The sequence below is a fragment of the Comamonas sp. MYb69 genome, assembly GCF_037479315.1.
GTDB lineage: Bacteria > Pseudomonadota > Gammaproteobacteria > Burkholderiales > Burkholderiaceae_C > Comamonas.
Genome location: NZ_JBBGZG010000009.1, coordinates 1 through 56,552, shown reverse-complemented (window position 1 = coordinate 56,552; position 56,552 = coordinate 1). Strand labels below are relative to the sequence as shown.

General features: G+C 63.8%; 55 protein-coding genes (1 of these 55 running past the window's edge). 45 read left to right on the top strand and 10 right to left on the bottom strand.

Going from position 1 to position 56,552, the window contains the following annotated elements:
• Positions 1-1,269: the 3' portion of a relaxase/mobilization nuclease and DUF3363 domain-containing protein gene (locus tag WH303_RS13820; RefSeq protein ID WP_339519179.1), read on the top strand. It extends 744 nt beyond the left edge of the window; 1,269 of the gene's 2,013 nt are visible here — the last part of the coding sequence; its start codon lies off the left edge, out of view; the stop codon is at positions 1,267-1,269.
• Positions 1,270-1,281: 12 nt separating this feature from the next.
• Here WH303_RS13820 and WH303_RS13815 read toward each other — a convergent pair whose 3' ends face one another.
• Both WH303_RS13815 and WH303_RS13810 read right to left on the bottom strand, forming a co-directional pair.
• A complete protein-coding gene (locus WH303_RS13815; RefSeq protein WP_339519177.1) occupies positions 1,282-2,499 on the bottom strand; it encodes a helix-turn-helix transcriptional regulator in 1,218 nt (405 codons plus the stop codon).
• Between the two features lie 114 nt (positions 2,500-2,613).
• The gene (locus tag WH303_RS13810) at positions 2,614-3,072 is read right to left on the bottom strand and encodes a GNAT family N-acetyltransferase (RefSeq protein ID WP_339519175.1); all 459 of its coding nucleotides are present in this window, start codon (positions 3,070-3,072) and stop codon (positions 2,614-2,616) included.
• Between the two features lie 231 nt (positions 3,073-3,303).
• Between WH303_RS13810 and WH303_RS13805 the strand changes: the two genes are divergently transcribed.
• The 24 genes from WH303_RS13805 (at position 3,304) to WH303_RS13690 (ending at position 28,890) form a co-directional block, all read left to right on the top strand.
• Positions 3,304-4,653 (top strand): IPTL-CTERM sorting domain-containing protein, encoded by a 1,350-nt coding sequence (locus tag WH303_RS13805; protein WP_339519174.1) that lies wholly within the window; start codon positions 3,304-3,306, stop codon positions 4,651-4,653.
• Between the two features lie 10 nt (positions 4,654-4,663).
• Entirely contained in the window at positions 4,664-5,608 is a 945-nt protein-coding gene (locus WH303_RS13800) for a GNAT family N-acetyltransferase (protein ID WP_339519173.1), read from the top strand.
• Between the two features lie 118 nt (positions 5,609-5,726).
• On the top strand, positions 5,727-6,308 hold the full coding sequence (locus WH303_RS13795) for a midcut-by-XrtH protein (RefSeq protein WP_339519171.1): 582 nt from the start codon (positions 5,727-5,729) through the stop codon (positions 6,306-6,308).
• Between the two features lie 9 nt (positions 6,309-6,317).
• The gene (locus WH303_RS13790) at positions 6,318-7,130 is read left to right on the top strand and encodes a sterol desaturase family protein (protein WP_339519169.1); all 813 of its coding nucleotides are present in this window, start codon (positions 6,318-6,320) and stop codon (positions 7,128-7,130) included.
• A gap of 12 nt (positions 7,131-7,142) precedes the next feature.
• Positions 7,143-7,769 (top strand): HAD hydrolase-like protein, encoded by a 627-nt coding sequence (locus WH303_RS13785; protein ID WP_339519168.1) that lies wholly within the window; start codon positions 7,143-7,145, stop codon positions 7,767-7,769.
• 78 nt (positions 7,770-7,847) lie between these two features.
• Positions 7,848-9,116: a hypothetical protein gene (locus WH303_RS13780; protein ID WP_339519167.1), complete on the top strand. Its 1,269-nt coding sequence runs from the start codon at positions 7,848-7,850 to the stop codon at positions 9,114-9,116.
• A complete protein-coding gene (locus WH303_RS13775; protein WP_339519165.1) occupies positions 9,113-9,616 on the top strand; it encodes a GNAT family N-acetyltransferase in 504 nt (167 codons plus the stop codon). The genes WH303_RS13780 and WH303_RS13775 overlap by 4 nt, the downstream gene beginning before the upstream one ends.
• 4 nt (positions 9,617-9,620) lie before the next feature.
• Positions 9,621-10,535 (top strand): LysR family transcriptional regulator, encoded by a 915-nt coding sequence (locus WH303_RS13770; RefSeq protein ID WP_339519163.1) that lies wholly within the window; start codon positions 9,621-9,623, stop codon positions 10,533-10,535.
• A gap of 478 nt (positions 10,536-11,013) precedes the next feature.
• On the top strand, positions 11,014-13,014 hold the full coding sequence (locus tag WH303_RS13765; RefSeq protein WP_339519162.1) for a conjugal transfer protein TraG: 2,001 nt from the start codon (positions 11,014-11,016) through the stop codon (positions 13,012-13,014).
• A complete protein-coding gene (locus WH303_RS13760) occupies positions 13,011-13,457 on the top strand; it encodes a CopG family transcriptional regulator (RefSeq protein WP_339519160.1) in 447 nt (148 codons plus the stop codon). Before WH303_RS13765 ends, WH303_RS13760 begins: the two co-directional genes overlap by 4 nt.
• Positions 13,454-14,479, top strand: a complete 1,026-nt coding sequence (gene trbB, locus WH303_RS13755; RefSeq protein WP_339519159.1) for a P-type conjugative transfer ATPase TrbB — start codon at positions 13,454-13,456, stop codon at positions 14,477-14,479. Before WH303_RS13760 ends, trbB begins: the two co-directional genes overlap by 4 nt.
• A complete protein-coding gene (locus WH303_RS13750) occupies positions 14,476-14,841 on the top strand; it encodes a TrbC/VirB2 family protein (RefSeq protein ID WP_339519157.1) in 366 nt (121 codons plus the stop codon). Before trbB ends, WH303_RS13750 begins: the two co-directional genes overlap by 4 nt.
• Positions 14,838-15,110, top strand: coding sequence for a VirB3 family type IV secretion system protein (locus WH303_RS13745; protein WP_339519155.1), 273 nt, complete (start codon positions 14,838-14,840; stop codon positions 15,108-15,110). Before WH303_RS13750 ends, WH303_RS13745 begins: the two co-directional genes overlap by 4 nt.
• Before the next feature lie 12 nt (positions 15,111-15,122).
• Entirely contained in the window at positions 15,123-17,561 is a 2,439-nt protein-coding gene (trbE, locus tag WH303_RS13740; protein ID WP_339519153.1) for a conjugal transfer protein TrbE, read from the top strand.
• On the top strand, positions 17,558-18,301 hold the full coding sequence (gene trbJ / locus WH303_RS13735; RefSeq protein ID WP_339519152.1) for a P-type conjugative transfer protein TrbJ: 744 nt from the start codon (positions 17,558-17,560) through the stop codon (positions 18,299-18,301). Before trbE ends, trbJ begins: the two co-directional genes overlap by 4 nt.
• A gap of 7 nt (positions 18,302-18,308) precedes the next feature.
• The gene (locus WH303_RS13730) at positions 18,309-18,572 is read left to right on the top strand and encodes an entry exclusion lipoprotein TrbK (protein WP_339519150.1); all 264 of its coding nucleotides are present in this window, start codon (positions 18,309-18,311) and stop codon (positions 18,570-18,572) included.
• Positions 18,569-19,921, top strand: a complete 1,353-nt coding sequence (gene trbL, locus WH303_RS13725; RefSeq protein ID WP_339519148.1) for a P-type conjugative transfer protein TrbL — start codon at positions 18,569-18,571, stop codon at positions 19,919-19,921. Before WH303_RS13730 ends, trbL begins: the two co-directional genes overlap by 4 nt.
• Positions 19,922-19,954: 33 nt before the next feature.
• Positions 19,955-20,659 carry a conjugal transfer protein TrbF gene (gene trbF, locus WH303_RS13720; protein WP_339519147.1) on the top strand — a complete coding sequence of 235 codons (705 nt, stop codon included), beginning with the start codon at positions 19,955-19,957 and terminating at the stop codon, positions 20,657-20,659.
• A complete protein-coding gene (gene trbG, locus WH303_RS13715) occupies positions 20,656-21,651 on the top strand; it encodes a P-type conjugative transfer protein TrbG (RefSeq protein ID WP_339519145.1) in 996 nt (331 codons plus the stop codon). The genes trbF and trbG overlap by 4 nt, the downstream gene beginning before the upstream one ends.
• Before the next feature lie 2 nt (positions 21,652-21,653).
• Positions 21,654-22,895, top strand: coding sequence for a TrbI/VirB10 family protein (locus WH303_RS13710; protein WP_339519144.1), 1,242 nt, complete (start codon positions 21,654-21,656; stop codon positions 22,893-22,895).
• Positions 22,892-23,137 carry a DUF2274 domain-containing protein gene (locus WH303_RS13705; RefSeq protein WP_339519142.1) on the top strand — a complete coding sequence of 82 codons (246 nt, stop codon included), beginning with the start codon at positions 22,892-22,894 and terminating at the stop codon, positions 23,135-23,137. Before WH303_RS13710 ends, WH303_RS13705 begins: the two co-directional genes overlap by 4 nt.
• Positions 23,138-23,519: 382 nt before the next feature.
• Positions 23,520-25,217 (top strand): alkaline phosphatase D family protein, encoded by a 1,698-nt coding sequence (locus WH303_RS13700; protein ID WP_445228287.1) that lies wholly within the window; start codon positions 23,520-23,522, stop codon positions 25,215-25,217.
• A 126-nt stretch (positions 25,218-25,343) separates the two neighbouring features.
• Positions 25,344-27,269 (top strand): gamma-glutamyltransferase family protein, encoded by a 1,926-nt coding sequence (locus tag WH303_RS13695; RefSeq protein ID WP_339519141.1) that lies wholly within the window; start codon positions 25,344-25,346, stop codon positions 27,267-27,269.
• Between the two features lie 241 nt (positions 27,270-27,510).
• Complete coding sequence (locus tag WH303_RS13690) at positions 27,511-28,890, top strand: YdgA family protein (protein ID WP_339519139.1); 1,380 nt, start codon at positions 27,511-27,513, stop codon at positions 28,888-28,890.
• Positions 28,891-29,011: 121 nt separating this feature from the next.
• On the opposite strand, the gene WH303_RS13685 is transcribed toward WH303_RS13690, so the two are convergent.
• Positions 29,012-29,569 (bottom strand): DUF2242 domain-containing protein, encoded by a 558-nt coding sequence (locus WH303_RS13685; protein WP_312986736.1) that lies wholly within the window; start codon positions 29,567-29,569, stop codon positions 29,012-29,014.
• Positions 29,570-29,951: 382 nt separating this feature from the next.
• Here WH303_RS13685 and WH303_RS13680 point away from each other — a divergent pair, with 382 nt between their 5' ends.
• The 3 genes from WH303_RS13680 to WH303_RS13670 all read left to right on the top strand — a co-directional run bounded on the left by WH303_RS13680 (position 29,952) and on the right by WH303_RS13670 (position 33,578).
• A complete protein-coding gene (locus tag WH303_RS13680; protein WP_339519352.1) occupies positions 29,952-30,824 on the top strand; it encodes a peptidoglycan DD-metalloendopeptidase family protein in 873 nt (290 codons plus the stop codon).
• 289 nt (positions 30,825-31,113) lie between these two features.
• Entirely contained in the window at positions 31,114-31,950 is an 837-nt protein-coding gene (locus WH303_RS13675) for an META and DUF4377 domain-containing protein (protein WP_339519138.1), read from the top strand.
• 347 nt (positions 31,951-32,297) lie between these two features.
• Entirely contained in the window at positions 32,298-33,578 is a 1,281-nt protein-coding gene (locus WH303_RS13670; RefSeq protein WP_021027326.1) for an MFS transporter, read from the top strand.
• A 20-nt stretch (positions 33,579-33,598) separates the two neighbouring features.
• Here WH303_RS13670 and WH303_RS13665 read toward each other — a convergent pair whose 3' ends face one another.
• Positions 33,599-34,519, bottom strand: a complete 921-nt coding sequence (locus WH303_RS13665; RefSeq protein ID WP_339519137.1) for an MBL fold metallo-hydrolase — start codon at positions 34,517-34,519, stop codon at positions 33,599-33,601.
• 91 nt (positions 34,520-34,610) lie between these two features.
• On the opposite strand from WH303_RS13665, the gene WH303_RS13660 reads away from it, so the two are divergent.
• The 7 genes from WH303_RS13660 to WH303_RS13630 all read left to right on the top strand — a co-directional run bounded on the left by WH303_RS13660 (position 34,611) and on the right by WH303_RS13630 (position 40,585).
• Entirely contained in the window at positions 34,611-34,934 is a 324-nt protein-coding gene (locus WH303_RS13660; protein ID WP_339519136.1) for an ArsR/SmtB family transcription factor, read from the top strand.
• A 36-nt stretch (positions 34,935-34,970) separates the two neighbouring features.
• On the top strand, positions 34,971-35,399 hold the full coding sequence (locus WH303_RS13655; protein ID WP_339519135.1) for a YeeE/YedE family protein: 429 nt from the start codon (positions 34,971-34,973) through the stop codon (positions 35,397-35,399).
• 10 nt (positions 35,400-35,409) lie between these two features.
• The gene (locus WH303_RS13650; protein ID WP_339519133.1) at positions 35,410-35,823 is read left to right on the top strand and encodes a DUF6691 family protein; all 414 of its coding nucleotides are present in this window, start codon (positions 35,410-35,412) and stop codon (positions 35,821-35,823) included.
• 66 nt (positions 35,824-35,889) lie between these two features.
• Positions 35,890-36,702, top strand: coding sequence for a pseudouridine synthase (locus WH303_RS13645; protein ID WP_339519132.1), 813 nt, complete (start codon positions 35,890-35,892; stop codon positions 36,700-36,702).
• A 144-nt stretch (positions 36,703-36,846) separates the two neighbouring features.
• Positions 36,847-38,025 carry an MFS transporter gene (locus tag WH303_RS13640; RefSeq protein WP_339519351.1) on the top strand — a complete coding sequence of 393 codons (1,179 nt, stop codon included), beginning with the start codon at positions 36,847-36,849 and terminating at the stop codon, positions 38,023-38,025.
• Positions 38,026-38,195: 170 nt separating this feature from the next.
• Positions 38,196-39,392, top strand: coding sequence for a M20 aminoacylase family protein (locus tag WH303_RS13635; RefSeq protein WP_021027320.1), 1,197 nt, complete (start codon positions 38,196-38,198; stop codon positions 39,390-39,392).
• A 122-nt stretch (positions 39,393-39,514) separates the two neighbouring features.
• Entirely contained in the window at positions 39,515-40,585 is a 1,071-nt protein-coding gene (locus tag WH303_RS13630) for a TraB/GumN family protein (RefSeq protein WP_339519131.1), read from the top strand.
• A gap of 104 nt (positions 40,586-40,689) precedes the next feature.
• Here the strand turns inward: WH303_RS13630 and WH303_RS13625 are convergent, their stop codons facing one another.
• The 3 genes from WH303_RS13625 to ylqF form a co-directional block, all read right to left on the bottom strand.
• Positions 40,690-42,663 (bottom strand): ATP-binding protein, encoded by a 1,974-nt coding sequence (locus tag WH303_RS13625; protein WP_339519129.1) that lies wholly within the window; start codon positions 42,661-42,663, stop codon positions 40,690-40,692.
• A 40-nt stretch (positions 42,664-42,703) separates the two neighbouring features.
• Positions 42,704-42,949, bottom strand: a complete 246-nt coding sequence (locus WH303_RS13620; RefSeq protein WP_021027318.1) for a hypothetical protein — start codon at positions 42,947-42,949, stop codon at positions 42,704-42,706.
• A 446-nt stretch (positions 42,950-43,395) separates the two neighbouring features.
• Positions 43,396-44,340: a ribosome biogenesis GTPase YlqF gene (ylqF, locus tag WH303_RS13615; protein WP_116924437.1), complete on the bottom strand. Its 945-nt coding sequence runs from the start codon at positions 44,338-44,340 to the stop codon at positions 43,396-43,398.
• Between the two features lie 70 nt (positions 44,341-44,410).
• On the opposite strand from ylqF, the gene WH303_RS13610 reads away from it, so the two are divergent.
• Together WH303_RS13610 and WH303_RS13605 are read left to right on the top strand one after the other, a co-directional pair.
• On the top strand, positions 44,411-44,662 hold the full coding sequence (locus WH303_RS13610; RefSeq protein ID WP_021027316.1) for a hypothetical protein: 252 nt from the start codon (positions 44,411-44,413) through the stop codon (positions 44,660-44,662).
• Positions 44,659-44,886: an oxidoreductase-like domain-containing protein gene (locus WH303_RS13605; RefSeq protein ID WP_339519126.1), complete on the top strand. Its 228-nt coding sequence runs from the start codon at positions 44,659-44,661 to the stop codon at positions 44,884-44,886. Before WH303_RS13610 ends, WH303_RS13605 begins: the two co-directional genes overlap by 4 nt.
• Positions 44,887-45,045: 159 nt before the next feature.
• Here WH303_RS13605 and WH303_RS13600 read toward each other — a convergent pair whose 3' ends face one another.
• The 3 genes from WH303_RS13600 to WH303_RS13590 all read right to left on the bottom strand — a co-directional run bounded on the left by WH303_RS13600 (position 45,046) and on the right by WH303_RS13590 (position 50,267).
• Positions 45,046-47,421, bottom strand: coding sequence for an FUSC family protein (locus WH303_RS13600; protein ID WP_339519124.1), 2,376 nt, complete (start codon positions 47,419-47,421; stop codon positions 45,046-45,048).
• Positions 47,422-47,598: 177 nt separating this feature from the next.
• Entirely contained in the window at positions 47,599-49,131 is a 1,533-nt protein-coding gene (gene gshA / locus WH303_RS13595) for a glutamate--cysteine ligase (RefSeq protein ID WP_339519123.1), read from the bottom strand.
• 218 nt (positions 49,132-49,349) lie between these two features.
• The gene (locus tag WH303_RS13590; RefSeq protein ID WP_339519121.1) at positions 49,350-50,267 is read right to left on the bottom strand and encodes an SDR family NAD(P)-dependent oxidoreductase; all 918 of its coding nucleotides are present in this window, start codon (positions 50,265-50,267) and stop codon (positions 49,350-49,352) included.
• A gap of 370 nt (positions 50,268-50,637) precedes the next feature.
• On the opposite strand from WH303_RS13590, the gene WH303_RS13585 reads away from it, so the two are divergent.
• From WH303_RS13585 to WH303_RS13550, 8 genes are all read left to right on the top strand, one after another.
• Positions 50,638-50,928, top strand: coding sequence for a 2Fe-2S iron-sulfur cluster-binding protein (locus WH303_RS13585; protein ID WP_116924442.1), 291 nt, complete (start codon positions 50,638-50,640; stop codon positions 50,926-50,928).
• 132 nt (positions 50,929-51,060) lie between these two features.
• Positions 51,061-52,182, top strand: coding sequence for a bifunctional 3,4-dihydroxy-2-butanone-4-phosphate synthase/GTP cyclohydrolase II (ribBA, locus tag WH303_RS13580; protein ID WP_339519120.1), 1,122 nt, complete (start codon positions 51,061-51,063; stop codon positions 52,180-52,182).
• A gap of 5 nt (positions 52,183-52,187) precedes the next feature.
• Complete coding sequence (gene ribH, locus WH303_RS13575) at positions 52,188-52,649, top strand: 6,7-dimethyl-8-ribityllumazine synthase (RefSeq protein ID WP_021027309.1); 462 nt, start codon at positions 52,188-52,190, stop codon at positions 52,647-52,649.
• Complete coding sequence (nusB, locus tag WH303_RS13570; protein WP_021027308.1) at positions 52,646-53,182, top strand: transcription antitermination factor NusB; 537 nt, start codon at positions 52,646-52,648, stop codon at positions 53,180-53,182. The genes ribH and nusB overlap by 4 nt, the downstream gene beginning before the upstream one ends.
• Before the next feature lie 143 nt (positions 53,183-53,325).
• On the top strand, positions 53,326-54,510 hold the full coding sequence (locus tag WH303_RS13565) for a pyridoxal phosphate-dependent aminotransferase (protein ID WP_339519117.1): 1,185 nt from the start codon (positions 53,326-53,328) through the stop codon (positions 54,508-54,510).
• A gap of 105 nt (positions 54,511-54,615) precedes the next feature.
• Positions 54,616-55,029 carry a tol-pal system-associated acyl-CoA thioesterase gene (ybgC, locus tag WH303_RS13560; RefSeq protein WP_339519115.1) on the top strand — a complete coding sequence of 138 codons (414 nt, stop codon included), beginning with the start codon at positions 54,616-54,618 and terminating at the stop codon, positions 55,027-55,029.
• Entirely contained in the window at positions 55,026-55,724 is a 699-nt protein-coding gene (tolQ, locus tag WH303_RS13555; protein WP_021027305.1) for a protein TolQ, read from the top strand. Before ybgC ends, tolQ begins: the two co-directional genes overlap by 4 nt.
• Before the next feature lie 17 nt (positions 55,725-55,741).
• Positions 55,742-56,176, top strand: coding sequence for an ExbD/TolR family protein (locus tag WH303_RS13550; protein WP_021027304.1), 435 nt, complete (start codon positions 55,742-55,744; stop codon positions 56,174-56,176).
• Positions 56,177-56,552: the final 376 nt, after the last annotated feature.

The window sequence follows — 56,552 nt, the reverse complement described above, 5'->3', positions numbered from 1 at the left end:
CTACACCGCGAGGTGGAACAGGAGCGGTGGACGAGCCTGGATCGCACGTTGAAGCGCGAGTTGAACGACGATGGCCGAGTACAGATCGAGCGCTTCAACGCACCGAAGCTGCAACGCCAGCGCCTGTTGCTGATCGGCCGCCTTCAGCACTTGCAGCGCCTTGGCCTGGCCGACGAGATGCAACCCGGCACCTGGGCCATCCATGCCGACGCCGAGAAGACCTTGCGTGCCCTGGGCGAGCGCGGCGACATCATCCGCACCATGCAGCGGGCCATGAGCGGCCAGCCGCGTGAACTGGCGGTGTTCGAGCCGGGTGAGGATGAGGGAGGCGGCCGCACCGTCATCGGCCGCGTGGCCGCCAAGGGGTTGGCCGACGAACTGCGCGACCGAGCCTATCTGGTCATCGACGGCACCGACGGCAAGGCCCACTATGTCGCGCTGAACGCGCGCGACGAACCGGCGAACTACCCGACCGGCGCGGTGGTGGAGGTGCGTGGTTCGGCCGACGTGCGCGCGGCTGACCGGAACATCGCTGCACTGGCGAGCGGTGGCCTGTACCGCACCGACCATCACCTTGCGATTGCGCAGGGCCAGGCGCAAGCTGGACGCGACCCGCAGGAGGCGGTGGCTGCGCATGTCCGTCGCCTCGAAGCCCTGCGCCGCGCCGGCATCGTGGAGCGTGTGACCGAAGGGTTGTGGAAGGTGCCGGACGACCTGCCCGAACGTGGCCGTCAGTACGACGCGCAGCGCCTGGGTGGCGTGGCCGTGGAGCTGAAATCGCATTTGCCCATCGAGCGGCAGGCCCGCGTGATCGGCGCGACCTGGCTGGATCAGCAGTTGATCGGCGGTGGCAAGGGGCTGGGCGACCTGGGCTTTGGCAGCGAGGTCAAGGATGCGCTGCAAAAGCGGGCCGACTTTCTGGCTGAACAGGGGTTGGCCGAGCGGCGCGGCCAGCGCGTGATCCTCGCGCGCAACCTGCTGGGCACGCTGCGCGGCCGTGAACTGGCGCAGGCCGCGAAGGACATCGCCGCTGAAACGGGGCTGGAGCACCGGCCCTTGGCCGAAGGGCAGCGCGTGGCGGGCGTCTACCGGCGCTCCGTCATGCTCGCCAGCGGACGCTTCGCGATGCTCGATGACGGCATGGGCTTCTCGCTGGTGCCGTGGAGGCCGGTGATTGAACGGCTGCTGGGACAGCAGATTGCCGTAATAGTGCGCGGCGGCGGTGTCTCCTGGGGAGTCGGGCCACAACGCGGTTTGTCAATAGGCTGAAAAGCCGCTCGCTTATTGCCCCTGCATAGCTTCGGCGGCTGCTTGCCCGGGTGTGAGCAGCATCAGCCGCGACACCAGTGCCACCAGCTCCTGCTGGCGCCGGGTATTCGTCTTGTTCAGTAGTGTGGTCATCTGTGCACGCGCCGTAGAAATACGTACGCCCCGCGCATCGGCGAAGGCTTGCGGTGACTGGCCACGCATCAGCGTACATAGCAATTCGACTTCAGCCGGGCTCAGGCGAAAGGCATCGCGCGCTAAATTCACGGCTGCAGTGCAGTCCAAGCTGCGCTCCATCACCACCCATGCCACGCCAAGATTTGCGTGGCCCAAGCCTAAGGTGGTCAAATCGCTGACTGACAGCGTGACCAGCACCAGAGAGCCGGGCAGTTCAACGCAACCGCTGCGACCTTGCAGTGATTGCTTGAACAGCCCGCGCAATTGCGCGTCGGCGCTACTAGTCAGCAGCGAGCCGAGCTGCAAACTGCGCAAAGTCGTGCTTTCAGGCCGCGCCCAAAGCACACGGGCGCGGGAGTTGGCATGCAGCAGGCGACCTGCCGTGTCGAAGAAGACCAGGCCCATCGGTAGGTGCTCCATGAGCGATTCGAGTCGCCGGGCGCTGGCGCCCAGGGCGGTCATTTCACGGTGTAGGTAGGCGGCATGCTGCACAGTGTCGAACTCGGCACAAAAGCGCTCGGCATCTTCCTGCGTAAAGCCGTCGTCCAGCACCTTGCCGCGTCGGCACAGCATCATGTTCAAGTGTCCCACCGGGTGCGGCGCGCTGCGGCTTCCGCCCAGCATGCGAGCGCTAATGTCGAAAGGGCGCAGCAGTTCGCTATAGAGTGAGGTGCGTCGCAATCCATGCGTGTGCAGCAAGGCGGTATCAGTCACGATCCAGGCGCCCTGATCGGGCCGCGCGTGCTGCGCCACTGCGGCAGACCACAGCGGATCGTCATGCCGGAACTCTTCCATGTAGCCCTGCACTGTCTCAAACGCCAGGCCTGTCCACAGTAGCGCGGGCGCGCCCTGGCTGGACGGGGATTGTAGCCAGTAGCCCACCTCGGGCGTCGTTGTGAAGGCATGGCCCCAGGCCGTGAGTTGCTCCAATCCGCCAGTCAGGAACGCGCCACCCAGCAACTCAGCCCGAAAGCTCGCGGCGTAGCCCGCCAGAGCATGTTCCCAGCGCTCGGCGTTGCCCACGGCGCCCAGCAGAGCATTTACTGCGGGGTGCATGGGAGCTTTCTGTGGTGAGGGTACGTGGATTGAATCATGGTGGTGGTCATTTTAAATGGGCTCCAGATACCCATCCAGTCATTGATCTATCCGCGAGTCTGAGCGCTGATGCCATTAACCGGGAATATATTTCAAACGCATGTGCAGTAGCGGAAAAGGCCTGTTCAGGCTATCCAGCGGCGAGCGGCCGACCACCTCAAAACCCAGGTGTTCGTAGAACTCACGCGCCCGAGGGTTTTGCTCGTTCACGTCTAACGCTGTGGCTTTCATGCGCTTTACTGCATCGCGTAAAAGCGCTTTTCCCACGCCTTGGCCGCGTGCATGCGGGGCGACAAAAAGCATTTCTATTTTGTTGTCGACGACACCAGCAAAGCCAAGAATTTCGCCATTTTCTTTCTCGAAAGCGATTAATTCGACGGCGTGGAGATATTCGTTTCTGATGCACGGGCGCAGCCATGCAATGTCCGCTTCTGACAAGAAATCATGGGTGGTTCTAACGGATGCCTCCCACACTTTGGTCAACGTGTCGTAATCGCTTTCTTGGGGGCGAAATATGCCTGTCATGGTCGTCATTCAAAGGTTCACTGCGGGCGAAAAGTAGTCCACATTTCTCGCTCGCTGCCTATTCCCCAGGTGGGGAATGGGCGCCTGGATGCTGTCTGCTTACAGTGATTGGATCTTTTTTCATTTTGCATCCTGCATATGTTGCGCCTCAGAAGCTCTTTCCCCTCATGCGCCGCGCTGGCCCTTTCAGCGCTTGCCAACTTGGTCAGTGCGCCCGCCTTCGCCCAAGCTGCCCCCACTATGCTGCTGGGCAATCTGCCCCATGCCGAGACCTGCCACGTCAACGGCCAGCCCGATGCTGCCGCGCACTTTCGCACCGGCAGCAAGCCGCTCAGCGTGGAGACGATTCGCGTGGAGTGGGGCGAAGTCACCACCCCCGGCACCCAAAATCGCGCGGGCATCTTTGCTCATAACCCCGAAAGCCCCGCAAGACCCAGCGGCACTCAAGTAGGTGGCTGGAAGCGGGCGGCAGGTGCAACACAGCAAAGCGTGATGGCCTACACCAGCAGCGTCCCCATTGCCTTGCAACCCAACACAGACTACTGGGTGGTGGTGGAAATAGCCGACAACTCGCGCCCGCGCTGCACATATTCTCCCAACTTCGGCGCAGACCCGAATGCGGGCAACCCCACGCTCAGCCTGCTCTCGGCCATTGGCAGCACTGACACACCCGCCTGGCCCGTGGTTTTCACCATCCTGACTCTGGCCTATGCTTTGGACGGCACCGTGAGCGTACCCGCCCCCGATATGTCGGCCAGCCTGTACCTGCCCGCCACCGGTACGGTGGGCCAGCCGTACGCGGGCCACTACACTTGCCAGAACGTGGGCACGGTCGATGCCGTCAATGATGTGAGATGCCTCGTGCAAGCCTTGCCCGATGGCGTCAGTAGCCAGGGCTGCTCCATCAGCCCCAGTGCTACCCCTTGGCGCGCTGGCGACGCCGTCCCCGTGGCGCAAATCGTGCGCTGCGAGGTCTCCGGCACGCCCACCACCGCCACCGGCGTGGCAACCACGCTGCTCGCCTATGCCCAGGGCGACACCAACTTTGACAACAGTACGGCGCGCCAATTTATCACCACCAGCGCGGCGCCGCCGGTGCTGGCCCCCGACATGGCCGCCAGCCTGCACCTGACTGCCACCGGCACCGTGGGCAAGCCCTATGCGGGCTACTACACCTGCCATAACGTGGGCACCGCCCATGCCGAGATAAACACGCGTTGCGAGGTTTCCGGCTTGCCATACGGAGTGCACAACCCCGTCTGCACCATCAGCCCTGGCGCCATGCCCTGGAGGGCAGACGATCCCGTGCCTGTAGGCGAAACCGTGCGCTGCGATGTGTCAGGCACCCCGACAGATGCTGTAACAACCAACGTGTATTTGCTGGCCCATGCCCAAGGCGATACCAACATCAGTAATAGCGAGGCGCGCCAGTCCGTCTCCATCAGCGCAAAACCTGTAGATCCCGGGGGCAACCCTGACCCCAGCCCGGGCAATGTGCAAGCCGTGCCTTCACTAAGCACCTGGGGCCAAATCGTCTTGAGTGGATTGCTGCTCGGGTGCGGCTTGGGGGCGCGCCGTCGTCGTTCATAGGCCCACCACCATGTACACATCCATCAATATTCGCCCCTACCAGCCGGGCGAGGAATCGGCTTTGTACGCCGTGCATTACTCCGCAATCCACCTGGTGGCCCGACGCGACTACACCGCCGAGCAAATACGCGCCTGGGCACCGTATGACACGAATATGTGCCAGTGGGCCAATCGCATCCGCGCCATCAACCCGTTCGTGGCAGAGCTGGCTGGTGAACTGGTGGGCTATGCCGACCTTCAGAGCAGCGGCTATATCGACCACTTCTTTGTCTCGGGCAAACACCCGGGCCAAGGCATTGGCACGCGGCTGATGCAGCACTTGTTCCAAGAGGCCAAAGCGCGGGGCATTACGGAACTTACATCCAACGTCAGTCGCACCGCACAGCCACTCTTTGAAGGCTTTGGCTTCGAGGTAGTCGAGCAGCACCTGCCCGAGCGGCGGGGCGTCGTCATCCCCAATGCGCTGATGCGCTGGTCTTTGCCGCTAGACATAGCTCCTGAACACGATGCGCCACGGGCCGAACAACCCGGCCAACGCTTGGCGCCCACCCCCGAACCTTTTGACACACCAAATGGAGCACACATGCACTGGTTTCTGCTTGCCTTGAAGAAATACGCCACGTTCTCCGGCCGCGCACGGCGGTCAGAGTATTGGTATTTCGTTCTTTTCTACCTGTTGATTTTCTTTGCCCTGTCGGTCATCGACGGCATCATGGGCTCATTCAGTGCCGCCTCTGGTATGGGATTTTTAGGTGGGTTGCTGACCTTAGGGCTGCTGCTGCCCTCCATCGCCGTGGGCGTACGGCGGTTGCACGACACGGGGCGCAGCGGCTGGTGGCTGCTGCTGGCTTTCATTCCCATCGTAGGGGCCATCGTGCTGCTGGTGTTCTTTGCGCAAGATAGTGCGGCGGGCGACAACGCCCATGGGCCCAGCCCCAAAAACAGTTTTGCCTGATCTGGTGCGTAGCAGTTCCTGATCCTGGGACCTCTGCCACCCGTCAGATAAGTGCAGCCAGCTATAAGAATCGAGCCTCAACTATGTGTTGCTATCTCGTATTCAGAAAATGAATAATATGAAAACAAAACATCAATATATTGCGGCGCGCATATTCGGCGTGTTGTGTCTGCTGGGGTTGCCTTACGTGGCATCTGCAGGTGTGGTCGTAGCGGAGATCACATATAGCCCAGATATCGTTTCTGGTGGAGGGACAGGTGGCGTCCCAAGCACTGAAGTGCAAGGAGTACCTACCCTATCGGAATGGGGGCTGGTTGCCATGGCATTACTGGTGGCAGTAATGGCCTATCGGGCGCTGCGTAGCAGTTTGCCAAGACACCCGCTGGCCGTGGTGTTTCTTGCAGGAGCTTTGGGAATATCCATGTTCGGCAATACCGAGTTGATGCTCAAGGCGATGGCAGCAACGGTCGATAGTTTTCTTTCAGAGCCAGAAGGCTATGAATTGCGTCTCGGCAATGAGCTTGGTGAGCGTCGTTTGATCAACACCTCTGGTGTGCCTCAGCAAATCAAAAAGATGGAGAGCCGCAACTCATACTTAATCATAGGCTCCGAACAAAGTCCTCAGTGCACAGTTGGAAGAGTGCTACAAAATAACGATGCCTGTTACCTGAAGATTGTGTTTTCCGGCCTGCCCGGTTGAGCATGAATAATGCGTGAATTTCTCCAACAGCACAGTCGCGACTGGTATCCACTGTGCCTGCTCGGCGGTCTGGTGGTTGCCTGTGTCCTCGAATCCTTCCTACCGCAGCTAAATCAGCGTCCAACACGTCAAGCACTTGGACGCTGGATTAACAATTTGCTACTGGCAGGTATCACGCAATCTCTGCTGTTGGCTCTTGCGCCACTGATGTACTTCGGCATAGCGCAACCACTAGGTTTGCTCCACCCAGGCTGGTTGCAGCGGTATGACACTCATCCGCTAATGGGAGTTGTCGTTCTGCTTCTAGTGCTGGAGTGCGTGACATACTGGCTGCATCGCGCCTGCCACTCCATACCGCTGCTGTGGCGCCTACATGCGGTACATCACGCAGATACTGAGGTGGATTTCAGCACCGCGCATCGCCATCATCCGGGCGAGGCACTAGTGTCGACGCTCGTCACGTTTCCCATATTGCTGGCACTGGGTCCAACGTTGGAAATGGTGGTGCTTTACCACGCAGCCTATGGCTTGATAAGCGCATTCAGCCATGCCAATTTGCGCCTGAACACCAATGTCGAGGTGTTACTTCGCCGAGTGGTGGTAACACCAGCATTCCATCGCGTACACCACAGTGCAAACCGCACCATGACTGATACCAACTTTGGCACGCTGACACCATGGTTCGATCATTTGTTTGGCACGACATGTATTCAGGATCCACCCGCTGATGTAGGGCTTACATATGCACGAAGTGATCGAAATCAGCGTATTGATCGTTTGCTGACACTGCCATTTCAACAAGATTTTTACAAAAAGAAATGAATTGCGGATAATATGAAGTATAGATTTGTTATTTTTGATTTCGATGGGGTTATCGCGGATTCCTACCCATTTTTTCTAGAGATTTTCTCGGAATTGGCGAAGTTGCATAATTTCAAAAATATCCCTGAAGAAATGATTCCCGAATGCAGAAAAAAATCTGCAAGGGAGATGATGAAGATTGTAGGCCTCCCATCTTGGAAGCTGCCATTTGTTGCCAAAGATTTTATAAAATACATGCAGAGAGATGTGAATAAAATAAATCCATTTCTTGGCATTGAAGATGTTTTTGAAACATTAAATCGAAGCGGTATTGTTTTGTCAATAGTCTCTTCAAATTCAATGCCAAATATAAAAAAAATAATTGGCGATAAAGGATTTGGGAAATTGAATTCCGTGGAATGCGGCGTTTCTATTTTTGGCAAAGCCGCTCGATTGAAAAAAGCGATGAAAAGCTCTGGATTTAAGCCCAGTGAATCGATATACATCGGCGATCAACTGGAAGATTTGCACGCTGCTCGTAAAGCCGGATGCGCGTTTGGCGTTGTCGCTTGGGGCTATGGTGTGACGGAGTCGTTCAAGAAGTACACGCCAGAAGAAGAGTTCGATAGCGTTGCTGCTATCAAAAGGCTGGTTTATTAAATGCGATGCCCTTTCATACTTTGTCTGGCTATATTGCTCTGTAGCTGTGGCGGCGGCGAAAGCGGCGCGTCACTGAATATGATCGATGCTCGAATGGTGCAAGCCGAAGCGGCCATTCGGGCTGATACCTGTTTTGTGCAGTCGGCAGATCCATCGGCCTGCAACTGGCGCAGCGAAATCTACAGTCCTTCTGATTTCGCTATGCGCCCGAATAGTGGCGAGGCAATCTTAGTGGTGGATATCTTGCCCGAGCTGCCCACACGTGCTTTACGTTACAAAAACCGTATTGCAGCCTATTACCGTCCAGTAGCAGAGCGAGGCCTCGAACATGCCAGCTCACAGTGGCAAGTGCCCGAAATACTGTGGGAGGTTTTGAATGAATTCGCTGGGCCGGATCATGTACCAGCTCAGCGGCTGGAGAGATTGTTCCCAGCCATCGAATCGGCGTACGGCCACCTAGCCGCACCACTGGCCGACGCTGCGCACGGCAGCGATGTGTTCGCCCTGCTGGCCGACGCGAACCCCGCGCAGCCCTTGGTGCTGGTAGATACGGTGGATTTGTTTCGCATTGCGCCTCAAGCCTATTGCGATACAACGGGCTCCGCTGCTTCAGATGAGCGCCTAGCGCAAGCTGCGCAACATGTCGCCGCACAACTGAATCACATCATGCTTGAGCACAACGTGCACTTCGTCAACTTTAGTGCAGGACATAGTCTGTCTGTTGTGACCGATGGCTGGGCCGGCGCCTGTGGAACAGCGGTGCCCTCTCAATCGGTGTTGCATGCGAAGTTACGTGCTTACACGCCTATCTACCAAGCTTTGTTCAGTACACCCGGTGTGCTGGCTGCGCAAGCGGCTATCGACGGAACAGACTCGCGCAGCCATCCGTACGACCAAGCGGGAGCTCCATTTGGCAACCGCTTGCGGGCGGGATTTTTCACGAAATTAGAGTCGGGTTTGGATGACCGTGGGCGAGGTGCCGGTAAGGAAATGGGTGACTGGCCCTCGCAAGGACACGCCGACATTTTCCTGAATACTGGCGTACTCCCCTTCCGTCCATTTGAGTTCAACGCTACACCGCTGCTGCGGCTTGGTCGCTATGGCATCGGACTGGAGCCTATCACCCGATCGACAACCTCATGGGTCACACCGCTGGCTCTGTCTTACTTAATTCACATCCGTCATGCGCAGTTCAGCGGCGAAGCCATGAATGATTCGTTGATCAAGAAAATTTTCGATGTTGCGACGCCACAGCAATGTCCCACGCTGCCGAATGGGCAGTGCATCTACCAAGACCCGCTGTTACATGGGCAAGTAGAAGCCGTACGGCTGGGGTACTGGCCATGACCGGCCGCTATGTCATACGCGAACATCAAGCCGCCGATTTGCAAGCGCTGCGGAAGTTGTTTGTGGAAGCTCGCAATGTAGCCTTCCCTTGGGCACCTGCCGGTCGCCATCAAGAGAGTGACTTTGACGTTGTCACGGCGGGAGAGCGGGTTCTAGTGGCTTTTCCACGTTATGCCAAAGCAGATGAAGTGCCACTGGGATTCGCTTCCGTCTGGGAGCCTGATGGTTTCTTGCACAACCTGTTTGTGCACCCCTCCGTCCAACAACAGGGTGTCGGCAGCGCGCTGCTGGCCGCCTGTACCCCGTATTTCGGGCATCACACGCCCACCCTCAAGTGTCTTCGGGTCAACGAGGGCGCCACGCGGTTCTATCGGGCCAGGGGCTGGCGGGTTCAATCCGAGGGTGATGGAGCGGACGGGACTTTTCTGCTAATGAGCAAGATCGCTGCAACACCGGGCTCATCCTCAATTGAAAGACCGAACTCAGAGAGGAGAAAGTGACGCTATGGAGTTTCGCCATCTTCGATGCTTTTTAGCGGTTGCCGAGGAACTTCATTTCCGCCGTGCAGCTGAAAAGCTGCACATGGACTCTTCCCCTCTTTCACGTGCCATCAAGGAGTTGGAGGGGGAGTTGGGTGCACAACTCTTCAGCCGCACCTCTCGAAGTATCAAGTTGAGCCATGAGGGCGAAGTATTTCTAGAACGGGTTCCGCGCATCTTTGCTGCGCTGGAGCAGGCACGGGAGGGCGTCAAGTCCGCCGCCAGAGGCTTTCATGGGCAACTACGGATCGCACTGTCCGATGGGGTTACACCGTCGCGATTGCCTGCACTGCTTGCACGTAGCCGCGAAGAAGACCCCGAAGTGGAGATCCGCATATTTGAGGTTCCACTGACTCAACAGATTCAGGGACTTCATGATGACCTGTACGACGCAGGTCTTTCAATGGCCGACGAGGTAGGCGACGGCATTCTCGCCATTCCTGCGTGGGAAGACGAACTGATGGTGGCATTGCATGCGCGCCACGCTCTGTTGGAATATCGGAATGTTCCTCTGGAAAAAGTGCTGCAGCAATGGCTGGTATTAGGTGATCCTGCATTCTGCAAGGGGCATACTCGCCAAGTAGATCGCCTCCTGCAAAAGCGGGATGAGGAGTTGAGGGTTCTCCAGCGCGTTGCGACGTTCGATGTCATGATGGCTCTGGTGGCTTCGGGTGTTGCCGTTGGTTTGGCTGGCGCAGCGCACATCGCCTTCAGCCGAGAAATGGGCATAGTTGGTCGGCAGTTGGCAGGTACCCCACCCATGCTGATGACCTATCTGCTACGCCGAGATACGGAGCCATCCCCGATGTTGGCGCGATTCATCGAACGGATCGCAACCATCGACGCTGGCCGGGACGGTAATGTCGCTGATGGCTCATAAATTCGAGCATGGAAAGAACTGCGGCCGTGAATAAAGCCATGATTCCCCTCATCGGCATCGCCTTGACGGCCTGAAGCATGTCAAAGCCCACAGACACTGTGGATTCACTGGCGCAAATCCGGAGCGCCGCAAAGAAATACGCAGTTTGTGTACGGAGGACTGCGCCAAGGTCAATGACGATATTTGCGTTGCTGCTCCTCAGACGGCCAAGCGGCGCTTCTATGGCCAACGGCCGGAGCAAAAGGTCTAGTAGCCCGACGCAAAGTACTGCACGGTCGCATTCCTGCGACACATTGCGCACTGTTACCTCGCTACGCCGCAGCGCCTCATAGCCTGCGGCGTTTTTCTTGTCCTTTCCCTAGCAAGAAACATTGCTTTTTCAGCAATGAACGCCGCAGTTTTGGCTGTTGACCCCTTTTCCCCAAGGCACTGATCCTGATGCCTGTGGCACGTTGTTGTGCCGTGAACGGGGGGTGGAATGCAGGGGACGAACGTGCTGTTCGGTCAGATCGCCGTTGTATTCGGCATCGTGATCGCCGGAGTGTGGGGCGCCACGCAATGGACAGCAGCGGCCTTGGGCTACCAGCTACGCCTGGGCTCGCCGTGGTTCGATTTCCTGGGCACGCCGGTCTACCACCCCTGGCGGCTGTTCGAGTGGTGGTTCTTCTTCGACGCCTACGCACCGCGCGTTTTCGACATTGGCGGGGCGATTGCGGGCGGCAGCGGTCTCGTGGCCGTGGTGGTCGCCATCGGCATGTCGATCTGGCGCTCGCGGCAGTCGAAGCTGGTCACCACCTATGGCACGGCGAGGTGGGCCAATGCGGAGGACATCCACAAGGCGGGCCTGTCGAGTCCGGCAGGCATCTTCCTCGGGCAGCATCACGGCCAGTACCTGCGGCATGAAGGCCCGGAACACGTCCTGACCTTCGCACCCACGCGCTCGGGCAAGGGCGTGGGCATGGTGGTGCCCACCTTGCTGTCCTGGCCTGCGTCCGCCGTGATCCATGACATCAAGGGTGAAAATTGGCAGATCACCGCGGGCTGGCGCTCGCGCTTCTCGCACTGTCTGCTGTTCAACCCGACCGATGCGAAGTCGGCAGCCTACAACCCGCTGCTGGAGGTGCGGCGCGGCGCGCATGAGGTACGCGACGTGCAGAACATCGCGGACATCCTGGTTGATCCCGAAGGCGCGCTGGAGAAGCGCAACCACTGGGAGAAGACTTCGCACGCGCTGCTGGTCGGGGCCATTTTGCATGTGCTCTACGCGGGCGAGGACAAGACGCTGCGCGGGGTCGCCAACTTCCTCAGCGACCCGGCGTGCCCATTCGGGCTGACCTTGCATCGGATGATGACCACGCCGCACCTGGACGATGGCCCCCATCCAGTGGTTGCATCGGCGGCACGCGAGGTTTTGAACAAAAGCGACAACGAACGCTCAGGCGTGCTGTCCACGGCCATGTCGTTCCTCGGCCTGTACCGTGACCCCACGGTGGCGGAAGTTACGTCGCGCTGCGACTGGCGTATCGCCGACCTGATTGCGGCAGAGCACCCGGTGTCGCTGTACCTGGTGGTGCCGCCTTCGGACATCAGCCGCACCAAGCCGCTGATCCGTCTGATCCTGAACCAGATCGGCCGGCGTCTCACCGAATCGCTCGATGGCTCCGATGGCATTGAGCGCCGCCACAAGCTGCTGCTGATGCTCGATGAGTTCCCGGCGCTCGGGCGCCTGGACTTCTTCGAGACGGCGCTGGCCTTCATGGCGGGCTACGGCATCCGCAGCTTCCTCATCGCGCAGTCGCTCAACCAGATCGACAAGGCGTATGGGCAGAACCACTCGATCCTGGACAACTGCCATGTGCGCGTGACGTTCGCCACCAACGACGAACGCACCGCCAAGCGCATTTCCGAGACGCTGGGCACAGCGACTGAGCTGCGCGCGCAGCGCAACTATGCGGGCCACCGGCTCGCGCCATGGCTGGGGCACCTGATGGTGTCACGCCAGGAGACGGCCCGCCCGCTGCTGACGCCGGGCGAAGTCATGCAGCTTCCGCCGGACGAGGCGGTGGTGATGGTCTCCAGCGTGGCGCCGATCAGGGCCAAGAAACTGCGCTACTACGCGGACGCCAATTTCAGGGGGCGCGTTTTGCCTACGCCCGCACTGTCGGATACCGGCTACGCCGATACGCCACCCGCGCGGCCTGACGACTGGAGCGGGCTGGCGATTCCGGCCGTGCCAGCCGTTCCTGCGGTTGATGCCACCGCAGGCTTTGGAGCCTCAACCGATGGCGGGGGCCCGCGCCGCCAACCCGAGCTGTCCGAAGTCAGTGAATACCACCCCGACCTGGAGCCATCGGCCAGCGACCTTGCGCTGCTCGATGACGACGACGTGCCGCTTCCCCTCCCTCGCCAGCTTGATCCAGCCCTGCAGCGCACGGCCCGGCTGGCATCCCTCGACCCTGACGATGGAATCGACCTATGAGCCAGCACCGCCTGAACCTCTTTATCCAGCCGGAGCACGCCAAGCGGCTCGATGAACTGGCCGCCACCAAGGGCGTGTCCAAGTCCAGCATCGTCGCGGCTGCATTGGCGTCCTGGCTGTCACCAGACGCAGGAGATAAACGCGAAGCAGCGATTGCCAAGCGGCTGGATCGCCTGTCGCGGCAGGCCGAGCGCCTGGAGCGTGACCAGAACATCCAGATCGAGACGCTGGCGCTATTCATCCGCTACTTCCTCACGGTGAGCACGCCGGTGCCCGAGGCCCATCAGGAGGCTGCACGCGCCCAGGGCAAGGCGCGCTTCGAGCAGTTCGTGGATCAGCTCAGCCGCCACCTGCTGCGCGGGCGCAGCCTGGTGCGCGACGTAGTGGAAGAGCTGCACCCAGACCCCACGCGCCTCGACGAAGCGCAGGAGCGTGCCGTATGAGCGCCGTTCCTTCTTCCTTTTCCGCCACGTCGCTGGATCGTCGCATCCAAATGCTGCGCACGGCGATGGGGCCGCTGATCGCCGCCGCGCTCGAAGACCCGGATGTGGTGGAAATCATGCTCAACCCCGATCGTACCCTGTGGGTGGATCGGCTGTCGTCGGGCGGTGCGCCGATGGGCGTGGAGATGCCCGAGGCCGATGGCGAACGAATCATCCGCCTGGTCGCGGCCCATGTCGGCGCGGAAGTGCATCGCGGGCGCCCGTTGTTGTCCGCCGAGCTGCCCGAGACAGGCGAGCGCTTCGAGGGCATATTGCCGCCCGCAGCGCCGGGGCCGGCCTTCGCGCTGCGCAAGCGCGCCGTGGGCGTGATCCCGCTGGCGCGGTATGTCGCCGAGGGAATGATGACTGCCGCCCAGGCGGGCTTTCTGGTGCGGGCCGTACGCGAGCGCCTGAACATCCTGATCGCGGGCTCCACGAGCAGCGGCAAGACCACGCTAGCCAATGCGCTGCTGGCCGAGATCGCCGCCACGGGCGACCGCGTGCTGGTGCTCGAAGACACGGTGGAGCTGCAATGCGCGGCCCGCGACCACGTTCCGCTGCGCACACGGGCCGGGGTGGTGTCGATGCAGGAACTGGTGCGCTCGATCATGCGCCTGCGGCCGGATCGTGTGGTCGTCGGCGAAGTGCGCGGCGCCGAGGCGCTGGATCTCATCAAGGTGTGGGGCACGGGCCATCCGGGCGGCATCGCCACGATCCATGCAGGTTCCGCGCTGGGCGCGCTGCTGCGCCTGGAGCAACTGATTCTCGAAGTGGCGGTAAACCCGCCCCGTGCGCTGATCGCTGAGGCGGTCAACGTGGTGATCCACATCGCTGGACGCGGGCGCAAGCGCCGCATCGAGAGCATCACCCGCGTCGTCGGCCTTGACGGCGCGGGCTACCACCTGACGGACGCGATGGAACTCTCGTTCCCTGAGCTGCCGCCGCTTTTCCTGTCCCCTGACCAACCTGGAGAACTGCCATGACGCAGATGATCGTTCCTGCTTTCCGCTTTTCTGTAAACCCGCTTTCTAGTCTGGCCCGCCCAGCGGGGCAAGGACTTTTGCTGGCAGCGCTGATGCTGCTGCTCGCCGGTGCGGCGCAAGCTGCTGGCTCCAGCATGCCGTGGGAGGGCCCGCTGCAGGCCATCCTCGAATCCGTGCAGGGGCCGGTAGCGCGGATCATCGCCGTCATCATCATCATTGCCACGGGCCTGGCGCTGGCTTTCGGCGATACCTCGGGCGGGTTCCGCAAGCTGATCCAGATCGTGTTCGGCTTGTCCATCGCGTTCGCGGCTTCGAGCTTCTTCCTCTCCTTCTTCAGCTTCTCCGGCGGGGCGGTCGTATGAACGGCCCGCACGATGGAATGCCTGGCTTCGAGGTGCCGCTGCACCGCTCGCTCACGGAGCCGATCCTGATGGGCGGCGCTCCGCGCACGGTAGCGATTGCCAACGGGACGCTGGCCGCTGCCGTGGGCTTGGGCCTGCAACTGTGGATTCCGGGCGTGGTGCTCTGGATCGCCGGCCATGCGCTGGCAGTCTGGGGCGCCCGCGTCGATCCGCAGTTCATGCAGGTCTTCGCGCGCCACATCAAGCACAAGCCGCTGCTGGACGTATAGGGGGACGCCGCCATGCTGAACCTTGCCGAATACCGCCGGCGGCCCGCACTGCTGGCCGACTGGCTTCCCTGGGCCGGACTGGTGGCGCCGGGCGTCGTCTTGAACAAGGATGGTAGTTTCCAGCGCACGGCGCAGTTTCGGGGGCCTGACCTCGACAGCGCTACGCAAAGCGAGCTGATCGCCACGTCGGCACGCTTGAACAACGCGCTGCGCCGCCTGGGCTCGGGCTGGGCCTTGTTCATTGAGGCCAACCGGACGGAGGCCGAGAACTATCCGCACTCGCAATTCCCAGAGCCCTTGTCCTGGTTGGTCGATGAAGAACGCCGCGCCGCCTTCGAGGACTCGGGTCACCACTTCGAGAGCAGCTACCACCTGTCCTTGGTGTACCTGCCGCCCGAGGAATCGCGCGCCCGTGCCGCTGGGATGCTGTACGAGAACCGGCCCACCGAGGGTGTGGACTGGCGCGAGCGTCTGACGGCCTTCGTGGCGGAAACCGATCGCGTCTTCGACCTGCTTGATGGCGTGATGCCGGAGATCGCTTGGCTGGACGATTCGCAGACGCTGACCTACTTGCACACGACTATCTCCACACGGCGCTACCGCGTGGGCGTGCCCGAGGTGCCTTTCCATCTCGACGCGCTGCTGGCGGATTCCGCCCTCACTGGTGGACTGGCGCCGATGCTGGGCGACAAGCACCTGCGCGTGGCGACGGTGAGGGGCTTTCCGACGGCCACCTGGCCGGGAATTCTGGACGACCTCAACCGCCTCGGTTTTGCGTACCGCTGGTCAACCCGGTTCCTCTGCCTCGACAAAGCCGAAGCGGAAAAGGAACTCTCCCGCCTGCGCCGCCAGTGGTTTGCCAAGCGCAAGAACGTCATCGCATTGCTACGCGAAATCATCTTCCAGCAGGAAACCCCGCTGGTCGATACCGATGCGAGCAACAAATCGGCCGATGCGGACGCAGCGCTGCAGGAGATGGGCAGCGACCAGGTGGCCTTTGGCTTTGTCACCACCACGGTGACGGTGCTCGATGCCGACCCAGCAAAGGCGGATGAAAAGCTGCGCATGGTGGAGCGGGTGATTCAAGGGCGCGGGTTCGTGACCATTCCCGAGACCCTCAACGCCGTGGACGCCTGGCTGTCGTCGATTCCGGGCCACGCCTACGCGAACGTACGCCAGCCCATCATCTCAACATTGAACTTGGCACACATGATGCCGGTATCCGCCGTATGGGCAGGTCCTGAGCGCAATAGCCACCTCGACGGCCCGCCGCTGATCGTGACCCGCACGGATGGCGCGACGCCGTTCCGGCTGGTGACGCACATCGGCGACGTGGGCCATACGCTGGTGGCCGGCCCCACGGGCATGGGCAAGTCGGTCTTGCTCGCCACTTTGGCAATGCAGTTTCGCCGCTACCCCGGCTCGCGCATCTTGGCGTTCGACATGGGCCGCTCGATGCGCGCCACGATCCTGGGCCTTGGCGGCGAGCACTATGACCTGGGCACGGATGGCGAAATCGCCTTCCAGCCCTTGGCACGCATCGACCGCGAGGGCTACCGCACCTGGGCCGCCGAATGGATCGAGGGCCGCTTGCGGCATGAGGGCGTGGCCGTTGGCCCGGACGAGAAAGCAGCCATCTGGTCGGCGCTGGGAAGTCTCGCCGGTGCGCCGGTGGAGCAGCGCACGATGACGGGCCTGTCGGTGCTGCTGCAATCCAATGCGCTGCGCCAGGCGCTCGCGCCCTATGTGCTGGGAGGTGCCCACGGCAAGCTGCTGGACGCCGACCATGACCGCCTCGGCATAGCCGACGTGCAGTGCTTCGAGATGGAAGAGCTGATGCACAGCAAGGCCGCCGTCATGGCCGTACTGCATTACCTCTTTGCGCGTTTCGATGAACGCTTTGACGGGGCGCCCACGCTGCTGATCCTCGATGAGGCGTGGCTGTTTCTCGATGACCCGGTGTTTGCCGCGCGCATCCGCCAGTGGCTCAAGACGCTGCGCAAGAAGAACGTGAGCGTCATCTTCGCCACGCAGAGCCTGGCCGACATCAAGGATTCGAGCATCGCGCCCGCGATCATCGAAAGCTGTGCGAGCCGTATTTTCCTGCCCAATCCCCAGGCGACCGAGCCGCAGATCCGCACGATCTACGAGGGTTTCGGCCTGAACTCGCGCCAGATCGAGATCGTCGCCTTTGCGCAGCCCAAACGCGACTACTACTACCAGTCGCGCCTTGGGAACCGGCTGTTCGATCTCGACCTGGGGCCGGCAACGCTGGCCTTCACCGGTGCTTCCTCGCCACAGGACCAGCGCGACATGGACGCGCTGCTTGCGTCAGCTTCCTCTGCTTCCACCCCGTTCGCCGCCGCGTGGCTGCGCCACCGCAGCCTCGATTGGGCGGCTGAGCTGCTGCCTTCGTTCCCGTCCCCGCAACTCCAGGAGAAATCACTATGAAAACCCGCATCCTTCCCGCTGCAATGGCCGCCGTACTGTCGCTCTCGCTACTGACTCCTGCCCCCGCCATGGCCTGGCGCATCGTGTTTGACCCGTCCAACTTCGTGCAAAACACGCTGACAGCCATCCGCACGCTGGAGCAGGTCCACAACCAGATCCGCCAGCTCCAGAACGAGGCACAGATGCTTATCAACCAAGCGCGCAATCTGGCGAGCCTGCCGTTCAACGTGGTCAGCCGCCTGCGCAGCAATCTGGCCCTGACCCAGCGGCTGATCGAGCAGGCCAACGGTATGGCCTACGACGTGGCGAACATGGACAAGATGTTCAAGCAGCTCTACCCGCAGGAGTACGCCGCCACGGTGAGCGGCGACCAGATGTACCAAGACGCGCAAGCGCGTTGGAAAAACACACTGAGTGGCTTGCAGACCGCGATGCAGATGCAGGCCCAGGCATCGCAGAACCTGAATGACGATGAAGGCGTGCTGGCCGATCTGGTCAGCCAAAGCCAGTCTGCAGTAGGCGCCTTGCAGGCCATGCAATCGACCAACCAGCTTCTGGCCTTGCAGGCCAAGCAGTCCATCCAGGCGCAGCGGCTTCAGCTCACGCAAGACCGGGCCGCCTCGCTGGAGCTGGCGCGCCAGGCGGCCGCCGCCGAGCGCGCACGAGAGGTGCGGCGGCGCTTCATGGGAAACGGCACGCCCTACACGCCTTATGCGGTCGATTTCTACAACCACCAGTGAGGCCACCATGCGCAGCAATCTCTTGTTCGTAGCCGGTGCCTTCGCACTGATGTTGGTCGCTTGCGGCAAGCCGGCGCCTATGGAGTCGGCCGAGTCGCTGGCCGAGAACCCCGAGCGCCTGAAGGCGCTGAAAGCCGAGTGCCGCGTGGATCGCGCGCGGGTCGGTGAAGCGCAGTGCATGGCAGTGGCCGATGCCATGCGCAAGCGCTTCATGCGCCCGATGCCTTCGCCATATGCGAATGATCCCGTCCAGCCGAGGAGCGCGCCATGAACGATATTTCCGTCATCGACCGCTTCCTCGACACGTTCTCGCGCTACATCGACTCAGGGTTTGGACTGTTGCAGGGCGAGGTGGCCTTCCTCACCGCCACGCTGATCGTCATCGATATGACGTTGGCGGGCCTGTTCTGGGCGATGGGCCATGCCAGCGGCCAGGGTGAGGACGTGATCGCCAAGCTGCTGCGCAAGGTGCTGTATGTGGGGGCCTTTGCCTACATCATCGGCAACTTCAATAACCTGGCGGGCATCGTGTTTCGCTCCTTCGCCGGGCTGGGCCTGACGGCCTCCGGGTCGAGCCTGAGCCAGGCGCAACTGCTGCAGCCCGGACGGCTGGCACAGGTGGGCATCGAAGCCGGGCGGCCGATCATGGAGCAGATCAGCCGGATGGCGGGCTTTCCCGAGGTGTTCGTCCACCTGGACACCATCGTGGTGCTGCTCCTGGCCTGGTTCATCGTCCTCCTGTGCTTCTTCGTGTTGGCGGTGCAGCTTTTCGTGACGTTGATCGAGTTCAAGCTGACCACGCTCGCGGGCTTCGTTCTGGTGCCGTTTGCTTTGTGGAACAAGACAGCATTCCTGGCCGAGAAGGTGTTGGGCAATGTAGTGTCCTCGGGCATCAAGGTGCTAGTGCTGGCAGTGATCGTTGGCATCGGTACGGGTTTGTTCGCCGAGTTCAATCTGCCGGCGGGGGCCGAGCCATCCATCGACCATGCGCTGGTCATCATGCTGGCCTCGCTCGCCATGCTCGCTTTGGGCATCTTCGGTCCCGGCATCGCCACGGGGCTGGTGTCCGGTGCGCCGCAATTGGGCGCAGGCGCGATGGCAGGGGCAGCTGTCGGCGCAGCAGGTGCCGCTGTCACCGTGGGCGCTGCAGCAGCGGGCGCCGGCAGCGCCGTCGCCGCCGGTGCACGCCTGGTGCCCGGCGCAGCCCGTTCCGTCGCCTCGGCGGCAGGTAGTGCGAAGTCGGCGTTCGACGCCGGCTCCGCCGCGGCGGGCGGCGGCTTCAAGGGGGCAGCGGCAGGCGTGGGCAACGTCGCCAGAACTGGCGCGCAGGCGGCCGGACAGAAGGCGGCCGACGGTGCGCGCTCGATGAAGGAGCGTGTGGCGGGGGCTTTCCGAGAAGGCGGCCCAGGTGCTGCTGCCTCCGGCCATGCGGCCTCCGGTGTATCCGAGACAGCCGAAAGCGGCGCAGCTGCAGCCGCCCAACCCCAGGAGCAACCGGCCTGGGCCAAGCGGATGCACCGCAAGCAGCAACTTACCCATGCCGCGACCACTGTCGCCCACACGATGCGCGGAGGAGACGGCGGCGGCTCCAGCCAGGGGCCGAGCCTGCGGGACGACTGACGGCCCTCGATCCCCAATCTCAAGGAGAACCCCATGCGATTCAAAAGACCCCAGGTGCGCTACGCCGACACACCGCAGCCCACCACTCCGTACCAAGCCGCAGGCCAGGTGTGGGACGAGCGCATCGGCTCGCCGCGTGTGCAGGCGAAGAACTGGCGCTTGATGGCATTCGGCTGCCTCGCGCTCGCGCTGCTGATGGCTGGTGGCCTGGTCTGGCGTTCTGCGCAGTCCATCGTCACGCCTTACGTCATCGAGGTGGACCAGTCGGGCCAGGTGCGTGCCGTGGGCGAAGCCGCCACGCCATACCAGCCCAGCGATGCTCAGGTGGCCTACCACCTGAGCCGCTTCATCGGGCTGGTGCGCGGCCTGTCCATCGACCCCATCGTGGTGCGGCAGAACTGGCTCGATGCCTATGACTACACCACCGACAAGGGTGCCGTGGTGCTCAACGAGTACGCCCGCACCAATGACCTGTTCGCGCGCATCGGCAAGGAGTCGGTGACGGTGCAGGTGTCCAGCGTGACCCGCGCCAGCGACTCATCTTTCAACGTGCGCTGGACGGAAACGCGCTTTGTGAACGGGGCACTGGATCGCACCGAGCGCTGGAACGCGGTGATCTCCACGGTGCTGCAAACCCCGCGCACCGAGCAGCGCGTGCGCAAGAACCCCTTGGGCATCTACGTCAACGGTCTGTCTTGGAGCCGCGAACTGGAAAGAAACGAAGGAGCCAAACCATGAATGCACATTTCCGTAAATCCGCATTGCCAGTGATCTTGCTGGCATCAACGATCCTGTTTGCGGGCTGTGCCACGCAAGGCACGCCGCCGCCATCCATCACGCTCGATGAGCCGGTGCAGGCTCAGGCGCTGCCTGAGGCGCCGAAACCAGTGGAAGTCGTGACTGTGCCCGAGCCGCTCGCGCTGCCCGGTCAGATGAAGCCGCTGGCCGGTGACGCCAAGGCCACACCGGAATCGCCCGACGAGAAATTGCGCGTGACCCGTGCCAATGCCGAGGCGCGTATCGCACCCACACGCGAAGGGTATGTGAACGCCATCCAGGTCTGGCCCTTCACCGATGGTGCGCTGTACCAGGTCTATGCGGCCGTGGGCCGCGTGACTGTGGTTGCCTTGCAGCCCGGGGAGGAACTGGTGACGGTGGCTGCCGGCGACACGGTGCGCTGGATCGTGGGCGACACATCCAGCGGCAGCGGCGATGCACTGCGGGTCAATGTGATGGTCAAGCCGATCCGCTCAGGGCTCAAGACCAATCTCGTCATCACGACCAGCCGCAGGACGTATTTGCTGGAGCTGACCTCGACCGAGAAGACATGGATGGCGTCTGTCTCATGGGAGTACCCGAAGGACAAAATGCTGGCTTTGCAGCGCCAGGCGCAGGCGGCCAGCGCCGCCGCACCCGTGGAGTCTGGCTTGTCGCTGGAGAAGATCCGTTTCCGCTACGCCATCAGCGGCAGCAATCCGCCCTGGAAGCCGGTGCGCGCCTTCGATGACGGGCAGAAGGTCTACATCCAGTTTCCGCCGGGCATCGCGCAAGGCGAGTTGCCGCCGCTGTTTGTGATCGGTGCCCAGGGGGATGGACAACTGGTGAACTACCGTTTCCGCTCGCCGTACTACATCGTGGATCGCTTGTTCGGAGCGGCCGAACTGCGCCTGGGTGGAGCCAAGAGCGATGTGGTGCGGATTGAGCGCACCGATGGCGTGAGGGGGAAATGACCATGCACGACGATGATTCCCCTGATCTTGCCCCGCCTGCTGTGGACAAGGTGGCACCGGAGGCAGTGGCGCTGCGTGCCCAGCCGCGCATGGTCACGCGCCTGAACCGGCGCACGCTGGCCATCTTCACCGGCGGCTTGTCGATTGCCGTGCTTGGGGCCACGATCTGGTCACTGCAGCCGCAACGACGTGGCGCGGGAGAGCAGAACGAGCTGTACAACGTGGATCGCGTGTCGAAGTCCGAAGGGCTGGATGGGCTGCCGTCCGACTACTCCAAGCTGCCGAAGGCACCCGAGCTGGGGCCGCCGCTGCCGGGCGACCTGGGGCCGGCCATTGTCGCGGCGCAGCAGCCCACCTACATGCCGCCGGGCCATGATCCCGAGGATGCCTTGCGCAAGGAATCTGAGGCGGCGGCGGCTTCGTCGGTATTCTTCCGCTCGGGCCAGCAGGGCAAGGCGCCAGCCGCCGCGCAAGCGGTGGCGGCAGGCCCTGCATCCGCCATGGCGGGCTTTGACCCGATGGCAGCCGGGCCTGCCTCGACGGCGGCCCAGCCTGCCGACCAAAACCGCCAAGACCAGAAAGAGGCTTTCCTCAAAAGCGGCTCCAAGGAAACCCGTAATTCCGGGAATCTTCAGCTGCCGGCTTCGCCGTATCAGGTGATGGCCGGGACGGTAATCTCGGCAGCACTGGTCACGGGCATCAAATCCGACCTGCTGGGCGACGTGATCGCCACGGTGACGGAGCCGGTCTACGACACGGCCACCGGGCGCTTCCTGTTGATCCCGCAGGGCTCGCGCATCCTCGGGCGCTACAACAGCCAGGTGAGCTTCGGGCAGAGCCGCGTGCAGATGGTGTGGAGCCGCATCATCCTGCCGGACACGTCCTCACTGACGCTTGACAACCTGGTTGGCACCGACCCGGCCGGCTATGCCGGGCTGGAGGATGACGTGGATCGACACTGGGGCCGTATCCTGGCGGGCGCGGCGTTGACCACCTTGCTGGGCGTCGGGGCCGAACTGGCCGCGCCCGAGAACCGGCAGGACGGTAACCGCGTCGTGATCGCCGGGCGCGACAGCGCGCAAGACAGCATCAATCAGGTGGGCCAGGAGCTGACTCGGCGCAATCTGAATGTCCAGCCGACACTTACGGCGCGGCCGGGGTTGCCGGTGCGGATCGTCGCCAACCGCGACCTCGTGCTCCGCCCGTACCAGCCTTTGTTCCTTCAGCGTGGAGGAATGCAATGAGCACGACGAAAAAACTCCGCCTGGGGCCGCTGCCCCGGCTGGAGTCCACAAAGCTGACCTTCGTGTGCCCGGCCAGCCTGAAAGCCGACCTCGACCGTTACGCCAAGCTGCACGCGCAGGCATATGGCGAAGCGGTGGATGCCGCAACGCTGATCCCGCACATGCTGGAGGCGTTCATGGCCGGGGATCGAGGATTCAGGCGGGGCGATAAGGCCCAGGCCTCCGGCTCTAAGCCAGGATGACGATGCACCGCCCCACATGGACTCAAAAAGAAAGCGCGGTCAGGCCGCGCTTTCTTTTGGGTGTGCCACATGGGCTACTCAGCTCGTCAAGCCAGCTTTCGGTGAATCGCTGCGTTCGACGCAGCGCGACCTCGTTTTCTCTCTCGTCGCTCTTATGTGGCTCCTAGCCCACAGTGCTGCAACCTCATCAAGTGGTGCGAAAGAGAGCTAACTTGCTGTTCTATTTGAGGTTTCAAACCTTTCCGGGTGCCTGCAAAAAACTTGACATCGGACATTTTTTATGCCCTGCCATGGCCCACGTTGCCCGCTGTCGCAGAGGTAGCTGTGCGGCACACTGCGGATCTGCACCAGCGCTATGCTGGGCGATCCACCCCGTCGCACCATGCCGCAACACCCCCTACCCGGCCCCCTGGACCAAGACCTGCTTCAAAATCTGAACCAGGATCTGGCCCAAACGCTGGCCCAGCACCCCAACCGGCGCCAATGGCTGCAAGGTCTGGGCGCGCTGGGCCTGGCTGCCCAGCTGCCGGCCATCGCGCAGGCAGGCAGCGATGCGCCGCTGGCCATGGCCCCCTGGCCGGTCTCGGAGCAGCTGTTTGGCCTGGGCGTGGCCAGTGGCGAGCCCGATGCCAGCAGCGTGGTGCTGTGGACGCGGCTGCTGCCCAGCGCCAGCGCGCCCTTGCTGCGTCCAGTGGCCGTGCACTGGGAGCTAGCCCAGGATGCGCAGTTCCGCCAGATCCTGCGCCAGGGCGAGGCCCTGGCCAGCCCGGACGGCGGCCACAGCGTGCATGTGCTGGCCCAGGGGCTGGAGGCCGACCGCTGGTACTACTACCGCTTTCACTGCCAGGGCCAGACCAGCGCCACAGGCCGCACCCGCACCGCGCCAGCCGCTGGTGCGGCGGTGGCCCGGTTGCGCCTGGTCTATGCCTCCTGCCAGCGCTGGGAGCATGGCTACTACGCCGCCTGGCGCCATGCGCGCGAGGACGATCCCGACCTGGTCGTCTTTCTGGGCGACTACATCTACGAATACGCCTCTCCCGCATCCGCTGCCAAGCAACAGCGCAGCCAGCTCGCGCGCCTGCAGCCGCTCTCCCATGCCGTCAGCCTGCAGGACTACCGCGACCGCTATGCGCTGCACAAGAGCGACCCGGACCTGCAGGCCATGCATGCGCACTGCCCCTGGCTGGTGACCTGGGACGACCATGAGGTTGAAGACAACTATGTCGGCGACGATGGCGTGGGCCAGGTCCAGGCCTTTGTCGCCAAGCGCATGGCCGCCTACCAGGCGTTTTACGAGAACATGCCGCTGCGCGCCTCAGTCGCCTGCAAACAGGGTGGCCTGGCCCTGCCCCCGGTCCACACGCCGCTCTACCGCCAACAAAGCTGGGGCGCCTTGGCCGCGATGTGGGTGCTGGATGCACGCCAGTACCGCGATGCCCAGGCCTGCCGCGCAGTCACCGAAAAAAGCCCGGCCTCCGTCAAGGGGGCAGACTGCCCCGACCTGGCGCGCAACAGCCGCAGCTTTCTGGGCTGGAGCCAGGAGCGCTGGCTGGCAGCGCAGCTGGCAGGCAACAGCGCGGCTATGCCCGGGAGCCGGCGCTGGAGCATCATCTGCCAGCAAACGCTGTTTGCGCCTCGCCACTTTCCCAACGGCCGCACCAGCGCCGATACCTGGAATGGCTACCCCGCCGCCCGCCAGCGGCTGCTGCGCGCTATGGAGCAAGCGCAGGTGCGCAACACCGTGCTGCTGGGCGGCGACATCCACCAGAACTATGTCTGCCGCATCCAGGATCAGGAGAGCGCTACTCCAGAACGCGTGCTGGCCAGCGAATTCTGTGGCACCTCGATCAGCTCGCACTCGGGCACCACCCAGGCCCGGGTCGATGCCATCGTGGCCCGCAACCCCCATGTCTTGCTGGCCCGCTGCGATGAACGCGGCTATGGGCTGTGCGATATCACCCCCAAGCTTTGGACCACCCAGCTGCGCGTGGTCAACCAGCCGCAGTATGCGGACAGTGCCGCCCACACCTTGGCCCGCTTTGTGGTGGAGGACCAGGTGGCGGGGCCGCAATGGGCTTGATCCTGGCTGCGATCCCTTAATCCGAGCGCCCAACATTCTGCAACGCCCTTGCGGCGCTGTCCGCTACGCCTGTCGCGGCAAAGCGGTTAGCATGCCAGACATTGCCGCCACAACAAGGAGATCGCCATGCCACGACTGTCCCCGGGGTCCCGCACCCGCCGCCCGCATCTGCCGCCTTCCCGCGCCACGGCCAGCCGCTGGTCGCTGTCTCTGGCAACAGTGGCCACGGCAGCCTTGCTGGCCGCCTGCAGCAGCCAGCCCCAGCTGCAGTACCAGCCCCCGGCTGCGTCTGACCAGCCCGAAGGCAGCTCCGGCTGGACCGACAAGCCCGGCTGGGCCACCGAGCAATACGCGGTTGCCGCTGCCAACCCCTTGGCCACCGATGCCGGCTACCAGGTGCTGCAAGCAGGCGGCTCGGCCATCGATGCGGCCATTGCCGTGCAACTGGTGCTGGGCTTGGTCGAGCCGCAATCGAGCGGCATCGGTGGTGGCGCCTTTTTGCTGCATGCCCAAGGCAGCCAGGTCGAGGCCTATGACGGCCGCGAGGTGGCGCCGATGGCCGCTGACGAGAACCTGTTCATGCGTGACGGCAAGCCCATGGCCTTCCATGATGCGGTGGTGGGCGGCCGCTCGGTAGGCGTGCCCGGCGCCATCCGCATGCTGGAGATGGCGCACAAGGAACACGGCAAACTGCCCTGGGCCAGCTTGTTCGAGCCGGCCATTCGCCTGGCCACCGATGGCTTCAAGGTCAGTGCGCGTCTGAACGCCCTGACTGCCCAGGAGAAATTTCTGGGCCAGGATCCGGTTGCCAGCGGCTACTTTCTCGATTCCAACGGCAAGCCCTGGCCCGTAGGCCATCTGCTGAAGAACCCCGAATACGCCGCCGTGCTGCAGGGCATCGCCCAGCACGGCTCCAAGGCGCTGCTGGAAGGCCCGGTGGCCGAGGCCATGGTGCGCAAGGTGCAAGGCCATGCCAGCAACCCCGGCAAGCTCAGCATGGCCGACTTGGCGGCCTACCAGCCGGTCAAGCGCCAGGCACTGTGCAGCGATTACTCGCCCAGCGCTGCGGGTGCTCCTGCCAGCCAACCGGCGTCGACCCGCAGCTACCGGCTGTGCGGCTTTCCGCCACCCAGCTCGGGCGGCATTGCGGTGGCGCAGATCCTGGGCATCCTGGCCAACACGCCAGCGGGGCAAATGGGCCTGGGCGCCGATGGCCTGCCCAGCGCCGACTGGCTGCACCTCTATGCCGAGGCCTCGCGCCTGGCCTTTGCCGACCGCAACCAGTATGTGGCCGACCCGGCCTTTGTCGGCGCGCCGGCAGGGGATTGGTCGAGCATGCTTAGGCCCGATTACCTGGCCCAGCGCGCCCGCCTGATTGGCGCGCGCAGCCTGCAGCAAGCCCAACCCGGGCGGCCAGGCAGCGTGCAGATGGCTTACGCCAGCCAGCCCTACCAGCAGGAATACGGCACCAGCCATATCAGCATCGTGGACCGCTACGGCAATGCGATTGCGATGACCACAACGATCGAAGACCAGTTCGGTTCGCGCCAGATGGTCAACACCGGTCGCGGTCTGGCTGGCGGCTTCCTGCTGAACAACGAGCTGACCGATTTCAGCCTGGCGCCGCGCGATGCGCAGGGCCAGCCCATCGCCAACCGGGTCGAGCCCGGCAAGCGCCCGCGCTCGTCGATGGCGCCTACCCTGGTGTTCGACAAGGCCACCGACCGCCTGGTGATCAGCGCCGGCAGCCCCGGCGGCGCCTGGATCATCCACTACACCACCAAGACCTTGTACGGCATGCTCAACTGGGGCCTGATGCCGCAGCAGGCCATCAACCTGCCCAACTTTGGCAGCCTCAACGGCCCCACCGTGCTGGAGGAAAAGCGGTTCCCCGCCGCCACCGTGCAAGCCTTGCAGGCCCGTGGCGCCGAGGTGAAAGAGCAAAACCTGACCAGCGGCCTGCAGGCGATCTCACGCGGCGAGGCGCATGGTAAATCCTGGTGGTTTGGCGGTGCCGATCCGCGCCGCGAAGGCATTGTCATGGGCCAGTAAGCGCCCCCGCTGCTTGCCAACCCACAGGCCGCTTGCGGCCCGTTTTTTATCTGCCTGCCATGTACAGAGACTGTCCGCAGCCAACCCTAAAAAGCCTGCTACACCTGGTCACATAGCGCCTGGGCACCGCATTGCTGATTTTGCAGCCCGCCCTCTACAATGCGGGCTCCACGCAAGGCGCGGCACCCAAGCACACCACAAGCTGCGTCCATACGGTTTCAAACCACAGAGGGGAAAACACATGAAAAAACTAGGCATCGGCATTGCCGCAGCCGTGGCCGTGCTGGCCGCAGGCGGCGCCACCACAGGCTACCTGGTAGGCAACAACATCGAGCAAGGTTTTGCGACCGCCGCCAAGGAGTGGAGCAAGCCGCCGCTGCTGGTGCAGGTGCAGGACTACCAGAAGGGCATTTTCTCGTCGACCGCGCAAACGCTGTGGACGGTGGACACCGGTGAAGAAAAGCTGCAGTTCACCGCCCAGCACGCCATCAGCCACGGCCCGCTGCCGATTGCGCACCTGGCAGAAATCGTCTCCACCTTTGCGATCAACCCCGATGCACCGCCCGAGTGGGTGGTGGCCTTCAAGGACAAGGCGCCTCTGGTCTGGAAGAGCAAGGTGGGCTGGTCCAAGAGCACCCAGAACGAGGTGACATCGCCGGCGTTCAATGGCGAATTTGGCGCGGACAAGCTCGCCTTTGGCGGCTTTAAGTCGGACTTCGAGATGTCTTCCGATTTCAGCCGCATCAAGGGCGATGCATCGATGCCCAGCCTGCTGGTGCAAAGCAAGCCCGGTGAAGAAGACGACGGCCAGGCCTCCGAGATGCTGATGAGTGGCAACACCATGCGCTTTGACATGCGCCAGCCCACGGGCCAGGAGTTCATGGTGGGCAGCATCGAGTGGGCGCTTGCCAGCCTCAAGGTCAGCCCCAAAAACGGTGACAGCCCCGCTGAACTCGCCGACCTGAAAATGGTGGCCGACACCCAGCTGCAAGGGGAGGTGGTCAACACCACGATCAACGCGTCGATCAAATCCTTTGTGCAAAAGGACCACAAGATCGACGACATGGTGATGGACCTGGGCCTGCACAACCTCGATGCCGGCTGGCTCAACCAGTTCACCAAGGAGTCGCAAAAGATCCAGGGCGATCCGCAGGCCATGCAGATGCTGCTGATGCAGGGCATGCAGCAGCTGCTGGCGCGCAAGCCCGAGCTGGCAGTCAAGCGCATCAGCTGGCGCACCGCCGAAGGCACGGCCGAGGTGGCGGCATCGCTGGCCTACCAGGGCGATGCTGGCAAGCCGCTCAACCCGATGATGGACTTCAAGGCGCTGCTGCGCCTGGACATGCCCAAGCCCGTGCTGCAGTCGCTCTACGCCAGCAAGGTGCGCGAAGCCTATCTGCTGGAGAACGAAGGCGCGGACGACATCGATGCCAAGCAGATCGACAGCGCCGTGCAGCAGGATGTGGATGCGCGCCTGGCGGGCCTCGTGCAAGCGGGCCTGCTGGTGGACAACAAGGACCGCGTGGCCAGCGAGCTGCAATGGACTGACGGCAAGCTGCAGGCCAATGGCAAGCCGCTGGACCAGAACGGGATGATGGGTCTGCTGTCCGCGATGCCCTAAGTTGCAAGAGCCTGCGTGGTCAGTCTACTGGCCACGGGCAAAAAACAAGCCCGTCATCTTCACGATGGCGGGCTTTTCTGTTGCGGCTTGGGCGACCTGGTGACCAGGCCGCTGCGCCGTATTACTCGACGAATTCTTCGTCGCCGGTCAGGCTTTGCTGGCGCAGTTCATCGTCCTGGCGCAGGTAGGATTTGATCAGGTCAAAGAAGCTGTCGTAGAAGGTGGCCGAGCTCACCGTCTCGCTGCCCACCTTGACCATGGAATCATTGCCGGCAGAAAACGGCAGCGACAGTGAACCCAGCGCGCCCACACCAACACTGGCCGAGTTGCTGCTCTTCTTGAGGTTGTAGGTGTCCTTGAGTGCAGAGACAAAGCCCAGGGTCACCTTGCCGTCCTTGCTGTCGGCAGCGCAGACGACGCGGATGGTGATGATCTGGTGGTTGTCCGTCGCTGGCTGGAAGCTCTTTTGGCCTTCGACCTCTTTGCCCTTGGAGACATTGATCAGATAGCCCTGGCTCAGCAGCGCGCGGCGTGCGGCCTCGCAAGCGCGCTCCGGCGGCGCATCAAACAGGCGTGAATAGGTGGCAGACGATCCAAAGGTCTCATGGGCCACAACGTTGTAGCGGTGGCTGTCGGCCTCGCGGTCCAGGCTGCCGCAACCCGATACAGACAGCGCCAAGGCTGCCACCAAGGACCAACCCGCCCATGAGCGATGCGGTGCGCAGCGGGTGGATGCAGCCAGTAAAAATAGATCTGAATGCTTGCCCAACATGAACGAAACGAACTCCCGAAACAACATGATGACCTGGATGACAGAGATGCAGGCCCAGCCGCACCACTGTAATGGATATGGCCGGCGCAGCATGTCAGCCAACGCCTGTATAGCACGCCCGGCGCGTGGGGCAAAGAGGCATGCTACCAGCCGCATTCCCCAGCACCAGCAGCGCTGCACTGGTTTACCAAATTTTGCATATTATGCGCGGCATTTACCCAGGATGGAAAAGCACAACGCGCTATGCTTTTAAAAGCACATTCAACCTCCCTGCCCAACCCCCATGTCCATGCCAGACCCTGCCAGCCGTACCGACTCCCCAGGCCTGCAGCGCCGCCTTTTGCTGCAGGCCGGCAGCGGCCTTTTGCTGCTGCCCTGGCTGCACGGCGCGCAGGCGGCGGCCACCGATGGCTGGCCTGCTGACGCGCGCGTTCCCGGTGGCGTAGCGCGCCTGTCGCTGGGCCCGGCGGCCGAGCGGCCCCAGGCCTTTGCAGGCGATATACCGCTGCTGGTGATGGGCGACGCCATCGAATGGACGGCGCTGGTCGGCATACCGCTGTCGGCCCCCACCGGCGCCGCAGAGATCCGGCTGCAAACGGCCAGTGGCCCACGCAGCATCGCCTACACGGTGCTTGACAAGAAATACAGCGAGCAGCGCCTCAAGGTCGCCCCCAAGACGGTCGATCTGTCTGCCGCCGACAATGCCCGCTATGAACGCGAACGTGACCATCAACAAACGGTGATGGCCACTTTCAGCACACCGCTGCCCGCGCAGATGCAGCTGCCCGTGCCGGTGCCCGGCCGGCGCTCGAGCTCCTTCGGGCTGCGCCGCGTCTTCAATGGCCAGTCACGCAATCCGCACAGCGGCATGGACATCGCAGCCCCCACCGGCACGCCGGTCAAGGCACCGGCCGATGGCAAGATCATCGATGTGGGTGACTACTTCTTCAACGGCCACACCATCTGGATGGACCATGGTGGCGGCTTTCTGACGATGTACTGCCACCTGAGCGCGACCCAGGTGACGGTAGGCCAGAGCGTGCGCGCTGGCGAAGTGATCGGCAAGGTCGGCGCCACCGGACGGGTCACGGGCCCGCATCTGCATTGGGGCGTGATGCTCAACCGCAGCATGGTTGACCCTGCCCTCTTCCTCAGCGCCTGATAGCGCGCCTGTGGTTATCCCAGATATCTGTGGGTCAGCATGTGGACAAGGCTCTGGACAAGATGGCAAGCCTTTGACTTGCTTCAATAATTTTCATGCGCCTAAGTTTTAGGCAAACGCTGCTGCGGCAGCGCCCATGGAGCGGGCTGCCAAGCGCCAAGCTTGGCCTACACCAGCGCCGGCCGGCAGCCCCTAGGATGGCAAGCTGAGATCGTAAAAACGTTCTAGGTTTGCTTTCACCCACCGCAGCGCGCGCCTGTGCGCTGCCTCGAACAAGGAAAAAATTCATATGCAACGTTGGAAACTGATGAGCCTCAGCGCAGCCGCTGCGATGGCCCTGGCCGCCTGCAGCAGCACCCCATCGTCCACCCCTGCGGCACCAGCTGCAGGCAGCACCGCACCCGCCATGAACGTATCTGCCACCGACAAGACCTTGCAGGCCTACCACTGGGATCTGGAACGCGCCGAAGACCAGTCCGGCCGTCCGCTGCCCGCCTTCACCGCACTGGCCCCCAAGAAGGTGCTGCGCCTGGGCTTCAGCGGCGATGCCAAGACAGCACACCGCGTGAGCATCGGCAACCTCTGCAATGTGATGGGCGCGGGCTACCAGCTCGATGGCGACAAGATCAGCATCAGCAACCCGATTGGCACGATGATGGCGTGTGAGCCCCCACTGATGCAGCTCGAGCAGGCAGTGAGCGCACAGATCACGCGCGCCGAGAGCCTGCGCATCACGCAGGACAGCAACGCCCCACGCCTGACCTTGCAGTTCAACGATGGCAGCCGATGGCTGCTGAAGTCGGTGCCCACCAACGCCACCAAGTACGGCAGCGCCGGGGAGACCATGTTCTATGAAGTAGGCCCCCAGACCAAGCCTTGCAGCCACGGCGTGGCCAAGGGCGTGCAATGCCTGCAGGTGCGTGAGCTGCGCTATGACAGCAATGGCCGCAAGACCGTGGCCGGCGACTGGCAGCATTTCTACGGCAATATCGAAGGCTACCAGCATGAGCCCGGCTACAGCAATGTGCTGCGCGTGAAGCGTTACACCATTGCCAATCCGCCAGCGGACGCCTCGCGCTACGCCTATGTGCTGGATTTGACGGTCGAGACCGCCAAGGCCCCTTGATGGTGCAGGCGGGTGCTGCTGACAGCGCCCGCTTACTCCGCTGAGATGGAGGTCTGGCCAGCTCGCAGCTACAGCAAGTTAGAGGCCTCAAGCTCAATCCAAACCAGCAACCCCCAGTCGCCCCACAGCGGTGACTGGGGGTTTGGTTTTTGCAGCCCACATTGGCGCAATGCGCGCATCGCAGCGCCGTTGTGCACATGCCCCACTTTTGGGCATGCCCTGCTTGCCGCATGGATAAGCCCAACTCTTATATAAGAGTTGAGCAGGCATGGCAGAATGGCGCCACAAACACCTACAACCATCCAGCGGTTGCAGCAGCTGCACCAGCGCAGGCTGCACCCCACCCCATGCCAGCGACCACCCACTCCGCCCCTCCGCCGCTGCTGCGCGACCAGCAAAGCGGCTTTCTCGTTTTTCTGATCGCGCGCGTCTTTGCCGTGGGTGCCACCCAGATCCAGGCCGTGGTCGTCGCCTGGCAGGTCTATGACTTGACGCGCAACCCCATGGCGCTGGCCTTTGTGGGCCTGGCCCAGTTCATCCCGATGCTCTTGCTGCTCTTGCCTGCGGGCGAGTTGATCGACCGGCTGCCACGCAAGAAGGTGCTGGCCACCAGCTGGGCGCTGGGCAGTGTCTGCAGCGCGCTGCTGCTGTGGCTGTCGGGCCATGGCCATGCCGGGGTCGCAGGCATCTATGCGGTGCTGGTGCTGTATGGCGCCACGCGCGCCTTCTCGGGCCCATCGCTGCAAAGCCTGCTGCCGCAGCTGGTGCCGATGGCGCTGCTGCCCAAGGCCATTGCCACCAACAGCGTGGTGATGCGCTGCTCGGCCATTGGCGCGCCGATGCTGGGCGGCTTTTTGTACGCCGCTGGCGGGGCCGTGTGGACCTATGCGGTCTGCATGCTGGCCTTTGCGATTGGCACCGCGCTGCTGCTGCGCGTGAAGGTGCTGTATGCAGCGCCCAAGGCCGCTGCCGAGCCGGGCGCCGCGCGCGACACGATCTGGCAGCGCTTTGGCGCCGGCATCCGCTTTATCTTTGGCCGCCCCATGGTGCTGGGCACCATCTCGCTCGATCTGTTTGCCGTGCTGCTGGGCGGCGTGGTGGCGCTGCTGCCCATCTATGCCCATGAGGTGCTGCACACCGGGCCAGAAGGCCTGGGCCTGCTGCGCAGCGCCATGGCGATGGGCGAAGTTTGTGCCGGCCTCTACCTCAGCAGCCGCCCCTTTGGCACCCAGGTGGGCCGGCGCATGATGCTGGCCGTGGCCGTGTTTGGCATTGCCAACCTGGTGTTCTCGCTGTCGCACTGGCTGTGGCTGTCCTGCCTGGCGCTGGCCGTCGCCGGCGCGGCCGACATGGTCAGCGTCTATGTGCGCGGCTCGCTGCTGCAATTTGCCACGCCCGACAACATGCGCGGCCGCGTCAATGCCGTCAATATGCTGTTCATCGGCTCGTCCAATGAGCTGGGCGAATTCCGCGCCGGCAGCAGCGCCGCCTTGCTGGGCGCCGTGCCCGCAGCGGTGGCGGGCGGCCTGTGCTCACTGGCCGTGGTGGCCTTGTGGACGCGGCTCTTTCCCAGCCTGTGGAAGGTGAACCGCTTCGAAGATGCGCAGCACCAGTCTGCGGGCCGCTAAGACCAAACCTCAACGCTCCCTCAGAGCGCATCGACTGGCAGCTTGAGAAAACGCCGGCCCTGCCCATCGGCATCGGGCAGGCGCCCGGCGCGGATATTGACCTGCACCGAGGGCAGCATCAGCTGCGGCATCGCCAGCGTTGCATCGCGCGCCTCGCGCATCACAACAAACGCGGCCTCGTCCACCCCCTCGTGCACATGGATATTGTGCGCACGCTGCTCGGCCACCGTGCTGCACCAGGCGGCAGCGCGGCCGGCTGGCGGGTAATCGTGACAGACATAGAGCAGCGTCTCTGGCGGGTGCGCCAGCAGCCGGCCAATCGAGCGGTAGAGCGCATGGGCATCGCCGCCAGGGAAATCACAGCGCGCTGTGCCCACATCGGGCATGAACAAGGTGTCGCCGACAAAAATGGCGGCCACCATGCCTGCCGCAGCACCGCCCTCTTCCACCGCATAGGCCAGGTCCGCCGGCGTGTGGCCGGGGACACCCAGCGCGCGGATGCGGGTGGCGCCCAGCGCCAGCACATCGCCATCGCGCAGCAGGCAGTCAAAGTCCGCGCCCTGCGGCGCAATGCAGCCCTCCATGCCGTAGATGCCGCCAAAGACTTTTTGTACCTGCGTGATCTGTTGGCCAATCACCACCGGTGCGGCAATGCGCACCGCGCCTGCGGGCATCTGCGTGCGCAGCCACTGGGCGGCAGACAGGTGGTCTGCATGGGCATGGGTCTCCAGCACCCAGCGCAGCGTCAGCTGCTCGGCATCCAGGTAATCAGCGATGCGCTGGGCCGATGCGGTACTCGTGCGGCCGCTCTTGGCATCAAAGTCCCAGACCGGGTCGATGACGGCCGCCTCGCGGCTGGCCACATCGTGCAGCACATAGCTGACGGTGCCGGTTACCTCGTCAAAAAATGCCTGAACGCCAAAAGAAGGGGCAGAGCGCATGGTTAAAACACATTCACACAAAACAATATATCTTTCAATATAATAAAAACCATCCTTTTCGGCAAGCCTGCTGCGTCCAAGCCTTCTGTCCATGTCTGCAAAAACCAAGGCCTCCCCTTCGCCCGAAGCCATGCGCGAGGCAGCGCACCATGCCGTCTCTGCCCTCAAGCTGCTGGGCAATGAGGACCGCTTGCTGCTGCTCTGCCTCCTGAGCCAAGGCGAATGCTGCGTCGGCGATATGGAGGCGCAGCTGGGCATTGCACAGCCCACCTTGTCGCAGCAGCTCGCCGTGTTGCGGCGCGAAAACGCGGTCAGCACCCGGCGCGAGGGCAAGAACATCTTCTACCAGGTGGCCGATGCGCGCCTGCTGGCGCTGTTGCAGACGCTCTACGCCCAGTACTGCCCGGCAGCCTGAAACCCCACCGCATCGCTCACGCCAAGAAAGCCGCCCATGTCGCTCGATCTGTCTGCCTTTACGCCCCTGGCCGCCCTCGCAGGCGGTGCCTTGATCGGTCTGGCTGCCGTGCTGCTGGTGCTGTTCAATGGCCGCATTGCGGGCATCAGCGGCATCGTGGCGGCGCTGCTGCCGCCGCGCCCACAACCCGGCGCCTGGCGGCTGGCCTTTGTGGCTGGCTTGCTGGCGGCCCCTTGGCTCTACCAGCTTTTTGCGCCCTTGCCAGCGACCAGCAGCCCTGCAGCCTGGCCGCTGTTGGTGCTGGCCGGCCTGCTCGTGGGGATAGGCACGCGCCTGGGCTCGGGCTGCACCAGTGGCCATGGCGTCTGCGGGCTCTCGCGCCTGTCGCTGCGCTCCCTGGTGGCCACCTTGGTTTTTATGGCCAGCGGTTTTGCGACCGTGTTTGTGCTGCGCCACGTGTTGTAAGGAGAGAACGATGACTATCCTGATCGCAGCCCTCGCTGGCCTGGTCTTTGGCCTGGGTCTGCTGGTGTCCGGCATGGCCGATCCGCAAAAGGTGCTGGCTTTTCTCGATCTGGCCGGTGCCTGGGACCCGTCGTTGGCCCTGGTGATGGGCGGCGCGATAGCGCTGGGTCTGCCCGGTTTTGCACTGGCCCGCCGGCGCAGCCGCAGCCTGCTGGGCGAGCCCATGCAGCTGCCTGCACGCCAGGCGGTCGATGCACCGCTGCTGATCGGCTCGGCGCTGTTTGGCATCGGCTGGGGCCTGGCCGGCTACTGCCCCGGCCCTGCGCTGGTGGGTACGGCAACGGGCTTGGGTTCCGCAGCGATCTTCAGCGCGGCCATGCTGGCGGGCATGCTGTTGTTCAGGCTGTGGCCCAAGAGGTCTTGAGGCACGATCACTATAAAATCCATAGCTACGCACCCCAGCACCATCGTTTCACCAGCTCGCCCACCCATGTCTTTCGCCATCGACCCTGCTGTTGCGCATACCCATGCGCAGGACTGCCCCCTGCCCCTGCTGTGGCGCGACGAGCACCTGGTGGCCATCTACAAGCCCGCCGGCTGGCTGGTGCACCGCACGGGCCTGGATGCAGGCGAGACCCGCTTTATCGTGCAGACCTTGCGCGACCAGATCGGCCAGCATGTGTTTCCGCTGCACCGGCTCGACAAAGGCACCTGCGGCGTGCTGCTGCTGGCGCTGCATGCCGAGGCCGCCAGCCGCACGCGCATGCAATTTGAAAACCACCAGCTGCACAAACGCTACCTGGCCCTGGTGCGCGGCTGGGCACCGCTGCAAGCGGATGTTGACCACGCGCTGCGCCCCGACGATGCCCCGCAAGACGCGCCCGCCCAGCCGGCCCAAACCCGCTTTGCGCGCCTGGCGACGCTGGAGCACGCCGAGGCCTACGACAACCGCTTTGCCGGCACGCGCCTGTCCTTGGTGCAGGCCGAGCCCCACACCGGGCGCCGCCACCAGATCCGCCGCCACCTCAAGCACATCGCCCACCCCATCATTGGCGATGCCACGCATGGCAAGGGCCCGCTGAACCGCTGGTGGGCCGAGCGCCTGGGCCTGCAGCGGCTGTGGCTGCATGCCTGGTCGCTGTCGCTGCAGCACCCCTATACGCAGGCCCCCTTGCATATTGAAAGCGGATTGCGCTTGTCGAACGCAGAACCCACACTCGGCATGTCCGAGTCGGACTCTCACCCCAGCCTGCAGCAATGGCAGGCGCTGCTGCGCAACCCGGCCTGGTCGCGGCAAGCCTAGCAGCTGCGCCAAGACCAAGGGTGCACATTGTTTTTCGGATGCGCGCACACTCGCCCCGTGAAAAATAAACAAACAACATCTTCTCCCGCCGCACCCTCCTCGGCAGCGCCTGCTGCAACGCTCAGCCCTGCCGTCTTGCTGCTGATGGCCACAGCCTGCGGCCTCTGCGCCGGCGCCAATTACTTCAACCAACCGCTGCTCAACTCCATCGCCCATGCGCTGCAGGTGAGCGAGAGCACGGCCGGCATCCTGGTGACCTGCGCACAGGTGTCGTATGCGATTGGCCTGCTGTTTCTGGTGCCGCTGGGCGATATGCTCGAGCGCCGCAAGCTGACCGTGGGCCTGATGCTGCTCGCTGCGATTGGCCTGCTGGTCAGCGGCTTTGCAGGCCTGATGCCCTCGCCGTTCACGGCCCTGGTGCTGGGCACCTTGGTGACGGGTCTGTTCTCGGTCGCCGCCCAGGTGCTGGTGCCGATGGCCGCCAGCCTGGCCCCGCGTGAGTCGAGCGGCCGCGCCGTCGGCCTGGTGATGAGCGGCCTGCTCACCGGCATTTTGCTCTCGCGCACCGTCGCCGGACTCCTGTCGGCCGTGGGCGGCTGGAGCCTGGTCTACAGGGCGGGCGGTATCGCGATGGTGCTGGTGGCGCTGGCGCTCTACCGGGTGCTGCCAAAAGTAGCGCACAGCGGCGCACGCCTGCCCTATGGCCAAGTGCTGGGCAGCATGGCCACCTTGATTCGCACGCAGCCCCGCCTGCGCACCCGCACCTTGCTGGGGGGCCTGGCCTTTGCATCGGTCAGCGTGCTGTTCTCGACGATGGCCCTGATGCTCGGCGGCCCCGAGCACGGGCTGAGTGACTCATCGATCGGCCTCATTGGCCTGTCGGGTGTGGCCGGCGCCTTGATGGCCAACGCCGCAGGCCGCCTGGTCGACAAGGGCCTGGAGCGCCCGACCACCGCCTTCTCGGTGCTGCTGCTGGTCGTCAACTGGGCGCTGCTGTGGTACAGCCAGCATTCGGTGTTCCTGTTCATCGTCGGCATGCTGGTGATCGAGCTGGCGCTGCAAGGCACCCACATCTGCAACCAGAACGTCATCTACCGCCTGGCACCCGAGGCGCGCTCGCGCATCAATGCCTGCTATATGACGGGCTACTTTATCGGCGCATCGGCTGGCTCGGCCATCGGTGCCTGGGCCTGGCACCACGGCGGCTGGACGGGTGCCTGCATCGCCGGCACGGTGCTGGCACTGCTCAATGTGGCGGCCTTGCTGGCGGACCGCAGGTTGTCGCAGCCGGGCGCCGTGGCCTCTGGCACCCGCGCGGCATAAAGGGGCGGCCCGGAGCTTCCCGCTCAGAGCTTCCCGCCCGGAGCTTCCCGCCCAGAGCTTCCCACCAGGCACTGTCGCGCAGACACGCCGGGCAGACAGGAGGACAATGGTAGGCTTGCAGTTCCGGCATGGCGGTCCGTGGCCGCCTGCACCGACACGAGAGAGAAACCATGTACCTCGACCAAGACAACGCCCCCAACATCAACCAGCTCACCGCATTTCGCCGCGATCTGCACATGCACCCGGAGCTGAAGTACGAAGAAAACCGCACCGCCGACAAGATCGCAGCCTATCTGACGGCGCTGGGCATCCCCATGGTGCGGGGCCTGGGCACCACCGGCATTGTGGCCAGCATCTACGGCCAGGGGCGCGATGCCGCCAACCCCGGGCCTGCCATCGGCATCCGCGCCGACATGGATGCGCTGCCGGTGCAGGAGACCAACCAGTTTGGCCACATCAGCCAGTACCCGGGCCGCATGCATGCCTGCGGCCACGACGGCCACACGACGATGGTGATGGGCGCGGCCGAGCTGCTCGCTGGCCAGCGTGACTTCGATGGCACGGTGCACCTGATCTTTCAACCCGGTGAAGAAGGCGGCGCCGGCGCCCGCGCGATGATGCAGGACGGCCTGTTTACCCAGTTCCCCTGCCAGGCCGTGTTTGCATTGCACAACTGGCCCGCGCTGCCGCAGGGCCAGATGGGGGTGCGCGTGGGGCCCATCATGGCAGCTGCCCTTCGCTTTGAGATTGTGGTGCGCGGCCGGGGCGGCCATGCGGCACTGCCCCACACCACGGTGGACCCGATCCCGGTGGCCTGCTCCATCGTCGGCCAGCTGCAGACCCTGGTCTCGCGCGGCACCGATCCCTTGGATGCGGCGGTGCTGACCGTGGGCAAGATCGAGTCGGGCACGGTGGAGAACATCATCCCGGATGAGGCGCGCATCTACGGCACCTGCCGCAACCTGACGCTGGCCTCGCAGCAGTTCCTGATCGACGGCCTGCACCGGGTCTCCGGCCACATCGCCGAGGCGCATTTTGCCAGCGCCGAAGTGATCATCAAACCCGGCTACCCCAACACCACCAACCACCGCAAGGAGGCGCTCTTCATGGGCGAGGTGATGCGCGAGATGGTCGGCAACACCAACGCCCACACCGATGTGCTGCCGGCGATGACGGCCGAGGACTTTGGCTTCATGCTTGAAGAAGTACCCGGTGCCTATGGCTGGATCGGCAACGGCGCCGATGGCCAGCCCGGCGTTGGGCTGCACAACCCCGGCTATGATTTCAACGACAACAACATCGCCCTGGGCGCCACGTTCTGGGATCGCCTGGCACGCCGCTGGTTTGCGACCCAGGCGCAGCGCTAAGCGTTAATCACCGCAAGGGCTCGCATCACCGCAAGCCTTGCGGCCATGATCTGGAGCCCGTTTTGCAGCGTTCAGCACCCCTCTTGCATCGACCTCATCCACTGGCGTGTGCCCTGCGCCGCATGCCGCACCTGCTGCTGGGCCTGGCCTTGCTCGCCGGCGGCCATGCGGCCCAGGCACGCACGCCAGCAGCCGCGCCAGCACCACAGCTGGCACCAGCGGACAACCCCTCGTGCCCAGCGCCACCCGTCAAAGATCCTGCGGTCTACCAGGCGGAATCGCGCAAGCCGCACCCGGACCGGGGCGTGCTGTGGCAACTGCGCAAAGGCGATACGGTTGCCTATCTCTGGGGCAGCATCCATGTGGGCCAGCTGCCCTGGATCTTTCCCGGCCCGCGCACCGCACAAGCGCTGCGCGCTGCGCCGGCCATTGCGCTGGAGCTGGACCCGGTCGACCCCGCCACCCTGCAGGCCCTGACCCAGGCGATGCGCGAAGACAATGACCGGCAAAAGCTGGTCATGCGCCAAAACCCCGAGCTGCAGACACGCATGGGCCGCATGGCCTTCGAATCCTGCGTGGACCAGAGCAGCTGGCAAACCAATGCCGCCACCCTGGCCCGCCTGATCGCGCTGGGCATGCAGGACATGGCACGCAGCGGCTACCACCCGGCCTATGGCATCGACCTGAACCTGGCGGCCATGGCCCATGCGGTGGGCAAGCCGGTGCAGGCCATCGAGACGGCGCAGGAGCAGCTGCTGGCCATGGGCCTGGGCGGCGATGGTGTGCCCGCGCAGCTGGCCACGCCCGATGACATCCGCAAGGCGCTCGATGACATCGACAGCGGCAAGAACCGCCAGGTCGCCCGGCAGCTGGCGACCTACTGGGAAAGCGGTGACCTGGCCGCCCTGAAGCAGCTGATGCAGGACTGCCAATGCCTGGGCGATGTGGGCATGCAGGCGGCTCTGCTCGACACCCGCAACCAGCGCATGGCCGAGCGGCTGCCGGCCATGATGGCGGCCCAGCCCCAGCTCTTCATCGCCGTGGGCCTGCTGCACATGGTGGGCGACAACAACCTGCTGCAATTGCTGCAAAAGCAGGGCTTTACGGTGCGGCAGCTGACCGGCAAGGGTGCAGAGGCTGCAGCCGCTGCCAGCAGCGCAGTGCCTGCGAGCACGCCCGCCAAGGCCCCATAAGCGCCCATAAGCGCCCATAAAAGCACCCATAAAAGCGCCCATAAAAAACGCCGCCTGTTGGGTGCAACAGGCGGCGTAAAAAAATAGCTGAACAGCTCGGGCACTCAGACCATGCGCGGGCGCTGGTCGTGCTTGGCCAGCATGTCGGCATAGGGCTCCAGCACCCATTTTTGTTCGGCCGCATCCGGGATCTGCGCCGCACTGGCCTGCACCGCCTGGCCATGCTCGGCGCACAGCTGGGCCATCGCGGCGGGGCTGATCAGGCCCTCCCGCAACAACAAGGCGGTCATCGCCATCAGCAAGGCGTTGTGCTGCACCAGCAGATCCTGCGCACGCAGCATCTGCGCTTGCAGCAAGGCTTCCATACCGGCATTGCTGGGTGCCACTTCGGTATTGGTGTTGTCGCCAGGCTCCTGGGCCACATCGGTGCGCGACAGGCGCGCACCAAAACCCAGGTGGCGCAGGTAGCGCGCCGCATCCGCCGTGGCCTGCCGGATATCCTGCTCGGCCCCGGTGGTACAGGCTTCCTGGCCAAACACATGGCGCTCGGCCGCGCGGCCGGCCAGGCCCACGCAGACCATGTCCAGCATATTGCGCCGCGATGTCGCCTGCAGCTCGGTAAAGCTGTTGTAGCCGCCTTCGAAGGTCGCGATATTGATCTTCAGCTCCTGCGGCGTGCGGCCAAACAACAGCGCATAGACCAGGCCGTGCCCGGCCTCATGCACCGCCAGCAGCGCGCGGAAATCCGCGCTGGTGCGCTGCTTGACCTTGTTCAGATCCAACGGCACCGCAAAGCACTGCTGCAGCACCTCTGGCGCATCCGGCAGCGCCAGTTGCACCTGCAGCCGCGCAGCGCCAGCGGCCATCTGCACCTGCAATGGCTGGCCGGCCTGTGCGCCCTGCTCCAGCGCCCACAGCGCTGCATCGACCAGCGCACTCGACAAGATCGTGTGCACCGACGAGAACAGCGGCCGCGTGCCCTGGGTCGGGAACACCGCGTTCTGGTAAATCTGCGCCAGCACATCGCTGCCGATGACAAAGCGCAGCCCGCAGTTCGCTTCCAGCCCCTGCACATAGTGCTGCACCGTCGTCGCAATCAGCTGCTCGTAGGCCGAGCGGCTGAACGACGGGTAGATCACATGCTGGTTGCCCAGCCGGGCAATCTGCTCGGGCTTGAAGCGCTCGGCCAAGGCGCGCTTGACATCGATCAGCGACAGGCGGCTGGTGAGCCGGTGGAAAATGTCGGCATCGGTGTCGCAGTCTTCGACGCGGCTGGCCGTCTCCGTGTACATCTCGTCGAGATTGCCACAGACAAAGACCAGCAGCCGGCTGTAATCGGTCTCCCAGGATTGCTGGGAGCTGCGAAACTGGACCAGCAGCTGGTGAATGTAGTCATTGCTCCACTGCATGATGTCCAGCAACGGCGCATCGAGCTTCAGGCTGCGCTTGAGTGCCTGTGCGTCCCAGGCATCGATCTTGTAGCGCATCTGCTGCTTTTTGCGCCGCTCCTGCGCGTCGTCCTCTTCGGCTCGCTCGGCGTCATAGAGCGCGTCCGCCAGCTTGCGCTCTATGCTGTGCAGTTCCGACAAGGCAGGCGGCAGCTTGCCATCCGACAACAAGGCCCAGACATCCTGGTAGCGCTCGACCTTGCTGTCATCGCCACGGCTGCTCACGGTGCGGTAACGCTGGAACTCATCGAGCACCAGGATGCCGGGCGCGCCTTCCACCAGCCCCGCACTCTCGAGCGTGCCGGAGATGGTCGATGCGCCATAGCTGTCACCGTTTTGGCTGAAGCCGTCCATCTGGACTTCGACAAAGCGATCATAAAAACCCAGCAGCTGCGCCAGGCGGCGCGTCAGCTGGGTCTTGCCCGTGCCTGTCAATCCCCACAGGCACACAATCACAGGGCGGGTAATGAGCTGGGGCATCACGTACCAAGCGCGCACGGCGCCCATCACACGGTCAATCACGTCATCAATACCGATCAATTCGGTTTTCAGCTGGGCCGCAATGGCCTGCAGGTTTTGCTGACGCTCATGCATCTGTACGCGAAGCAATAGCTCCGGGGAGGTTTTCATTTCTTTCATGTTGTGCTGTCTCTTCATCCTGCGCAGCCGCTCAATCCCCATGGTCGGCTTTGCGGGTCATCTGCTGCAAGGCCATCCGGTCGGCACGGCGCTGGGCGCCCTGGCTGCGGATGTGCTTGCCCGCAGCGCCGGACAGACGCCGCTGGGCCATGGCCTTGGCAACAGGATTGAAAGGAGTGGCATCGGCCACGATCAGCAGCGCGATCGGCTGCTTCATGCGGCGCAAAGCCTTGACCCGGCCCTCTTCAAAGGCACGGGAAACAGTTTTTGCACTCATCTGTGCGGTTCCTCAGGGGCCTGGCGCGCCGATGGCGTGGTGGCTGGCGCAGCAAAACCCCAAAACAAAAAGCCCCGGCGAAGTAGCCAGGGCTTTTGTCGATCCCGGCTGCAGTGGTGCAGGCGGCGATCTGGGCCAAGGCTAAACCATATGAACATGGTTTAGCCGGGGCAGAAACCGTGTTCAGTGGAGAGGGTTGAACATGAAACAGGACATAGCAAAAACTCCCAATGGTGCGCTGCAGAAGGTCATTCGTTGCTGCAGCGATAAGAAGACGAAGGCTGGACTATAGCGGCAATTTGTTGATTTGGCAAGCCCCATATACAGGCTGTTGCATAAAACTAACCAGCAACCGCTGGCTTCCGCCTCTTTTACACGGCTTTGTGCGCATAAAACGCAGCAACGCGCCAACGGTGGCCGAAACCGCCGCTGACGCAGCATGCGGATCAGTAGCGCTTGCGGCCGGCCTTGCGGTGCTTGGCGTGTTCAGCCTTCTTGGCTTGCTGCAAGGCCTCGGCCGCCTCGCCAGCGGCCCGCCATTGCTCAAACTCTGCCGGCGTCTCCACGGTGATGCGGCCCAGCATCTGGGTGCGAAAGTCGGTGATCAGCAGCTCAGCGGCCTTTTGCATGTTGATGCGCCCGCCGCCCATGACTGCGCCGCGCTTCTTGCCAATCAAGGTCAGCAGCTCGTCATCGCTCAGCGCAGCGATGTCCGCATCTTCGAGCCCCAGCTTGTAGCGCTCGTCCAGCTGGCGCGGGTAGTGCTTTTGCAGGTACAGTAGCAGCTCCAGCGCCACCAGTTCGTCGTCATAGGCATTGCGCCCCACCGATCCGCAGGCCGCCAGGTTGTAGCCCGACTCGGGCACGATGATCTTGGGCCAGAGCATGCCGGGCGTGTCCCAGAGGTAGAAGTCATCGGCCAGCACAATGCGCTGCTCGTCCTTGGTCACACCGGCCTCGTCGCCCGCCTTGGCCTGGCCTTTGCCGCTCATGCTGTTGATCAGGGTGGACTTGCCCACATTGGGCACGCCGCAGATCAGCACGCGCATCGGCTTGGCCAGACCACCGCGCCCGGGGGCCAGTTGGCGGCAGGCCTCCACCAGGCGCTTGGCCGGGGCCGGCTCGCTGGCATCGAGCGGCAAGGCCTTGGTTTCGTGCTGGGCCTCATACCAGGCCACCCACAGCGCCGTGCGGCTGGCGTCGGCCATGTCCTGCTTGTTGATGATCTTGAGCGTGGGCTTGTGGCCGGTCAGCTCCGTCAGCGCCGGGTTGGCACTCGATCCAGGCATGCGTGCATCGAGCACCTCGATGACCACATCGATGTCTTTGATGCGCTCGGCAATCAGCTTGCGCGTCAGGTGCATATGCCCGGGGAACCATTGGATACTCATACTCTTGCTTTCGGGGGGAATGGCAGGCAGGCGGTGCGCAGGCAGGCGCGCTGTGCCGGATAATGCTGCCATGTCTTCTTTATCTCAACGCCAGTGGGATGCGCAGCGCAAATCCGATCAGGACCTGCTCATCAAAGGCATCATCTTGGTCTTGATAGGGCTGGTGATCGTCGTCTCGCCCTATGTCGCTCAGGGCGATATTGTGCAGGGAGTTTTCGCCAAGGCCCCGGCAGTGGGTTGGTTTTCCCTGGTATTGGGCGCGGCTTTTGTGCTGCGCTTTGGCCTGCGCCGCAAGGCCGTGCCCCCCCGGCCCGAGCAGTGACCCCTGCCGCCCTCAGCGTCCAGCCGCTGGGCAGCCTGCGCGAGGCACGCCAGTGCTTTGCCGCGCTGCAGGCCAGCGCCAGCGCCCGGCAGATCAGCCTGCGCGAGCCCCCGGCAGCCCCCACCACCTGCTGCGGCCGGGGCTGCAATGGCTGCGTCTGGGAAGGTTTTTTTGCCGCGGCGATGTACTGGCAGGAATGCGCGCTGGAGGCGCTGCAGTCCTAAGAGTCGCTAACACAACCCTTGATACGTCGTTGCCGAGCCTTGTCGTACTACTGTACTGCCTGCGGCTCGGCGCCTAGTCGGGGACGCCTAGTCTCAACCGCAAACCTTCGGTTTGCTGGGTCGTCTTAGCGACTCTAAGCCCTCCGTCTTTTTTCACGCTCATGTGGACTGCGCCTGAGTCGGTTCTGCCTGCACAGGCGGCAAGGTCTCCTCGCGCGCCAGCAGCTGGCGGATCTGCACCGCATCCTGCTGCAGCTGGCCGGCCAGAATGCGCGCCGTGGCCAGGCGCCGCATCAGCCAGGGAATGAGTTGGTCGCGGTCTTCCGGGCCGGGCACGCGCTCGGGCGCCGGCATCTTGGCGGGGCGCTGGGCCTCGGCATCGCCCGCAGCCGGCAACGGCGGCGCCTGCAGCAGGCAGGCATCGATGGTGGCAGCGGTATCCTGGAGCTGCTGCACCGCAAACGGCGACGGCGTCTGGCCCCGGCGCATCATCAGCATGATCTTGACCGAAGACATCTGGCCCAGCAGCTGGTAGCAATGGGCCTGGAACAGCTCCAGCGCCTGCAGCGGCGGCTGCACGGCACGCGGCTCCTTGAGCGAGCGGTCAACGGCCTGCACCAACGCCGACAGGCTGTCATAGGCCTCGCGCCGGGCCAGGCGCCAGGCCAGCTCGGGCGCATTGTCCACCGCCTGCAACTGGTCCACTGCGAGCGAGGTGCTGGCATGCGCGGCCTGGGCCTTGAGCACCCGCTGCACCAGCGCCGGCAACTGCGAGCGCTCCCAGGACGGCAGCACATAGGCAAAGGCCCAGGCAATGCCGGTGCCGATCAAGGTATCGACCACGCGCTCGAACATATGGAAGGTGGTGCTGCCTCCGGCATGCAGCATATGCGCCTGCACCAGGCCCAGCACCGTCGCGCCCATCGCGGTGAACAGGTAGCGGCGCAGCGCAAAGCCGTGCGAGACGCCCTGGGCCAGGGTCAGGCACAGAATCAAGCCCAGCGGCGACAGATGCGCCGACAAAATCGCCAGCGCCGCCACGCAGCCCAGCAAGGTGCCCAGCACCCGCACCGTGCGCCGCTCCAGGGTCTGCGCCAGGCTGCCGCGCAGCACCACCACAATCGTCAGCAGCACCCAGTAGGCATGGGCATTCCAGGGCAGGACCTGCACCACCAGGTAGCCCACCGCAATGGCCAGCGCCGCGCGGATCGCATGGCGCAGCGGTGGCGCATCCCAGCTCATCAGGCCCTTGAACGGCGTCCAGGACCAGGCAGTCGGGCTGACAAACATCTGCCAGCTGGCGCGTACCACGGCCAGATCGGGCTCGACCTCGTCGCGGCCCAGGCCGATCAAGCGGTTGACCTCTTCATGGATGCGCACAATGCGCTCGCTCAGCTCGCGTGACAGCGCCTGGGGCGAGACGTCCGTGTCGTAGTGGTCGGGCAGCGATTCTTCGAGCCGCTGCGCGGGCAGCTTGCTGGCCATCTGCATGGGGCGCAGCAAGGCGTCAAGATTGCTCATCGCGCGGGGCTTGCGGCCCAGCAGCAGGCTGTCGGCCAGGTGCACCACCTCCATCGCCAGGGCGCGCAGCATGGCCTGCTGGGCCAGCAGCATCGGCGCCTGCTCGGGCGACTTGCGCAAATGCTCCAGGTCCAGCTCGCAGGCGAGCAGGTGGTCGCGGATCTCCAGCATCTGCATCAGCATGCCGGCCAGGCGCTGGCGGCGCGGCGTGCGCGGGCTCTCCAGCACAATGTCGCGGGCCGCCTGCAGCTGGTCGGCAAAGGCTGCGTGCCGGGCCATCAGCTGGCCCATGTGCTGCTGGGGTGCGCCGCCACGCGAGAACTTGCCAAAATTGCGGTCGGCCAGGTTGTCGCCATAGGCCTCGCCATCGACCGATTCCCCTTCCAGCCCCACATGGCGGGCCGCCTCGGGCAGCACCATGCGTGCCTGCTCCAGCATCAGGGCAGCGAGCGACAGCACGGTATCGGCGATGAACTGCACGCGGTAGCGAAAATTGAGCAAGGTGTTGGCGATCACCGCATACACCAGGAACATGCCCGCGCCAATGCTGAAGAACATCGTCGATTCGGCCGCTGCGGCCAGCAGCTGCCCCTCGGCCGGTTTGGGCACCGACATGCCCAGCACCATGGCCAGCACCACCGCAATGGCAATCGGCGCGCCGCGCTTGCCCCAGGCCATCCACAAAAAGCCCAGAAAGGTCGACAGCACGGCCACCAGGCCCAGCAGCACGAGGTGCTGGTGCATCAGCTGCACCATGAAAAACAGCGGTGCCCCCAGCAAGGGCGCAGGCAGCATGCGCCAGAACTTGCCCCGGCGCGGCGCCGGGTTGTCGACCACGATGGTGACGATGACCCCGACCGAGGCCGCCGCCGCATGCTGCGTGCCCCAGATCAGCTGCACCAGCGTGGTTACCAGAAAGAGGCCCAGCGCCACTTCCAGCCCGTTGAGCACATAGTGGTTGAGCAGGCCACGCTTGAACGTGCGCCAGCTGCGGTCGGAAGAGAAGTGCGCCATGGCAGAACAATACGAGAAATCAACACCCAAAGATGTCGGACAAATGATAGCCAACGCGGGCAGCTATCAAAACAGAAGCGCAAAGCTTCTTGCAAACGCTTGCATTCTGCCCCCGCCCGCTGCAGCGTGCCAGCAACAAAAAAGCCCGCAGCAGCGGGCTCTAGGGCATGAGGTCTATCAAGACACGACCAGGTGTTCGGGAGACATATAGCACTGGCGCCATTCTTCGAACGGCACCGTGTCCGCCGCTTCCATGTCCTTTTGCGCCTTGATCGACTCGGCCGCACGCTGCTGGTACTTGGCCGTCAGCGCATCGCTCCAGGGGCGGGCGAGGGTCTGCTCGCGGGCCCATTGCGACTGGGCGGCGCCAAAGGCCTTGAACGAGGTGCCAAACTGCTCGCTGACCGCCGCCAGCACCTGGGCCGATGGTGTTTGCTCGGGGTGGGCCAGCAGATGCTGGGATTGCTGGAGCGCCTGGCTGTAGTCCTGCGTGCCATGGGCCTGGTCCAGCGCCGCCGCAATGGGCTGGCAGGCTTGCAGCACTTCTTGGGCCCAGTCGGTCAGCAGCACTTCCTTGCCCTGGCGCTGCAAGTTCAGGCCCGGCTCGCGGCCGCGCTCGGCCACCATGTGCTGGTTGTGCTTCATCTCGGCGATTTCAGCGGGCGAATCGGGCGGGCTGTCGCTCAGCAGGCAGTGCAGCAAGAAGACATCGAGCAAGCGCATCGTCGGGGCCGAGATGCCCATGCTGTCAAACGGATTGATGTCCATCAAGCGCACTTCGACATACTCGACACCGCGCTCGCGCAGCGCATGCAGCGGGCGCTCGCCGCGCTGCACCGTGCGCTTGGGGCGGATGGTGCCATAGAACTCGTTTTCGATCTGCAGCAGGCTGGTGCCCAGCTGGTTGTACTCGCCGCCCGGGTTGATCACACCCACTTTTTCATAGGCTGGATACGGCTGGGTCAAGGCGCCATAGAGCGAATCGGCATAGCCCTTGAGGTCGTTGTAGCTGACGCTGATCGAGGCCTGGGCATCGCTTTGGTAGCCCAGGCGCCCCATGCGCAGCGAGGTTGCATGGGGCAGGTGCAGGGCACCCTGGCCATCGCCCAGCGGCTGCAGCTGGTGCGGGCGGCCCTGCACAAAGCAAGGACAGAGCACGGGCGACGCGCCAAAGAGATAAAGCAGCAAAAAGGCTTCGCGGCGGAAATTGCGGATCAGACCAAAATAGGCCTCGCTGCTCACGCCTGGCATCGACCAGTTGTAGTGGATGCCCGAGATGGTCTGCATGCGGCGGCCATAGCGGTGGCCCAGGCCCATGCGGTAGATGCTTTTGGAGCGGCCAATGTGCGAGGTGCCATAGCGCCCCAGCGGAATGGTCTCGTCCGAAGGCAGCGAGCAAGGCATGCTCGAGATCCACAGCCGCTCGTCATTGGCTTGAAGAACCTGGTAGACGTACTGGTGCACCTCGGAGAGCTCATCGAGGCAGGCCTGCACGCCCTGGTGCACGCCAGTGATGATCTCGATCTGCGACTCGCTGAAATCGGTCGTGATGCTGCTGTGCGTCAGCGCCGAGCCCAAAGCGGCCGGATGCGGCGTGAGCGCCAGCGCCCCCTCGTCGGTCACGCGCAAGCCTTCTTTCTCGATGCCTCGCCCAATGCCCAGCAGGCGCTGGGTGCCGATGGCATCAATGCGTTCTTGGATATGGTTCATCTGCGTTGTTCTTGTCTAAGCCGGGCTGCACAATAGCAGGTTGCCCGGCGACTGGCAGAGTATTGCACGCTCAGCCTGACCGGGCTTCGGGATTTAGCCCGATAGCCGCAGCACGCCTTGGTAAGAACGTGTAGCGATCGCCCGCGCTGTTGTTTTCTGCACTGCAAAAAAGCCCGGCACCAGGGCACCGGGGGAGCAGCCCCAACACCCAGCGCGGGTCAGTGCAGCTTTTGCTGGGCCTTGCGGATTTCCAGGTCGCCCTGCACAAAACCGTTGTCCGGCACGATATCGCCCTGGCGGTCGGTCAGCTCGGCCCATTGCTGGGCCAGGTGGGCATCCATCTCGTCGACCGGTACGCTGTCGGCGCTCAGGTGCAGCCCGCGCGTCATCGTGATGTGCGAGGCCTCGAAGCTGCCAGCGCCTGCACACACGATGGTCCGTGTGGGCGCGCTCTCATGCACCAGCGCCAGCATGGCCGGGCTCACCAGCTCGGGCCGCAGTGCGCGCAGCATCTCGGGCGCCAGCAGGCCGTCGGTCATGCGCGTGGCGGCCGTGGGCGCGAGCGCATTCACATGGATGTTGTACTTGGCCCCCTCCAGCGCCAGGGTCTGCATCAGGCCCACCAGTGCCATCTTGGCGGCGGCATAGTTGCTCTGGCCAAAGTTACCAAACAGGCCCGATGACGAGGTCGTCACCAGAATGCGGCCGTAGTGGGCTGCCTGCATGAAGGGCCACACGGCCTTGCAGCAATGCACGCTGCCCATCAGATGCACTTCCAGCACGGCGCGGAAGTCGTCCATCTCCATCTTGGCAAAGCTCTTGTCGCGCAAGGTGCCGGCATTGTTGACCAGCACATCGACCTGGCCCCAGCGCTCGACCACCTGGGCCACCATGGCCTGCACCGCCGGCCAGTTGGTCACCGAGGCATGGCTGGCCATGGCAACGCCGCCCAGTGCCTCGATCTCGCGCACCACCTTCTCGGCCGCTGACGAGTTACCCTGCCCGTCCACCGCGCCGCCCGGGTCATTGACCAGCACCTTGGCCCCGCGCCGGGCCAGCGCCAACGCATGTTCACGCCCCAGCCCGCCGCCGGCCCCCGTCACAATCGCTACCTTGTCGCTGAAATCCAAACCCATACGTTCGCACCTTTACACCATGCGGGCGCTTGTGCCGCCCAATGTTGGAAGAGGCTTGCTGCCCCGGATGCATTCGCACTGTACGTGTTCACATTTGCTTTGTGCGCCGCTTGGGCGACAGACGCGGGGGCGACAATGCAGGGCAGCGGCCAGCGCTGCGCTAGGGTTATCCCGAAAATGGCTGAACAACCATGTGGATAACTGCGCATCGCGGGCCATTTAACCCGCTAAGCCCATGTTTTTATTAGCCGCGTGTTACATTGCCCGCAATTTCAGCAAAACTGGCCTCATCTTTGCTACCTGGCAGCAGTGCTTACCACACTTGGCTGGGCAGCTATGGTTTTGATATGGCCTTCAGGATCCCTACCCCATGCCCATCACCCCCGAGCTCTACAACGCCCAGATCGACAACGAAGATATCCAGGTCGATGCCTGGGCGGACACGCCGCTGCTGCAGTCGCTGGAAGAAGGCGGTGTGGACTGGCCCAGCTCCTGCCGCAATGGCACCTGCCGCACCTGTGTGGGCCGCCTGAAATCGGGCAGTGTGCACTACGAGATTGAATGGCCCGGGCTCAGCGCCGAGGACAAGGAAGCGGGCTGCATCCTGCCCTGCGTGGCCTATCCGGATGGCAATGTGGTGCTGATGCGTGGCGAGTATTGACCCGCTGCGCCAGTCCCCAGAAGCGCCAAAGCCGCCCAGCCGGGGAGCAGCTGGTCTAAAATTGGGGTTTTTACTGTCTCACGCGCCGCAGATCTGCGCGCAGACACGACACAAGTTCTTTAAAGGCATTCCATGAGCAGCCCCCTGACCCCTGCGCCGATCTCTCCGGTGGAGGACATTGTTGCCGAGATGCGCGCTGGCCGCATGGTCGTTCTGGTCGATGAAGCCGACCGCGAGAACGAAGGTGACCTGGTGCTGGCCTCCGACCATGTCACCCCGGAAGCCATCAACTTCATGGCCAAGTGGGGCCGGGGCCTCATCTGCCTGACCCTGACCCGCGAGCGCTGCGAGCGCCTGCAGCTGCGCCAGATGACCGCCAACAATGGCGCTCCGCTGTCCACCGCGTTCACCGTCTCCATCGAGGCGGCCGAAGGCGTGACCACCGGCATCTCTGCCGCAGACCGCGCCCGCACCGTGCAGGCCGCTGTGGCCGCCAATGCCCAGGCCAGCGATCTGGTGCAGCCCGGCCATATCTTCCCGCTGCAGGCGGTGGACGGCGGCGTGCTGATGCGTGCCGGCCATACCGAAGCCGGTTGCGACCTGGCGCGCCTGGCGGGCTGCTCGCCCTCTTCCGTCATCTGCGAAGTGATGAAGGACGATGGCACCATGGCCCGCCTGCCCGATCTGCAGCTGTTCTGCGCCGAGCACGGCATCAAGATCGGCACCATTGCCGACCTGATCGAATACCGCAGCCGCCACGAATCGCTGGTCGAGCGCATCAGCAGCCGCCCGCTGCAAACGGCGCATGGCGAATTCACCGCCCACCTCTACCAGGACCATGCCAGCCACGCGGTGCACATGGCCCTGGTCAAGGGCAGCGTGCAGACGGACAGCGATGTGCCCGTGCGCGTGCATGAGCCGCTGTCGGTGATGGACCTGCTCGAGACCGGCCGCGCGATGCACAGCTGGACCTTGGACGCGAGCCTGGCCTATTTGCAGCAGCAAAGCTGCGGCGTGGCCGTGCTGCTCAACTGCAATGAAAGCGCCTCGCAGCTGATCCGCCAGTTCGACGGCAAGGCGCGCGCTGCGCAAGCGCCCGAGCGGGGCCGCATGGACCTGCGCACCTACGGCATCGGCGCCCAGATCCTGCGCGACTGCGGCGTGCAGAAGATGCGCCTGTTGGGCGCGCCCCGCCGCCTGCCCAGCATGGCCGGCTACGGGCTTGAGATCACCGGATACATCAACAAGGAATAAGCAGCATGTTTGGAGCAGAAAAAGGCAGTGCCATCAACCTGGACGGCAGCGCGCTCGCCATCGGCATTGTGCAGGCCCGGTTCAACGAAAGCATCACCGACAGCCTGGCCCAGGCCTGCCTGCAGGAGCTGGCCGCCATGGGCGTGCAAGCCGAGAACATCCGCCATGTCAAAGTACCCGGCGCACTCGAAGTGCCCGTGGCACTGCAGGCCATGGCTGAATCCGAAGAGTTCGACGCGCTGATTGCGCTGGGCTGCATCATCCGCGGCGAAACCTACCACTTTGAACTGGTGGCCAACGAATCGGGCGCTGGCGTCACCCGCATCGGCCTGGATTTCCAGATCCCCGTGGCCAACGCCATCCTCACCACTGAAAACGAAGCCCAGGCCATCGCCCGCCAGATCGACAAGGGGCGCGATGCCGCCATCGTCGCTGTCGAGATGGCCAATCTGCTGAAAACACTATGAACGAAAACGACCAGAGCGACTCCTCCTCCAGCCAGCGCCCTCCGCGCCAGGCCCGCAAGGGTCTGACCTCCACCGGCGCGCGCAAGGCCGCCTCCAAGTCCACCCGCAGCCGCTCGCGCGAGTTTGCACTGCAGGCGCTCTACCAGTACATCCTGAGCGGCAACAGCGCCACCGAGATCGACCTGTTCACGCGCGACCTGGCGGGCTTTCACAAGGCCGATGCCGCCCACTACGACGCCCTGCTGCACGGCTGCATCGAAGCGGCCGAGCAGCTCAATGCGCAGATCCTGCCCCATCTGGACCGCAAGATGGAAGAGATCTCGCCCATCGAGCATGCCTGCATGTGGATTGGCGTCTATGAGTTCCAGCACTGCCTGGATGTCCCATGGCGCGTGGTCATCAACGAGAGCATCGAGCTGGCCAAGGAATTTGGCGGCACCGACGGCTACAAGTATGTGAACGCCGTGCTCAACGCGCTGGCCCCGAGCTTGCGTGCCGTCGAAGTGGCTGCTGACCGCAACAACGCGGCCTGATCGCCCTGACAACCGATGCCTGCGCGCTGGCATCGGTTTTTTCTAAGGGCTTAGCTGCTGCCAGTTATACTTTTGATAGCACACTCCGTGCTTGCCCATATGCCGCCAACGCTGTGGGAGTCCTCTGATCCAAGCTGAAGACCATGAAAATCGCCACCCGAGCCGAGCGCATTGAGCCGTTTTATGTGATGGAGGTCGCCAAGGCCGCCCAGACACTGGCGGCCCAGGTGGCGGGCAGCGCGGAGCCGATGATCTTCCTGAACATCGGCGAGCCGGATTTCACCGCACCACCGCTGGTGCAGCAGGCCGCCGACCGCGCCATCCGCGAAGGCCGCACGCAGTACACCCCGGCACTGGGCATCGAGCCCCTGCGCCAGGCGCTGTCTGACTGGTATAAGCAGCGCTTTGGCATCGATGTGCCGGCGCGCCGCATCGTCATCACCGCCGGCGCATCGGCTGCCTTGCAGCTCGTGTGCCTGTCGCTGATCGACGCCGGCGACGAGATCCTGATGCCCGACCCCAGCTACCCCTGCAACCGCCACTTTGTCAGCGCCGCAGAAGGCCAGGCCGTGCTGCTGCCCACGACGGCCGAGGAGCGCTTTCAGCTGAGCGCCGACAAGGTGCAGGCCGCCTGGAGCGACAAGACCCGTGGCGTGCTGCTGGCCTCGCCCTCCAACCCCACGGGCAGCTCGATTGCGCCGCAGGAGCTGCGCCGCATCCACGAGGTGGTCAAGGCCCGCGACGGCCTGACCATCATCGACGAAATCTACCTGGGCCTGTCCTATGACGAGGCCTTTGGCCAGACTGCGCTGGCGATTGATGACAACATCATCTCGATCAACAGCTTCAGCAAGTACTTCAACATGACGGGCTGGCGCCTGGGCTGGGCCGTGGTGCCCGAGGCCCTGGTGCCGGTGATCGAGCGCGTGGCGCAGAACCTGTTCATCTGTGCCAGCACGATTGCGCAACACGCGGCACTGGCCTGTTTTGCGCCCGAGAGCATGGCCGAGTACGAGCGCCGCCGCGCCGAGTTCAAGGCCCGGCGCGATTACTTCATCCCCGCGCTCGAAGCGCTGGGCCTGCCGGTGCCGGTCGCACCCGATGGCGCTTTCTACGCCTGGGCCGATTGCACGCAGGCGGCCAAGAAGCTCGGTGTCGAAGGCTCCTGGGACTTTGCCTATGCGGTGATGGAGCGGGCCCACCTGGCCATCACGCCCGGGCGCGACTTTGGCAGCCATGACACCGGCCGCTTTGTGCGCTTTTCGACCGCCAACTCAATGGAGCAGCTGCAAGAGGCCATTGCCCGGCTGCGCAAGCTGCTGGCCTGATGATGCAGACCGCTGCGCCTTGCCCACTGCCAGCCCCTCTGCAAGGGGTGCTGCGCAGCGCCACCCTTCAGCCACGCTATAAAGCCCCATTGAAAGGCGATAGCCATGGCCTTTGAGTTTCCCATCCGCATTTACTGGGAGGACACCGATGCCGGCGGCATCGTGTTCTACGCGAACTACCTCAAGTTCATGGAGCGGGGCCGCACCGAATGGCTGCGCTCGCTGGGACTGGAGCAGCAGCACCTGCGCGAGCAGGTGGGCGGCATGTTTGTGGTCAGCGAAGCCCATATCAAATATTTACAACCTGCACGTCTGGACGATGAACTCATCGTGACGGCAGAGCTCCAAGAAGCGGGGCGCGCTTCGATGCAGATCGCGCAGCGCGTGCTCTTAAAACAGAAGCAACCAACAGATACACCTCAGCTGCTGTGTGAGGGCACAATCCGTATCGGCTGGGTCGATGCCCTCAGCATGCGCCCGGCAAGAATTCCTCAAACCCTGATCCAAACCATCTCATGAATTCCCAAGAAATGTCCATTGCCAGCCTGGTCTTGCACGCCAGCTGGGTGGTGCAACTCGTGATGCTGATCCTGGTGGCCGCCTCGGTCGCCTGCTGGGCCACGATCCTGCGCAAGGTCGGCATGCTCAAAGCCATCAAGAACAAGAATGAGAGCTTCGAGAGCGACTTCTGGTCCGGCTCCAGCCTCAACGAGCTCTACCAGAACGCGATGCACAACGTCAAAGCCTGCGGCCCGATGGAACGCATCTTTGCCAGCGGCATGCGCGAGTACCAGAAACTGCGCGAGCGCCACATCACCAACCCCGACACCCTGCTCGACGGCACCCGCCGCGCGATGCGCGCGAGCTTCCAGCGCGAGATGGACGAGATCGAATCGGGCCTGTCGCTGCTGGGCACCATCGGCTCGGTCTCCCCGTATGTCGGTCTCTTCGGCACGGTCTGGGGCGTGATGCATGCCTTCACCGGCTTTGCCAGCATGGAGCAGATCACCCTGGCCACCGTGGCGCCCGGCATTGCCGAAGCGCTGGTGGCCACCGCCATGGGCCTGTTCGCGGCGATTCCCGCCGTGACCGCCTACAACCGCTTCTCCAGCGGCATTGACCGCATCGCCAGCCAGCAAGAAACCTTCATCGAAGAGTTCTCCAACATCTTGCAGCGCAACCTGGGTGCCCAGCCGCTGCACGCTGCGCACTAAATACAAAGGAAACAGCCATGCCGGCCGTCGCCTCTCGCGGAAAACGCAACCGCCGCACCGTCAACGAGATCAACATGGTGCCCTTCATCGACGTGATGCTGGTGCTGCTGATCATCTTCATGGTCACCGCCCCCATGCTCACGCCGGGCGCCATCAACCTGCCCAAGGCAGGCAAGAGCGAGCGCCCCCCCACCAAGAACATCGCCCATGTGCTGCTGGACAAGGACGGCTCAATCCAGCTCAAGACCGGCAATGTCACGCAGGCCGTGGCCGCGGGCGATCTGGCCGACCGAGCCAAGGCCTGGCAAGCGGACAACCCGCCTGAGGACAGCGCCATGCTCATCGTGGCGGACAAGGACCTGGCCTACCAGAAGGTGATCGATGCCATGTCGACCTTGCAGAAGGCCGGTGTCAAACGTGTCGCCCTGCAAGTGGCTGGTGGCAGCCAGTAAGAAGAGTGTCCATGTCTCCTCGTCAAGAGCGCGATCAGCTTGCCCCTCCCAAACCTCCGTCGCGGACCAAGTCCTGGACCGTGGCGGCTGCGGCCCACTTGCTGGTGGTCGTCGCCCTGCTGTGGACGGTGCGCAACCCGCGCGACAGCGACCAGCCCTCGGTCGAAGCCGAGCTGTGGGCGCCCACCAATGAGCAGGCCGCGCCTGCGCCGCTGACGCCGCCCCCACCTCCCCCGCCCGTGGCACCGCCGCCGCCCCCCCCCGTTACCCCGCCCCCGCCCCCCCCGCCCCCCCCCGCCGGGGCCCCCCCCCACCCCCTGGCGGCCCGGGCGGGGTACGACCCCCCCGCGGGCGCGAATTACCAGCGCCAAAAAAA

Bases quoted from the DNA above. Each gene is read 5' to 3' on its own strand.
- WH303_RS13810 (WP_339519175.1), bottom strand. From the start codon at position 3,072: ATGACGACCATGACAGGCATATTTCGCCCCCAAGAAAGCGATTACGAC.
- WH303_RS13635 (WP_021027320.1), top strand. From the start codon at position 38,196: ATGTACCTCGACCAAGACAACGCCCCCAACATCAACCAGCTCACCGCA.
- WH303_RS13655 (WP_339519135.1), top strand. From the start codon at position 34,971: ATGTCGCTCGATCTGTCTGCCTTTACGCCCCTGGCCGCCCTCGCAGGC.
- WH303_RS13680 (WP_339519352.1), top strand. From the start codon at position 29,952: ATGCCAGACCCTGCCAGCCGTACCGACTCCCCAGGCCTGCAGCGCCGC.
- WH303_RS13775 (WP_339519165.1), top strand. From the start codon at position 9,113: ATGACCGGCCGCTATGTCATACGCGAACATCAAGCCGCCGATTTGCAA.
- WH303_RS13650 (WP_339519133.1), top strand. From the start codon at position 35,410: ATGACTATCCTGATCGCAGCCCTCGCTGGCCTGGTCTTTGGCCTGGGT.
- tolQ (WP_021027305.1), top strand. From the start codon at position 55,026: ATGAATTCCCAAGAAATGTCCATTGCCAGCCTGGTCTTGCACGCCAGC.
- WH303_RS13750 (WP_339519157.1), top strand. From the start codon at position 14,476: ATGACGCAGATGATCGTTCCTGCTTTCCGCTTTTCTGTAAACCCGCTT.
- trbF (WP_339519147.1), top strand. From the start codon at position 19,955: ATGCGATTCAAAAGACCCCAGGTGCGCTACGCCGACACACCGCAGCCC.
- WH303_RS13585 (WP_116924442.1), top strand. From the start codon at position 50,638: ATGCCCATCACCCCCGAGCTCTACAACGCCCAGATCGACAACGAAGAT.
- trbL (WP_339519148.1), top strand. From the start codon at position 18,569: ATGAACGATATTTCCGTCATCGACCGCTTCCTCGACACGTTCTCGCGC.
- WH303_RS13785 (WP_339519168.1), top strand. From the start codon at position 7,143: ATGAAGTATAGATTTGTTATTTTTGATTTCGATGGGGTTATCGCGGAT.
- WH303_RS13550 (WP_021027304.1), top strand. From the start codon at position 55,742: ATGCCGGCCGTCGCCTCTCGCGGAAAACGCAACCGCCGCACCGTCAAC.
- trbE (WP_339519153.1), top strand. From the start codon at position 15,123: ATGCTGAACCTTGCCGAATACCGCCGGCGGCCCGCACTGCTGGCCGAC.
- WH303_RS13745 (WP_339519155.1), top strand. From the start codon at position 14,838: ATGAACGGCCCGCACGATGGAATGCCTGGCTTCGAGGTGCCGCTGCAC.
- WH303_RS13770 (WP_339519163.1), top strand. From the start codon at position 9,621: ATGGAGTTTCGCCATCTTCGATGCTTTTTAGCGGTTGCCGAGGAACTT.
- WH303_RS13790 (WP_339519169.1), top strand. From the start codon at position 6,318: ATGCGTGAATTTCTCCAACAGCACAGTCGCGACTGGTATCCACTGTGC.
- WH303_RS13590 (WP_339519121.1), bottom strand. From the start codon at position 50,267: ATGGGTTTGGATTTCAGCGACAAGGTAGCGATTGTGACGGGGGCCGGC.
- WH303_RS13660 (WP_339519136.1), top strand. From the start codon at position 34,611: ATGTCTGCAAAAACCAAGGCCTCCCCTTCGCCCGAAGCCATGCGCGAG.
- ybgC (WP_339519115.1), top strand. From the start codon at position 54,616: ATGGCCTTTGAGTTTCCCATCCGCATTTACTGGGAGGACACCGATGCC.
- WH303_RS13630 (WP_339519131.1), top strand. From the start codon at position 39,515: ATGCCGCACCTGCTGCTGGGCCTGGCCTTGCTCGCCGGCGGCCATGCG.
- WH303_RS13815 (WP_339519177.1), bottom strand. From the start codon at position 2,499: ATGCACCCCGCAGTAAATGCTCTGCTGGGCGCCGTGGGCAACGCCGAG.
- WH303_RS13640 (WP_339519351.1), top strand. From the start codon at position 36,847: ATGGCCACAGCCTGCGGCCTCTGCGCCGGCGCCAATTACTTCAACCAA.
- WH303_RS13765 (WP_339519162.1), top strand. From the start codon at position 11,014: ATGCAGGGGACGAACGTGCTGTTCGGTCAGATCGCCGTTGTATTCGGC.
- gshA (WP_339519123.1), bottom strand. From the start codon at position 49,131: ATGAACCATATCCAAGAACGCATTGATGCCATCGGCACCCAGCGCCTG.
- WH303_RS13675 (WP_339519138.1), top strand. From the start codon at position 31,114: ATGCAACGTTGGAAACTGATGAGCCTCAGCGCAGCCGCTGCGATGGCC.
- WH303_RS13795 (WP_339519171.1), top strand. From the start codon at position 5,727: ATGAAAACAAAACATCAATATATTGCGGCGCGCATATTCGGCGTGTTG.
- ribBA (WP_339519120.1), top strand. From the start codon at position 51,061: ATGAGCAGCCCCCTGACCCCTGCGCCGATCTCTCCGGTGGAGGACATT.
- WH303_RS13625 (WP_339519129.1), bottom strand. From the start codon at position 42,663: ATGAAAACCTCCCCGGAGCTATTGCTTCGCGTACAGATGCATGAGCGT.
- WH303_RS13705 (WP_339519142.1), top strand. From the start codon at position 22,892: ATGAGCACGACGAAAAAACTCCGCCTGGGGCCGCTGCCCCGGCTGGAG.
- WH303_RS13690 (WP_339519139.1), top strand. From the start codon at position 27,511: ATGAAAAAACTAGGCATCGGCATTGCCGCAGCCGTGGCCGTGCTGGCC.
- WH303_RS13565 (WP_339519117.1), top strand. From the start codon at position 53,326: ATGAAAATCGCCACCCGAGCCGAGCGCATTGAGCCGTTTTATGTGATG.
- WH303_RS13600 (WP_339519124.1), bottom strand. From the start codon at position 47,421: ATGGCGCACTTCTCTTCCGACCGCAGCTGGCGCACGTTCAAGCGTGGC.
- WH303_RS13700 (WP_445228287.1), top strand. From the start codon at position 23,520: ATGCCGCAACACCCCCTACCCGGCCCCCTGGACCAAGACCTGCTTCAA.
- WH303_RS13760 (WP_339519160.1), top strand. From the start codon at position 13,011: ATGAGCCAGCACCGCCTGAACCTCTTTATCCAGCCGGAGCACGCCAAG.
- WH303_RS13730 (WP_339519150.1), top strand. From the start codon at position 18,309: ATGCGCAGCAATCTCTTGTTCGTAGCCGGTGCCTTCGCACTGATGTTG.
- WH303_RS13665 (WP_339519137.1), bottom strand. From the start codon at position 34,519: ATGCGCTCTGCCCCTTCTTTTGGCGTTCAGGCATTTTTTGACGAGGTA.
- WH303_RS13670 (WP_021027326.1), top strand. From the start codon at position 32,298: ATGCCAGCGACCACCCACTCCGCCCCTCCGCCGCTGCTGCGCGACCAG.
- WH303_RS13805 (WP_339519174.1), top strand. From the start codon at position 3,304: ATGCTGCTGGGCAATCTGCCCCATGCCGAGACCTGCCACGTCAACGGC.
- ribH (WP_021027309.1), top strand. From the start codon at position 52,188: ATGTTTGGAGCAGAAAAAGGCAGTGCCATCAACCTGGACGGCAGCGCG.
- WH303_RS13710 (WP_339519144.1), top strand. From the start codon at position 21,654: ATGCACGACGATGATTCCCCTGATCTTGCCCCGCCTGCTGTGGACAAG.
- WH303_RS13645 (WP_339519132.1), top strand. From the start codon at position 35,890: ATGTCTTTCGCCATCGACCCTGCTGTTGCGCATACCCATGCGCAGGAC.
- WH303_RS13610 (WP_021027316.1), top strand. From the start codon at position 44,411: ATGTCTTCTTTATCTCAACGCCAGTGGGATGCGCAGCGCAAATCCGAT.
- WH303_RS13695 (WP_339519141.1), top strand. From the start codon at position 25,344: ATGCCACGACTGTCCCCGGGGTCCCGCACCCGCCGCCCGCATCTGCCG.
- nusB (WP_021027308.1), top strand. From the start codon at position 52,646: ATGAACGAAAACGACCAGAGCGACTCCTCCTCCAGCCAGCGCCCTCCG.
- WH303_RS13780 (WP_339519167.1), top strand. From the start codon at position 7,848: ATGATCGATGCTCGAATGGTGCAAGCCGAAGCGGCCATTCGGGCTGAT.
- ylqF (WP_116924437.1), bottom strand. From the start codon at position 44,340: ATGAGTATCCAATGGTTCCCCGGGCATATGCACCTGACGCGCAAGCTG.
- trbJ (WP_339519152.1), top strand. From the start codon at position 17,558: ATGAAAACCCGCATCCTTCCCGCTGCAATGGCCGCCGTACTGTCGCTC.
- WH303_RS13800 (WP_339519173.1), top strand. From the start codon at position 4,664: ATGTACACATCCATCAATATTCGCCCCTACCAGCCGGGCGAGGAATCG.
- WH303_RS13620 (WP_021027318.1), bottom strand. From the start codon at position 42,949: ATGAGTGCAAAAACTGTTTCCCGTGCCTTTGAAGAGGGCCGGGTCAAG.
- trbB (WP_339519159.1), top strand. From the start codon at position 13,454: ATGAGCGCCGTTCCTTCTTCCTTTTCCGCCACGTCGCTGGATCGTCGC.
- trbG (WP_339519145.1), top strand. From the start codon at position 20,656: ATGAATGCACATTTCCGTAAATCCGCATTGCCAGTGATCTTGCTGGCA.